Below are 56,860 nucleotides of genomic sequence, written 5' to 3' on the forward strand. Positions count from 1 at the left end.
GCATCGCGCTGCAGGGCGCGCTTGACCGCCCACATCGCCGAGTACAGGTTCTCCGCACGCTGCAGGTCTTCAAGGCGGTGGACGTCCAGGGGCAGACGGATGACCGCCAGCTCGGTGTCCTCGCCACGCTTCCAGCGCTCGCCCTTGTTCTTGCCCCGCAAGCGGCGACCAGGCGCGGCATCGGAGGCGGGCGCGGCATCGAGCAGGCTCGTGCTCATGGACGTTCCCACCTCCTTGTGGACCCGCCGACGTACGGAGACCCGTCCGGGCATGCGCCGCCTCAGCAATCACATCAAAGCTACCTGCCACCACTGACAACGCCCCCTGCAGCCGGTCAGCTTGACTCCGCACGCCCTCGGTTACGGGCCTGCGTCTGACCCACTGCACCGCTGCCGACCTGCGGGCCTGGACCGGACTGACCGGACCCCAGATGCACCGGCTCGTGCAGCAGCTGCGGGAACAGAAACCCGACACCGGTCGGCCCTGGGCGCGTTCACCGACCGCGTGCTACTCCTCGTCCTCGCCTACCGGACCAACCTGACCATGCAGCAACTCGGCACCCCGTTCGCCATCTCCGACTCCGCCGTCCACCCAGTCGTCGACCGTCTCACCGAACCCCTCGCCGAGCTTCTCGGTCCGCCGCCCACCGACCACTGGGAACTGTGGGTCATCGACGGGACTTTGATCCCTGTCCACGACAAGAAGAAGACCGCGAAGTCGAAGAACTACCGGCGCAGCGTCAACGTGCAGGTCGTCTGCCGGGCCGGCGAGCGAAGGGTCGTCGCGGTCGGGGACGCATGGCCGGGAAACCGCAACGACATCGTCGTCTTCCGAGAAACCCTCGGGAAAACCCTGCCCGACCACCCCCGACTCTCCGGCGACGGCGGGTCTCGCGGATCCGACCGCATCCGCACACCCCGACGTGGCCCCGACGGCCGCATCATCAAAGACCGCAACTACCGCCGGTTCCGCTGGCGCCGCGCTGTCGCCGAACACACCATCGCCCGCCTCAAAGACCACCAGATCCTCCGCCAATACAGACGCAAAGGCGACGGCATCAACCATGCCATCGCAGGAGTCGCAGCACTCCACAACCTGAAGCTGGAAAGCCGGTAACCGGGGGGTTACCCCGGCAAGGAGACACGGCCCGCTCCGCATTACGGGATAACTCTTAGGTCCGTCGACAGGTTCCGGCCTTCGGGAAGTTGATGGGCAGGTTCCGGCCTTCGGTAGTCGGCAGAGGCCAGCCCTATCCAGCCCTATGGAGTCGGGCTCTTCGTGGGCAAACCTGGGCGAACCGTGCTTCGGGCAGCCGAAGCCTCCCGCAAGTGGGTCACCTTCCCCCGGCACTTCAGCGCCAGGTGCTGCGGGAAAGTCCGGGCACGGCCCATCAGCTACGCCGACGGGTGTTGAGCCGGGCGGCCTGCCGTGTCAGGTGGTCGCGCTCGGCGAGGTTGGGTGCCTTTTGGGCCGCATCGATGTACAGCCGTGCTGCCGTCTCCAGGTCGCCGTCGCGCTCGTGGAGGTACGCGGCCACCGCGGCGTGGCGAGGCAGCGAGTCGTTCAGCGCCGCGAGCGCCGCCAGCCCGGCGCGCGGTCCGTCGGCCTCGCCGACGGCGACGGCGCGGTTGAGCCGGACGACGGGGCTGTCGGTCAGGCGTGTGAGCTCGTCGTACCACTCGACGATCTGCACCCAGTCGGTCTCCTCGGCGGTGGGCGCGTCGGCGTGGAGTGCAGCGATGGCGGCCTGGGCCTGGAACTCGCCTAGCCGGTCGCGGGCCAGGGCCGTCTGCAGGATCTCGACGCCCTCGGCGATCGACTGGGTGTCCCAGCGGCGGCGGTCCTGCTCGGCGAGCGGTACCAGGCTGCCGTCGGGTGCGGTCCGTGAGGCCCGCCGGGCGTGGTGGAGCAGCATGAGGGCGAGCAGCCCCGCCACCTCGGGGTGGTCGATCGCGGCCGCGAGCTGCCGGGTGAGCCGGATGGCCTCGGCGGCGAGGTCGACGTCACCGGAGTAGCCCTCGTTGAAGACCAAGTAGAGGACGCGCAGCACGGTGGCGACGTCGCCGGGCTGGTCGAACCGCACGCCGGAGACGGTGCGCTTGGCCCGGCTGATGCGCTGCGCCATGGTCGCCTCGGGCACCAGGTAGGCCTGGGCGATCTGGCGGGTGGTCAGGCCGCCGACAGCGCGCAGCGTGAGCGCGACCGCGGACGACGGCGTCAGCGACGGGTGGGCGCACAGGAAGTAGAGCTGGAGCGTGTCGTCCACCGCGGGCGCGGGCCCGGGCGCCGGCTCCTCGTCGAGGAGGTCCTCACGCCGGCGGCGGGCGGCGTCCGCCCGGGTCGCGTCGAGGAACCGGCGCCAGGCCACGGTGACCAGCCAGCCCTTCGGGTCCCGCGGCGGGTCGGCCGGCCACACGCGGAACGCCTCGATCAGCGCGTCCTGCACGGCGTCCTCGGCCGCCGCGAAGTCGGCTCCGCGGCGGACGAGGATTCCGAGCACGCTCGGGGTGAGGCTCCGGAGCAGGGCCTCGTTCATCGGTGAGGTCACTCCGTGATGGTGGGCGGCGCGGCCATGAAGGGGCGTACCTCGAGCCACTCGTGGATCGGCTTCCCGCCTGCCCCGGGGGCGGCCGACAGTTCCCCGGCCAGCTCGACGGCGCGGTCATAGCTGTCGACGTCGATGATCATCCAGCCGGCGATGAGGTCCTTGGTCTCGGCGAACGGGCCGTCGGTGACCGGGGGACGGCCCTCGCCGTCGTACCGGACCCAGGCCCCCTCGGGGGCGAGTCCCTGACCGTCGACGAACTCGCCGGTCTTCTCGAGCCGGGCCGCGAAGTCGTGCATGTACTGCACGTGCGCCGAGATCTCCTCCGGCGTCCACTGGTCCATGCACACGTCGTTCACCGGAGCTGGGGCGCCGCGGTAGTGCTTGAGCAGCAAGTACTTGGCCATGGGGTTTCTCCTCGGTACTGGTGCGACCCATTGTGGTCACGTTCACCGCTGGGACGGAGCCGGTCACGGGTTCTCGACATCGCCGTCAGATTTTTTTGAGTCGACCCAGGCTGATCTACGAAGAGGCGGGAATCAGGACGACCTTTCCGGCGACCGTGCCGGACTCGGCCAGCCGCATGGCCTCGGCGACGTCGGTGAGCGGGAGCTGGGCGGCGATCCGGGCGGTGACCTCACCGCGCTGAAGGGCACTGAACACCGCGGTGAGGTCGTCGCGCAGCCGCGCCCGGAAGCGGTCCTTGCTGAAGGCGCGGCCCGCCCAGACGTTGAAGAAATACGCGTGGCGGCCGTTGGGCAGCGCGTTCCACCACCACACCCGGCCGAGGATCTTCAGTACCGGCCACTGCTTCGACCCCGTGTCGTCCCTGGTCGCGGCGCTGCCGTAGGAGACAAGCGTGCCGCCGGGGGCGAGCAGCCGCCACGAGTCGATCACGCTTCGGCCCCCGACGTGGTCGAAGACCGCGTCCACTCCGCCCGGAGCGAGCGCGCGGACCCGGGCGGGAACGTCCTCGGTGCGGTAGTCGACGGGAATCACTCCCATCTCCCTCAGCGCGTCGTGGTGGCGTGCGGACGCGGTACCGATCACCGTCAGGCCGGCCGCCTGGGCGAGCTGTACGAGGGCGGTGCCGACGCCGCCGTTGGCGCCATGGACCAGGATCGTCCCGCCGGTGCGGACGCGGGCCTTGCGGTGCAGCATCTGCCACGCCGTGATGCCGTTGACCACCAGGGTCTCCGCCTCCGCCGCGCCGACACCGACGGGCACCTCCACCGCGTCGGCCGCGTCCAGGACCACATGGCTGGCCCAGCCCCCGACCTTGACCAGCGCCGCCACCCGCTTCCCGACGAGTCCCGGCGCCACGCCCGTACCGGCCGCGAGCACCGTCCCCACGAGGTCGTACCCGGGCACGAACGGGAAGGGCGGCTGGTCGTAGTACCGGCCGCGGCGCATCTGCTGCTCGGCGAAGGAGACCCCGGCGGCCTCCACCTGGACCACGATCTGGCCGGCACCCGGGTCCGGAACGGCCCGGCGCCGGAACTGAAGCCCCTCGGGCTCGACCGTTCCCGGCAGGACGACCTCGACGAGTTCCTTGCTTCCCATGACGACCTCCGCTTGGTGACTTCGTGTGACTCGGTGGGTGAGCCGGCTTGCCTGCTTATCGGCTCTCGCTTGCGTTAGAAGCTATAACGAAAATGACGCACTATCGCGCCGGTGTCAAGCGCTCGCGCGATGCGCTGTTAGTGGCTCTTACGAAGGTGATACCTTGGAACAACCCGGTCGTAGAGGAGCGTTGAGGTGATGGCGGCAGGCGCGGCAAGTCCCCGTGAGCGGTACCGCAGTCAGGTACGCGAGGAGATCAAGGAGCGGGCGTGGCAGCAGATCGCCACCGCGGGAGCGTCCGGGCTCTCCCTCAATGCGATCGCCAAGGAGATGGGCATGAGCGGCCCGGCGCTCTACCGGTACTTCGCCGGCCGGGACGAGCTGATCACCGAACTGATCCGTGACGCCTACCGCGGTCTGGCCGACACGATCCGCGCCGCCGCCGATTCGGGCTCCGGCTTGACCGGCCTCGCGCACGCGATGCGTGGCTGGGCGCTCGAGGACCCTCAGCGGTACTTCCTGATCTACGGCACGCCCGTCCCCGGTTACCACGCGCCCGACGACATCACCTCGATCGCCCGCGAGATCATGGCGGCCCTGCTCGAGGTGTGCGCGGCGACATGGACCCGGACCTCGGCCGCCGACCCGTTCGATGCCCATCTCGCCGACCACCGGCAGTGGGCCGAGGGCCATCCGGCGCCTCCCGCGGTCCTCCACCGGGCGCTGTCCTTCTGGACCCGTCTGCACGGGGTGCTGTCACTGGAGCTCGCCGGCCACTTCACCGGCATGGGGTTCGATCCCGCCCTGCTGTTCGCCGCCGAGGCCGACGACCTGGCCGCCGAGCACTGAGAACGGCGACGGACGTACTCCCAGGGGAGTACGCGTGATCACCTCGCCGGGCCGACGCCGCTTCCGGCCGGGGACGTCTAGCGTGAACCCCATGGAGGAGCAACGCGCAGACGTCCCGTGGCGGTGGCACGGACCGCCGTGGTGGAGCAATGCGTCCCGCTCCTCTCATCTGCCCTGGCGGTCCACGCTGTTGTTCACCGTCTTCGTGGTCTTCGGCACGCACGTGGCGTCCGTCAACCAGAAGAGCGACCGCGCTCACCTCGACGCCTTCGCCTACATCCTTCTGCTCGTGGCTTCGGGGGCGCTGCTGTGGCGGCAGCGGTATCCGGTGCCGGTGGCGTTCGTGACCGCCGCGGCCGCCACGGTCTACATGGGTGCCGGCTACCCGTACGGTCCGGTCTTCCTGACCGTCGCCGTCGGCTGTTTCAGCGCGCTGGTCGCCGGGCGCCGCAAGGCCGCGTGGGCGGCCGTCGGGATGTTCTGGGCCGGGCATGTCCTGGTGTCGCACTGGTTGTATCGATGGCTGCCACCGGCCGGGGATTCGGCGACTTCCTGGGGAGGGGAGCTGGTCATCGCCGCCTGGGTGGCGGCGATCGTCGCCGTGGCGGAACTGGTGCGGGTGCGGCGCGAACAGTGGGCGCGTGAGCGGGCCGAACGGGCGCAGGCCGCGCGCCGGCGCGCGGACGAGGAGCGGCTGCGGATCGCCCGCGAACTCCATGACGTGCTCGCCCACAGCATCTCCGTGATCAATGTCCAAGCGGGTGTGGGCCTCGCACTCCTCGACTCGGACCCGGAGCAGGCGCGTACGGCGCTCACCACGATCAAGGCCGCCAGTAAGGAGGCGCTCGGAGAGGTACGGCAGGTGCTCGACACCCTGCGCACGCCCGGCGACGCGCCGCGCACCCCGGCGCCCGGGCTCGACCGGCTGCCGGAACTCGTCGAGCAGGCCGCGAGCGCCGGTCTCACGGTCACAGTCGAAGGCGGCGCGCCGAAGCTCGCGCCGGCAACGGACCTCGCCGCCTTCCGCATCGTGCAGGAAGCGCTCACCAACGTCGTACGGCACTCGAGGTCGCGGCAGGCGCGCGTGCGCGTCGACAATGCCGAGGGGGCGCTGCGCCTTCGTATCGACGACGACGGGCCGGCGAGCGGCGCCGACGCGGGCGGCAGCGGCAACGGCCTGGCGGGGATGCGCGAGCGTGCCACCGCCCTCGGCGGCACCATCGAGGCCGGCCCGCGCGCCGACGGTGGCTTCAGTGTGCTCGCGGTCCTGCCGCTGAAGGCGTCGTCCCAAGAGTTCATCGAGCGCAAGGAGGACGTGTGATCCGGGTACTGCTCGCCGACGATCAGTCGCTCGTCCGGGCGGGGTTCAAGGCGCTGCTCGACGCCCAGCCGGACATCGAGGTGGCAGGGGAGGCCGCCGACGGCGAGCAGGCGTTGCGCCTGGTGCGCGAACTGCGGCCCGACGTGGTGCTGATGGACATCCGGATGCCCCTGCTCGACGGGCTGGCCGCGGCCCGCCACATCGGTGAGGACCGGGAACTCGAGGGCGTGAAGGTGGTCATGCTCACCACCTTCGAACTGGACGAATATGTCTTCGAGGCGATCCGCGCGGGTGCTTCCGGCTTTCTCGTCAAGGACACCGAGCCGGAGGAACTCCTGCGCGCGGTACGGGTGGTGGTCCAGGGCGACGCCCTGCTCTCGCCCAGTGTGACCCGGCGGCTCATCTCGGAGTTCGCGGCGCGTTCCAAGGAGCCCTCGGCCCCCGCCTCGCTCGCCGAACTCACCGAGCGGGAACGCGAGGTGATGGCCCTGGTCGGCATCGGCCTGTCCAACGACGAGATCGCCCGCCGCCTGGTGGTGAGCCCGCTTACGGCCAAGACCCACGTCAGTCGCACCATGGTGAAGCTGGGCGCCCGCGACCGGGCCCAACTCGTCGTCCTGGCCTATGAGTCGGGGCTGGTACGGCCGGGCTGGCTGGGCTGAGTCCCGGCACGGCGCCCGAAGCGGAACAGTACGGCGACGACACGTGCGACGAAGAGCAGGGCGGCCACCGCCACCCCGGCGGCGACGAACGCAATCCGCGTGCCCCCCGAGAGGCCGAAGGCGAACGCCGGCCCCGCCACGGCCCCCAACGCCAGCGCCGCCGCGACGGTCGCGCTCAACAAGGCGTATCCGATCTCGACGGTGATCGCGTCGCGTTCGGCCTGACTGCGCCGGGCGCGGGCACGGAGTGAACGTCTCCACGGCTTCGCCATGCGCCGAGTCAAACAGGCGTGCGCCCGGCCGGGCAAGGAAGCCCGCCGGGCGCACGCGTGGAGGCGTCCCCCTCAGTCGCGGACCGCGACCGGCTCCGCGTCCGCCTCCTGAGGAAGGGACCTCGCGACCACGAGGGACCTCTGGACCCGGCGCGTGCGCAGTCCGGTGAGCGTGAGCAGGAGCCCCACCAGCGCGATACCGGTGACCACGACCAGGCCGGGCCGGTAGCTGTCCAGGACCGCCTGCGGTGAGGCCTGCGCGGGCGCGTGTGCGGTCACCACCGCCGTCACCACCGCCAGGAAGATCGCGCCGCCCACCTGGACCGAGGTGTTGAGCAGACCGGAGACCATGCCCTGCTCGTGGTCCTCGACGCCGTTGGTTGCCTGGATGTTGAGCGAGGGGAAGACCAGGGCGCAGGCCGCGCCGATCAGCAGCATGCTCGGCAGAATGGCCGCGGCGTAGGAGGGGTTCAGGCTGACGCGCAGGAACAGCCCGTATCCGACGGCCATCAGCGTGAAGCCCACCGCGATCAGCCGGGCGGTGCCGAAGCGGTCCACGATCGCGCCCACCTTCGTCGAGGACACGGCCACCAGCGCGCCGGCCGGCAGGAAGGCGAGTGCCGTGTGCAGTGCGGACCAGCCGAGCAGCGACTGCATATAGAGCGTGGCCAGGAACTGGAAGCCGACGTAGGAGCCGAAGAACGCCATCGCCCCGAGCTGGGCACGGATCTGGTTGCCGGAGCGGAGCACTCCGAGGCGGATCAGCGGACCGGCCGAGCGCCGCTCGACACGGACGAAGACGGCGAGGAGCACGGCCACGGCGAGGAAGGACAGCAGCGTCCGGGCGGACGCCCAGCCGGCCTGCGGCGCCTGGACGACGGTGAAGACGAGCAGCAGCATCGAAGCCGTGCCGAGGACGGCGCCGGGGATGTCGTAGCCGTTGTGGTCCTTCTCCCGTTCGCTGCGCGGCAGCAGCTTCAGGCCCGCGAGCAGGGCGATGAGGGCGATCGGCGCCGGCAGCAGCATGGTGAGGCGCCAACTGGCCTCGGTCAGCAGACCGGACAGCACCAGGCCCATCGAGAAGCCGGTGGCCGCGCAGGTGGTGTAGATCGACAGGGCGCGGTTGCGCAGCGGGCCCTCGGCGAACGTCGTGGTGATGATGGACAGTCCGGCGGGGGCGGTGAACGCGGCACTCAGACCCTTGATGAACCGGCTGGCGATCAGCAGCGGACCGGAGTCCACGAGTCCGCCGAGCACTGAGGCGAGCGCGAAGATTCCCAGCGCCACCAGGAAGACCTGACGGCGGCCGAGCAGGTCCGCGGTGCGTCCGCCGAGGAGCAGCAGCCCGCCGTATCCCAGGATGTAGCCGCTGACGACCCATTGCAGGGTTGACGTCGTCAGGTGGAGGTCGGAGCCGATGGACGGCAGCGCGACGCCGACCATGGAGACGTCGAGAGCGTCCAGGAACATCGCGGCGCAGAGCACCAGCAAGGTGCCCCACAGCCGAGGAGTCCAGCGTTCGGACAAGGGGGTGGTGAGCGGAGAGGTCATACACCAGAGACTACATGCACCTGCATTCAATGCAAGCGCATTTAATTCGGATGCATCAATCGCGGATCTTTGCTACGGTGCGGCCATGGCGGCTGTTGAAAGGGCCGAGCGGGCGCTCGTGGACCAGTGGCGCGACATCCTGGGGCTGCACGCGCGCATCCAGTGCGAGCTCGACCGCGCCCTGCATCCCCATGGTCTGTGCGCCAGTGACTTCGAGGTGCTCGACCTCCTCTCCGAGGCGGAGGCGCAGGGCTCGTGTTCCTGTCGCGTGCAGGAGATCTCCGAGCGGGTCCATCTGAGTCAGAGCGCGCTGTCGCGGCTCATCGCCCGCCTGGAGAAGGACGGCCTCGTCGACCGGGCGATGTGCGCGGAGGACCGGCGGGGTGTGCGTGTGGCGCTCACGGCGAAGGGACGCACGCTGCACAGCGAGATGTTGCCGGTACAGCGCGCGGTGCTTGGGAGAATGCTGGAGGGCTGACACCTCGGCCGCGACCCGAGTCATGCCGCCGACTACGGCCCAACTCCGAGTGATTTGGCTCGACTTCGGCTGGCCCGTGCCCAATTCAGATGGTCCAGGCCCGACTCGGGGTGGCCGCGGCCCACCTCCGGATGGCCCCGGCCCAACCCCGGATGGCTTCGGCTCAGCTCCAGGTGACGGCGGACTTCTCGCGCCACAGTGCCGCGACCGCGGCGTCACCCGTGACTTCCGGGAACGGCGCCCGGTTCCACAGCGACAGATACAGCCGCGCCGCCGGTCCGCTCACTTCGCAGTCCGCCTTCCCGGCGGCGCCCCGCTCGGTGACGGGCGCCTCGGTGGACAGCCGTACCGTCCATACGGCGTCGTCGGCATCCGTGGCCCGCAGCCGTAGGACGCGCGGCTCCTCGCTGCGCACCCGGCTCCGGTTGCGGGCGTGGAAGCCGCCCAGCAACTCGTCGATGCCGTCGAGGGCGACGTCCTGGTCGATGCCGGTGGGCGTGCCGCCACGCGCTGACTCCGCGTCGATCCGGTGCACGGTCGTCTCGTGCGCCTGCCGGCGGGCCCAGAAGGCGAGCGGCGAGGGCGCGGGCAGGAAGTGCCAGCACCGCACATCGGGCGCTGCCGAGGAAAGGCTGTCGACCAGGTGCTGGTGCCCCTCCCGGAACCACCCCACCAGCTCGGCACCGTCGAGGTCAGGCAGCCCGCCGTCGGGGTGGTACGCGGTGTGCCCGTCGACGACGAAGGCCGCGGCCCAGCGGTGCACCATGCCCGTGTGCCGCAGCAGGTCCCGTACCTGCCAGTCCGGACAGCACGGCACGTCGGCCTCGACGCCCGCCTCCTCGGCCGCGGCGGCCAGCAGTCGGCCCTCTCGGTCCAGGACCTTAACGAACTCGGCAGTCTCCATGAGGCGAGTGTGCCGGATGCGGTGCGGCCTACGGGAGAGCGGGGACCGCATCCGGCGGGAGCCGGGCGATGTTTCGGGTCGACCGCCCTGGCGTCCGGTTCGGAGCCACACCGCAATCCGCGGCAGGTGGAAGACGCAGCGGATGGTCTCTCCCTGTGGTGTCACCGGGGGCCTGAGGGTGCGTGGCGCGCTCCGTAGCCGATGGCCGATGCGACCGCTGCCAGGACCGCCACACTGGTGAGTGCCACGGGCAGCGAGTACCACTCCGCCATGAACCCGATCGCGGGCGGGCCGAGCAGCATGCCGCCGTAGCCGAGCGTCGAGGCGACCGCCACCCCGCTGGGCCCCGCGAGCGCGCCGGCGCGTTCCACCGCGACCGGGAAGAGGTTGGCGAGGCCGAGCCCCGTGATCGCGAAGCCGAGCAGGGCCCCCCACACGGAGGGCGCGAGCGATCCGAGCAGCATCCCGGCCGCGGCCGTGGCGCCGCCCGCCACCACCGTACGGACCCGCCCGAGGCGTTCCAGCAGTCTGGTCCCGCCGGCCCGGGCCACCGTCATGGCGAGCGCGAAGCACGAGTAGCCGGCCGCCGCCACACCCGGGTGGGCGTGGAGATCCTGCGCCAGATGCAGCGCACCCCAGTCGGCCATGGCGCCCTCGCCGTACGCGGTGCAGAGCGCGATCAGGCCGAAGACGGTGACCAGGCCGCGGGTGCGTATGTCGGGGTGGTGCGACGTGCGTTCGGGCCGGGCGCGCTCGGGGGGCACCGGAGGCTCCTCCCGAAGGAGCGTGCGCCCGGCGACCGCGGTCACCAGTAGACCGATCACGGTGAGGCCGAACAGGTGCACGGTGGGGGACAGGGATCCCGCGACGAGGCCGCCGAGCCCGGCGCCCACCATGCCGCCCAGGCTGAACGCCGCGTGGAAGCCCGGCATGATCGGCCGGCGGAGCGCCGCGACCAGATCGACGGCGGCGCTGTTGAAGGCCACATTGATGCCGCCGTATGCCGCTCCGAAGACCAGCAGTACGAGCCCCAGCGTGAGCACCGAGTGCGTCAAAGGGGGCAGGGACACGCTCAGTGACAGCAGGACGGCGCAGACCACGGTCACCGGATGGCTGCCGAAACGCCGGCAGAGCCGTCCGGTGAGCGTCATGGTGATCACCGCGCCGGCGGAGACCCCGAGCAGTGCGAGCCCGAGGGCGCCGGCCGAGGCGCCCGTCTGCTCCTTGACCGCCGGAATGCGAACGACCCAGCCCGCGAAGATGAAGCCGTCCAGGGCGAAGAAGGCGGTGAGGGCGATGCGCAGACGGGTGAGGTCACTGCCCGGCACGGCGCTGTGCGGGGTGAGTTTGTTTAGTAGCGGCACAAAATCAGGTTAGGTGGCCGTCCCGAGTGGTGCAAGGGAGGTGACAGGGCGCAGGTGCGGGCACCCGGAATCCCGGATCCCAGATGACCCGTCCCGCCGGTCATGTGGTCGGCGCATGCCAGTGGTCGCGGCGCATGCCAGGGACGCACGGGTGCCGGACGCGACGCGTTCCCTCAGCCCAGCGCCCGGTCCAGATTGAACGCCGCGCTGATCAGCGACAGATGTGTGAACGCCTGTGGGAAGTTGCCCTGCTGTTCGCCGGACTGGCTGATCTCCTCGGCGTACAGACCCAGATGGTTGGCGTAGGTGAGCATCTTCTCGAAGGCCAGCCGTGCCTCGTCCAGGCGCCCGGCCCGTACCAGCGCCTCGACGTACCAGAACGAGCAGATGGAGAACGTGCCCTCGCCGCCCCGCAGCCCGTCCGGACTCGCCTGCGGGTCGTAGCGGTAGACCAGCGAGTCGGACACCAGGTCCTGGGTGAGGGCGTCGAGCGTGGACAGCCACTTGGGATCGGTGGGCGCGATGAACTTGGCCAGCGGCATCATGAGCAGCGCCGCGTCGAGCACGTCGTCGTCCTCGTGCTGGACGAAGGCCGAGCGTGCCTCGGACCAGCCTCGTTGCATGATCCGCCGGTAGATCGTGTCACGGCACTGCCGCCACCGCGGCAGGTCGGCAGGCAGCCCCCGGTGGGTGGCGATCCGGATGGCGCGCTCGATCGCCACCCAGCACATCAGCCGCGAGTACAGGAACCTCTTGCGGCCGCCGCGGGTCTCCCAGATTCCCTCGTCGGGCTGTTCCCAGTGGGCGCAGACCCAGTCGACCAGCTTGCAGACGTCGTCCCACTGGTCGCTGGAGATGGGTTGCGCCCACTTGTCGTACAGATAGATCGAGTCAATGAGCGCGCCGTAGATGTCCAGCTGGAGCTGGTCGGCGGCGGCGTTGCCGATCCGTACCGGCGCGGATCCCTGGTGACCTTCCAGGTTGTCCAGTTCATGCTCGGGCAGGTCGGTGCGGCCGTCGATGCCGTACATGATCTGCAGCGGGCCCGACGGACCGCCGTCACCCGGAATGATGTGCCGGGTCACGAAATTCATGAAGGCCTCCGCCTCGCCCGGGAAGCCCAGGCGCAGCAGGGCATAGACGCAGAAGGCCGCATCGCGTACCCATACGTACCGATAGTCCCAGTTGCGCTCGCCGCCGAGCGTCTCCGGCAGGCTGGTGGTGGGCGCGGCCACGATCGCGCCGGTCGGGGCGTAGGTGAGGAGCTTCAGCGTGAGAGCGGAGCGGTGCACCATCTCCCGCCACCGGCCGCGGTAGCGGGACGCGGACAACCAGCGCCGCCAGTACTCCACCGTGGTGGCGAACTGCCGCTCCGCCTCGGCCCGCGCACACATGCGCGGTGCCAGATCAGCGGCGACCTGGTCGAGCGCGAACACCGCCGACTCGCCCTCGGACAGCTTGAAGTCCGCCCATACGTCGACGTCGTCGCCCTCGAGGGGGATGGTGGAGGTCAACGCCAGCGACAGATCGGCCGACTCGAAGACGGCCACGTCGCCGAGCAACTGGACGGTGTGCGGCTGCCTGCCGTAGTCGAACCGCGGAGCCACCCGGACCCGGAAGGGCAGGGACCCGCGCACACACAGGACCCGGCGGATCAGCCGGTGCCGCTCGCACTCGACACAGTTCTCGCCGACGGGCATGAAGTCCTGTACCTCGCCGACGCCGTCCTCCGTGAAGAACCGTGTGATCAGGACGTTGGTGTCGGGGAAGTAGAACTGCTTGGTCCGCGCGGGTACGGTCGCGGCCAGCTCGAAGCATCCGCCCCGATCGGCGTCCAGGATCGCCCCGAAGACACTGGGGCGGTCGAAGGCCGGGCAGCAGTACCAGTCGATGGTGCCGTTGGTCCCCACCAGGGCCACCGTGCGCAGATCACCGATCAGCCCGTGGTCCGCGATCGGCAGGTAGCGGGAGCCCCCGGGTACGTACTGTTCGAAAGTCGTCTCGGCCATTTCAGCCTCCTGTGCGCCCGCTCAGCCTCCTGTGAGCGCCCGGCGCGGGCACCGCACGTACAGCTTAGGCGCAGGGGAAGAGGGGGGCACGGGAAGCGAGGCGCGCGTGGGACGGCCTGCCACGGTGCGTACGGTGCGGCCGTCGCCGTGCGTCGTGACGCTGATCCTCTGTCCTGGCCATGGACGCCGGCTCGATCGGTACGGATCGCCGTGGGCCGAGATCGGCGGGCTCCGGGAGGAGATGGTCGCGGCTGGAGCACCGGGGGCGGGCGGATACCGGGGACGGCGCTTACCGGGGACGGCGGACACGTCCGGCCGGAGGCGGGGCGCGTCCAGCGCGCCGCCGCGTGCCGTACGGGCCGGCCCGGTCGCCGGACCGGCTACTTCTTGACGGCCTTCAGGACCACGAACTTCGCGTCGCTCGCGACCAGTTCGCTGTTGCCGAAGAGACGGCGCAGCTTCACGTGGTAGCCCAGATGGCGGTTGCCGATCACCCAGAGCTCGCCGCCCGGGCGCAGGGCGCGCCGCGCTCCGGTGAACATGCGCCAGGCCGTGGCGTCCGTCGTCGCCTGGTGGGAGTGGAACGGCGGGTTGTTCAGGACCAGGTCGACGCTCGCGGCCGGCACTCCGGCCAGGCTGTCGCCGACGCGGAACTCCGCCGGCCCCTCGGTGTTGTCCCGGTATGTCTCCTCCGCCGAGGCCACCGCCTGGTAGGACTCGTCGACGAACACCAGCTCGGCCTCCGGGTTGGCCAGCGCGGCGGCCAGCCCCACGACCCCGTTGCCGCAGCCCAGGTCCACGATCCGCTCGGCGCCCCGGCTGCGCGGCAGATGGCGCAGGAAGAAACGGGTTCCGATGTCGAGGCGGTCGGCGCAGAAGACCCCCGCGTGGTTGGTGACTGTGCGGCCGGACAACAGGCCGATGTCCCCGGGGAGTTCATAGCGGTACGGCCATGGGTCGGCCCCCCGGCCGAGTGCCGGGTCGGGGGTGCAGAAGACGAGCCGGGCCTTCTGCTCGGCGAGGGAAGTGCGCGTGGGGCCGATGATCCGCTCGAACAGCTGCAGCGTCGAGGTGTGAATCTCCTTGACCATCCCGGTGCCGACGACCACGGACTTCTCGTGCAGCGCGGGCGCCAGCCGGTGCAGCTGGTCCTCCAGGAGCGCGAGGCTCTTGGGCACCCGGACGAGGAGCACGTCGATCCGGGCGGGCGGTGTGTCGCGCGTGGTGAGCAACCGTACCGCGTCGGCGTCGACGCCGTTGCGTGACAGATTCTTCCGGGTCGCCTCGTGGGCCAGGAACGAGTCGGTGATCTGTGTCGGGCGATGCGCCGCGAGCGCCGTGGTGAGGGCTCCCCACCGGTCTCCGAGGACCACGACCGTGCCGCCCAGCGGGGTGCCGCTCGCCGCGAGGTGCCGCAGCAGATACGCGTCCGATGCGTCCCAGGCACGCAGCCGGTCGCGGGGATCCTCGGGGAAGCGGGTCAGCGCGTACTCGCCCCAGGGCGTGGTCAAACGGTCGTTCATCGTGCGTCCAGGCTAGCCGAGCAGCTCGTGGCTCCCGGTCGTCGGCCGATGTGCGGGGGTAGCCAGGCTCGCGCTGTGGTCCTGGTCGCCGCCCGCCGGACTCCCCGCACGAGCCGTCGGCTCGCCGCGGCTCGGCCCGTAGGGGACCCTGTCGACCCGGTCTCCGTCCGCGCTTGATGCGTGATGATGGGGCCATGGACGCCGAGCTGTTCCCGCGAAGCCGGAGCGAGGTCGTGCCCGGCGCGGTCCATGTGCCCGACTGGCTGGACGCGGATCGCAGCCTCCGGCTCCTCGCGGCCTGTAGGGAGTGGGCCCGGCCGCCCGCGGGACTGCGGACCGTGCACACCCCCGGCGGCGGCACGATGACCTCGCGCCAGGTCTGCCTCGGCTGGCACTGGTACCCGTACGGCTATGCCCGCACGGCGGTCGACGGCGACGGCGCCCCCGTGAAGCCTCTGCCGGACTGGCTGGCCGACCTCGGCCGTGAGGCGGTGACCGCCGCCCTCGGCCCGCGGGAGGCACCGTCCGAGCCGTACGACATCGCGCTGATCAACTTCTACGGTGCCGGAGCCCGCATGGGCATGCACCGCGACAGCGACGAGAAGTCCGACGCTCCCGTCGTCTCGCTGAGCCTCGGCGACACCTGTGTCTTCCGCTTCGGCAACACCGAGACCCGCACGCGCCCTTACACGGACGTGGAGCTGCGCAGCGGGGACCTGTTCGTCTTCGGCGGCCCGGCACGGCTCGCCTACCACGGGGTGCCGCGGGTGCAGCCGGGGACGGCGCCGCCCTGGCTGGGGTTGACGGGGCGGCTGAACATCACGCTGCGGGTCGGCGGCTGGCGGACCGGCCCCGAGCGGATCATGGGAGACTCCCCTTCATGACTGGCAAGGCGGCCCCCCGGACGTCAGGGGAAGGGAACACACGGACGCGGCTGGACCGGGGGCGCGGGGCGCTCGGCCCCGCGCTGGAGCTGGTGCACACCGGACGTGCGCCGACGCGTGCCGTGCTCACCTCCGAGCTGGGTGTCACCCGGGCGACCGCCGGAGCGGTGGCCGCGGAGCTGGAGGCGCTGGGGCTGATCAGAGTGGACGCGCACCCGGGTGCCGCCGCGGGTGCGCAGGGCCGGCCCTCGCACCGGCTGGAGGTTGCCGAGGACGGCCCTGTCGCGCTCGCCGCCCAGGTGCACGCGGACGGCTTCCGGGCCGCGCTCGTCGGGCTCGGCGGCCGGATCGTCGCCACCGCGCCCGGCTGCGAGACCGTGGACGCCGATCCGGCGAAGGTGCTGCGCTCGGTGGTCGAGGCGGGCGCCGGTCTGCTGCACGAGACGGGACGACGCTGTGTGGGCGCCGGGCTCGCCGTGCCCTCCGCGGTCGCGGAACCCGAGGGTCTCGCGCTCAACCCCCTCCACCTGGCCTGGCCGGTGGGTGCACCGGTGCGGAAGATCTTCGCCGAGTGCGTGCGCGCCGCGGGCATCACCGGATCCGCCTTCGCCGCGAACGACGTCAATCTCGCCGCGCTCGCCGAGCACCGGCACGGCGCGGGCCGCGGCTCCCGGGATCTGCTCTGCGTGGCCACCGGGCACCGAGGCGTCGGCGGTGCGCTGGTGCTCGACGGTCGGCTGCACACCGGCAGTTCGGGGCTCGCGCTCGAGGTGGGGCACCTCACCGTCAACCCCGAGGGACGGCCCTGCCACTGCGGCAGCCGCGGCTGCCTCGACGTGGAAGCGGATCCGCTGGCGTTCCTGCAGGAGACCGGTCGCGACGCCGGCCCGGAGGTCTCGCAGCTCCAGCAGGCCGACGACCTCATCCGCACCGGCTACCCTGCCGACCCGGCCGTGCGTACCGCCGTCGAGGTACTGATCGACCGGCTGGGCCTCGGTCTTGCCGGACTGGTCAACATCCTCAACCCGGACCGCATCATCCTCGGCGGGCTCCACCGCACGCTCGTGGAGGCCGACCCCGAGCGGCTCCGCGCGGTGGTCGCCGACCGCAGTCTGTGGGGCCGCAGCAGCGGCGGAGTCCCCATCCTCCCCTGCACGCTGGACCACAACAGCCTGGTGGGCGCGGCGGAGCTGGCCTGGCAGCCGGTACTGGACGATCCGCTGGCGGCGCTGGCCTGACCGCGGCCGCCGACGTCCGGGGCGAGCATCACCGCGAGTGGCCGTCCGCACAGTCGCCGGTGTGATGATCTCCGCCGTCCCGCGGGCGATCCCGGCGGCCGTGTACTTCCCCGGGAGACAGCGCATGACCCTGCGCCACCGGTCGAGGAAGGACGTCAGGAGGCGGCTCTCGGGCACGGAAACAGAAGGCGGGGCCTGCCGACCTCGTACGGCGGCCGGTGGCTCTGCCCGCCGCTCCCGGCGAAGTGCTCGGTGAGGACGGCCCGTTGCCGTCCACGTCGAGGCCGGGAGGGGGAGCAGGGACCGAGCGCTCGGGTACTCCCCAGGCGGTATGCGCGCTGCCGCCGGCCGTACGACGACCCGGACCCCCTTTCTGCCCGAGTCTCGAGTCATCACCGTAGAACCCACCGAGGAGATGACCCGAGATGCAGACCCTGGCCCACTGGGACGGCGGCCCCGGCCCCGGCCCCTGGATCCTGTTCTTCCCTTTGATCTGGGCGGCCGTCGTGCTCGGCGTCGTGACCGTCCTGCGCCGCACCGTCTGGCACCGCCGCGGCGCACCCTGGCGCGGCCTGGACGGTCGTACGGCGGGCGACTCCCCGATCGCCGTGCTCGGCCGCCGCTTCGCCTCCGGGGAGATCGACGAGGACGAGTACTGGCGCCGGCTCTCCGTCCTGGACGAGCAGTTCGGCCGCACGGGCAAGGGCGGTGCCGTATGACCTCCCGCCCGACGCCCGCCGCCAGTCCGGACGAGGCTTCCCCTGGGCTCCATGTCTCGGGGGACCCCCAGCGCGCCGCCTCCACGACCACGGCCCCTCGTATGGCCGCCCGGGTCGTCGACGCCGTCAAGGTGTACGGCGCCGGCGACACCGCCGTGCGGGCCCTGGACGGGGTCAGCATCGGCTTCCCGGCCGGCCGCTTCACCGCGATCATGGGCCCTTCCGGCTCCGGCAAGTCCACGCTGATGCACTGCGCGGTCGGCCTCGACATGCTCACCTCGGGCTCCGCCTTCATCGGCGACACCGATCTGAGCCGGCTCGACGACCGCCGCCTCACCCTTCTGCGCCGCGACCGCATCGGCTTCGTCTTCCAGGCCTTCAACCTGGTGCCGACACTGACCGTCGCGGAGAACGTCACCCTGCCCGTCGACCTGGCCGGCCGCCGGGGCGACCAGGAGTGGATCGACGCCCTCATCGACGTCGTGGGACTGCGGGACCGGCTGCACCACCGGCCCGCCGAGCTCTCCGGAGGCCAGCAGCAACGCGTCGCCGTGGCCCGGGCGTTCGCCGGCCGGCCCGATGTCGTCTTCGCCGACGAACCCACCGGCAACCTCGACTCCCGTTCCGGCGAGGAGGTGCTGGGCCTGCTCGGCAGGGCGGTGCGCGGGATGGACCGCACCGTGGTCATGGTCACCCACGACCCGGTCGCCGCCTCCCATGCCGACGAGGTCGTCTTCCTCGCCGACGGGCGCCTGGTGGACCGCATGGAGTCACCGACGCCCGAGAAGGTCCTCGACCGTATGAAGGCCTTCGAGGTGAGGTCGTGAACGCGTCCGTGCGCCTCGGCGCCTCCTCGCTGCGCGCCCACAAGAGGCGCTTCGCGGGTACGTTCGCCGCGGTGTTCCTCGGCGTCGCCTTCCTCGCGGGCACGCTGGTGATGGGCGACACGCTGCGCGCGAGCTTCAGCACGATGTTCGGAGACGCCACCGCGGGGACCGACGCCGTCGTGCGCAGCGCCGACACCATCACCACGCCCGGTGAGAGCCAGGGCGTACGACAGCCCGTCGACACCTCGCTGCTCCGCACCGTCGAGAAGGTTCCCGGCGTGGCCGCGGCGGCAGCGGGCATCCAGGGCCGGGGCCAGCTCGTCGGCGCCGACGGCAAGCCCATCGGCGGCCAGGGCCCGCCCACCCTCGCGGGCAACTGGATCACGGACGCGCAGCTCAACCCCTATCGACTCGCCGAGGGCAGGGCCCCGGCGAAGAGCGGCGAAGTCATCGTCAACCGAGGGGCGGCCAAGAAGGGGCACCTGCGGATCGGCGACACCACGACCCTGCGGACGCCCGATCCCGTGCAGGTCAGGATCGTCGGCCTCGCGACCTTCGGCGGCCAGGACGGCATGGCGCAGGTGACCTTCACCGGACTGACCGAGGCAGACGCCGAGAAGTACCTCACCGCGAGGCCCGGTCAGGCCGCGAGCATCCAGGTGCGTGCCCGACCCGGGGTGAGCCAGACGGAGCTCGTGGCCCGACTGACGCGTGCGCTGCCCAAGGGAGTCGAGGCCATCACCGGCCAGGAGTCGGCCCAGGAGAACACGGACATGATCTCCAGTCAGTTCCTGACCCTCTTCACCACCTTCCTCCTGGTGTTCTCCGGTGTCGCACTGCTCGTGGCGACCTTCTCCATCCACAACACGTTCGCGATCGTCGTCGCCCAGCGCACCCGGGAGAACGCCCTCCTGCGGGCCCTCGGCGCGGCTCGCCGCCAGGTCACCGTCGCCACTCTGCTCGAGGCGAGCGCCGTCGCCGTCGTCGCGTCGGCCGCTGGGCTGGCGGGCGGCCTCGGCATCGCGGCGGGGCTCCAGGCCCTCTTCCCGGCCATCGGGTTCCCCTTCCCCGACGGCGATCTGGTGATCAGCGGCCTGTCCCCGGTGCTACCGCTGGTGGTCGGTGCCGTGGTGTGCCTCGGCTCCGCCCTGCTGCCCGCCGTACGGGCCGGGCGCACCGCGCCGCTGGCCGCGCTGCGCGAAAGCGCCGTCGACCGGTCCGGCGCCTCGCGCACCCGTGCGATCGTGGGCGGCGCACTCATGGCGGTGGCCGTCGTGAGCACCCTGACCGCGGTAGTGGTGAAGTCCTCGCTGTGGCTGGCGGGACTGGGCGCCGTGCTCGCCCTGGCCGCCTTCGTGGTCCTCGGACCGGTCGCCTCCCGTGCGGCCGTGCAGATCCTCGGCGCCCCGCTCGACCGGCTGCGTGGCGTCACCGGCGGCTTGGCCCGCCGCAACGCCCTGCGCAGCCCGCGGCGGACCGCGGCCACCGCGAGTGCGCTGATGATCGGCGTCGCCGTCGTCTCCCTGTTCACCGTGTTCGGCGCGTCCCTGAAGGCCACCATGGATCAGACCGTGTCCCGGTCCTTTGCCGGAGATGTCGCTGTCAGCACCCCGTCGTTCGGTGCGGGCGGCAGCGGGCTGAGCCCGGGGCTGGCCTCCGCGATCGCTCGTCAGCCCGGCGTCGAGGACGCCGTGGGCCTCGGCCGCGGAGTGGCGAAGGTGGACGGCAGCGGACGGGCGCTGACCGTCACCGACCCCGTCGCCCTCGGCAGGGTCTTCGATCTCGCACCCGTACACGGCTCTCTCGACCACCTCGGCGGCGACGGCATCGCGATCAGCGAGCAGCAGGCCGACAAGCAGCACCTGGCCCTGGGCACCACGGCGCGGCTCACCTTCACCGACGGCACCACGCGCCCGTTCACGGTCCGCGCGGTCTACGGCCGCTCCGAACTCGCCGGCGACTACGTGATCACCCGCGCCGCTTGGGCTCCGCACCGCACCCAGGACTCCGACACGCTCGTTGCCGTGTCCTTCAAGCCTGGTGTCGCCACGGCCGAGGGGAAGGCCGCGGTGCAGAAGGTCGCCGCCCGGTACGGCAATCCCTCCGTGCAGACCCGGGACGAGTTCGCGCAGTCGTCGGCCGGTGGCATCGACATGATGCTCACCCTGGTCTACGCACTCCTCGCGCTGGCCGTGCTCATCGCCCTGCTGGGCATCGCCAACACCCTGACCCTGGCGGTCCACGAGCGGATCCGTGAGCTCGGCCTCCTCAGAGCGGTCGGCCAGACCCGGTCCCAACTGCGGGCCATGGTCCGCTGGGAGTCGGTCCTCGTGGCCGCCTTCGGCACGGCGGGCGGCCTTGTCCTGGGCGCCTTCCTCGGCTGGGTGCTGGTGAAGTCGTCCGACGGAGCCTCCGCCACCGCGTTCGCCTTCGCTCTGCCGCCCGCACAATTCCTCGTGGTGGCGCTGGTGGGCCTCGCGGCCGGTGCGCTCGCCGGGCTGCGCCCCGCCCGGCGGGCCGCCCGCCTGGACGTCCTGCGCGCCATCGCCACGGAATGATCCGCGCGAGGCCCGCGTCGGAAACGCACCGAAGGAGGGCTCACCGCCCGGTCAGCCTGCAACGGCGGACCGGGCGGGAGTGTGTGGTGTGCCGTGCTCGTCGACCGCGAGCGTGTGGGCCGACGCGTCGAGCGCCTTCTCGTACGGGGCCAGGCCGTGCACCGGCCGGGGCGGTGCCGAGGACGGCGCGGGAAGCGTGAACCACACGACCTTGCCCACGTCGCCGTCCGGGCGCGCTCCCCAGCTGTCGGACACCGCCGCGACCATCGCGAGACCCCGTCCGCTGGTGGCGGAGACACCCGCGTCGCACAGCTCCGGCAGGCGCGGATCGTGGTCGTGCACCGAGACGGTGAGGCGGTCGAGCAGGAGCTCCATCTCCACGGTGCAGGTCTTGTCGGGCTGGGCATGGAGGTGGACGTTGGTCAACAACTCCGTCACACCCAGTGCGGCCCGGTCTATCAAGGGATCCAGATGCCAGTAGCGCAACTGCGCCGATACGATTCTGCGGACCTGACCGATCCGCCACGGCAGGGCTTGGAGCTCCACCGTGCAGTGCCTGCTTGGCTGGCTGATCACGGCTGCGACTCCCCGAATTGAGGTCCGGAAGAAGACGGAGATCGGATCCAGCAGGAGGGCCGGTCGTACCGCCGCCTGCTGTGCGGCTGAGTACTCCGGCCGCCTGGTGCGGTACGGCTTCGTACGGGGGCCGCCCGCGTCGTGACCGGCGGGCTGGTTCTTCAGCGTGATCGCCGGTAAACCCAGAGTGATGTGAGACCAGCGTGACTCAGGGGGTGCCTTCCTGCAACTCGCGCCGCGTTCAGCCGTCGCGACCTGCCGCCCTGCGGACCGCGTCGACGAACCGGCGTGCCGACGGGAGCCCCGGCTGCCCGGGCGCGGGGTCGTGGTCGCCGAGGATCAGTGAATAGCGGGTGCCGTTGACATCGGCCGACGCCCGGTCATGCGGCGCGAACCAGGGCCTGGAGGCCCGTACCGCCTGCACCGGCGCACTGTCGATCTCGCTGCCGTAGCTGGTGAGCAGCCGCAGTCTGCCGTCGCTGATCCGGACCTGCCCGGCCCGGGTGAGTGACCGTAGCCCCTTCCCGATGCGCACGCCCATGGCCGTGAACTCCGGCTCCGCCATGATGTCCCGCCCCTTCGCTGCGTTCGGCTGTGCCCGGTCCGGATCGCCCGTGGTCGCGATCCGGTGTGGCCCTGATCGAGTTCGGTCGTGATCCAGTGGCTGTGTCATCCAGGTTGCCGCGCCTCAGGGGTCGGCGTCCGCGCGGTGCCCGACCGCGGCGATCGGCGTCCCCGCGGTGCAGTCTGCCTGCCCCCGGCGCCTTGCACCAGTGTGCATGGTGGGGTCGCGCAGGGTATCCGGCGCACTCGCGCGGATGCGCCCCCAGCGTTTTGCGTCGTCCTCCCCAGGGAGCCTTTGAGCAGCTCAAAGGGGTGTTTATGCAGGTGAGAAGCGTGCCGAAGATGTCTATCATCGAGGCGTCCGACCGTGTGAACGAGGCGTCGGAGCACCCCGGTAAGGAGCCCCGCGGTGAGCACTCCGCAGATCACCCGCCCCAGCGGGACGTACGACGTCGACCGCACCGATGCCGAGTACCGCGCCTGGCTCAAAGAGGCTGTCCGCAAGGTCCAGGCCGACGCCAACCGCTCGGCGGACACCCACTTGCTGCGCTTCCCGCTGCCCGAGCAGTGGGGCATCGACCTGTATCTGAAGGACGAGTCGACCCACCCCACCGGCAGCCTCAAGCACCGCCTCGCCCGGTCCCTGTTCCTGTACGGCCTGTGCAACGGGTGGATCCGCCCCGGCCGCCCGGTGATCGAGGCGTCCAGCGGTTCGACCGCCGTCTCCGAAGCCTATTTCGCCAAGCTCATCGGTGTGCCCTTCATCGCGGTCATGCCGCGCACGACGAGCGCGGAGAAGTGCCGGCTCATCGAGTTCCACGGCGGGCGCTGCCACTTCGTGGACGACTCGCGCAAGATGTACGAGGCCTCGGCCGCCCTCGCGGCGGAGACCGGCGGCCACTACATGGACCAGTTCACCTACGCGGAACGGGCCACGGACTGGCGCGGCAACAACAACATCGCCGAATCCATCTTCCGCCAGATGGAGTTGGAGCGGTTCCCGGTGCCGACGTGGATCGTCGCCACGGCGGGCACCGGAGGCACCTCGGCGACCATCGCGCGGTATGTGCACTACATGCAGTACGACACCCGGGTCTGCGTGGCCGACCCGGAGAACTCGTGTTTCTTCGAGGGGTGGACGACCGGCGATCCGGACGTCACCTGTGACTGCGGCTCGCGCATAGAGGGCATCGGGCGGCCCCGGATGGAGCCGAGCTTCGTGCCCGGCGTCATCGACCGGATGATGAAGGTCCCGGACGCGGGCGCCGTCGCCGCCGTACGGGCCCTGGAGGGAGCCATCGGCCGCAAGGCGGGCGGCTCGACCGGCACGGGCTTGTGGAGTGCGCTGAAGATCGTCGCCGAGATGGTGGCCGAGGGGCGCACGGGCAGCGTGGTGACCCTGCTGTGCGATCCCGGCGACCGCTATCTGGACAAGTACTACTCGGACGCGTGGCTCGCCGAGGAGGGGCTGGACATCGCTCCGTACACGGCGGTCATCGAGTCACTGCTGGCGACCGGGGTGTGGCCGGGCTGATCCTGGGCCCACCCTCGTCAGCCTCCGGTCCAGTGCCGTGACCGCGCCGCGGAACGCGTGTCCCAGACCCGCGCGGGCGCCCTTCAGCGCGAACCGGAGGACCGCGGGCCCGTCGGCCGCGAAGGTCCACTGAACCCGGGTGCCCGGGCCGGCGGGCGTGAGCCGCCACTCCTCGAGGAGCGCGCGGATCCCGGGTACGCCCGTCTCGTCGACCCGGTACGCGTACAGCTCGTCCGGCTCGGCCGCCACGACCGTCTCCAGGAAGTGGGCGCCGCCCGTCAGACGCACATCACGCCGGGCGCCTTCGTCGAGGGGCCGGGCGAGGGTCACGGCGGAGAACCAGTCGCTCCAGCCCGGGACGTCGTCGGCGAGGGCCCCGAAGACCGCCTTGGGAGGTGCCGTGATCTCCCGCGCGAACACGAGCCGCACGGGAGCGGTCCGCAGGAAGTCGAGCCCCACCGGGCGCAGCTGACGTGCCATGGACGCAACCTCCTCGAGGGAAGCGCAGTTCCCGAAACGGAAGCGGGGGTGCCGGGCCGGCGTCACCATAGCCGGTGAGCCGTCAGATGTCTGTATCCTCTTCGGTTTCCCCGGCCACCACCAGCCGCCTGAGGTGCTCCGCGATCTCCCTGCGCGCCTCGGCGGGCATCCCCCCGTCGGTCACCAGCGTGTCCACCTGCTCCAGCGCGGCGAACGAACTCAGCCCCACCGTCCCCCACTTGGTGTGGTCGGCGACCACCACGACCCGGCGTGCGGACTGCACGAGCCGCCGGTTGGTCTCCGCCTCCGCCAGGTTCGGCGTCGACAGGCCCGCCACCACGGATATGCCGTGGACGCCGAGGAAGAGCAGGTCGAAGTGGAGCGAGGCGATCGCCTGATCGGCCACGGGCCCCACAAGCGAGTCGGAGGGAGTCCGCACACCGCCGGTCAGTACGACGGTGGCGCCGCCCTGCCGCTGGCCGGACGTGCGCTGCGCCGAGTGGAAGACGTCGGCCACGCGCACCGAGTTGGTGACGACGGTCAGATCCGGCACATCGAGGAGATGGTGGGCGAGCGCGTATGTCGTCGTACCGCCGGACAGAGCGATCGCCGAGCCCGGTGCGACCAGCTCGGCCGCGGTCCGTGCGATGTCCTCCTTGGCCGTCAGCTCCAGACCCGACTTGGCCTCGAACCCCGGCTCGTGGGTGCTCGCCTCCACCACCGGCACCGCGCCGCCGTGCACCTTCTCCAGTACGCCCTGGCGGGCGAGCGCGTCGAGGTCGCGCCGGACCGTCATGTCGGAGACGCCGAGCCTGCGGGTCAGCTCGTTCACGCGAACCCCGCCGCGCCGTCGTACCTCGTCCACGATCAGGGCGCGGCGCTGTTCCGCGAGGAGGTTCTGATTCTCACTCACGTCCGCTTCGCTCCCTTTCGCCCGATCTGCTGCGGCTTGGCGTCCACACCGGCTCCGACAAGGCCATTCTCCCGCCATGGGTGCCGGGGACGGCCCCATCCTCGCATGGGTCGCCGCCGGTGGCGCCACCCCCCGTACCGCAGGAATCACCATCCGCTGTCCGCAGGAGTCACCCGTATCGGGGAGATTCCGTGACAACGGGTGTGCGCACCCGTGACAGAGGAGATCATCTGCCTGCACATGACACACGGTAGGCGGCGCGGGGGAAGTGCAGAACAGTGGAGCGTGCACGGGAACACGAGGGGGAGCGCGGCGACACCGGCCGACGGACCGCGCGGCCCGGAATGGCCCTGGAACTCCTGGTTCATGGGGTCGGTGGCACCACGCCCGAGGAGATGCTCGGCGATCCGCGGACGGTCCGGATCACCGGCGACGAGACGGCCGCCGTCTACCGGCGCACCGCCGACGCCGACGCCGAACGCAACCCAGGGGAGCGCGGGGACCGGCCGGTGCCCGAGGCGTATGTGTGGTGCAACCTCACTTCTGGCAACGCCGCCCGTGCCCTGTGGCTGTTGCTGCTGCCCTTCATGGTGGCAAACCTCGCGCACTGGATGCGCCCCACGACGACGGGCCGGCAAAGGACCGTGCGCCTGTACGGCCTGATCGTGCGCCTCATCGGGCTCACCCTGACCGTGCTGCTGGTCGCCGCCGCCTGCGAGGTCGCCCTCGATCTGACTGCCTGGCAGTGCGCGGGCACCCGCGCGTGTGCCGCGCGGCACACGTGGCTCGGCTTCCTCTCGCCCGCCCTGTCCGACCATGGCTGGTGGAGCCAGCCGGGGCGGCGCCTGGTGCTGGCGGCGCTGGTGCCCGCGGCACTGACCGGCCTGCTCTGGTATCTGTCGCGCCGCACCTGGAGCGCCTACGAGTCGCAGCAGCCCATCGCCGACGAGACCGAGCCGGACGGGGAGCAGCACCGCATCGCACTCGGCCGCCCCGGGTTCTGGTACGGACGCCGCCTGGTGGCCCGGCTGCGCGCCGCGCACACCGCCGCGGGCTTCCTGACCGTCGCCGCCGCCCTCGGCACCTGCGCCGTGCGGTACGACCGCCACCACGGTTCCGCCGGACTCGAGGTCGTCGGCTGGCTCCTGGGTGCGGGCCTCCTTGTCGGCACGGTGGTCGTGGCGTGGGTGGTGTGCCGCCGGGGCCGCACCGAGGACCGGCTCGACACGGATCTCGACGGGACAGTGGTGCGGCTGCTGCCGGCCGGCGCGCTCGCTCTGCTCGTGGCGACCGCGGTGTACGCCGGCTGGTCGCGCCCGAACTGGAGGTCGACGGGGCTGCTGCCGGGTGACGCCACCTTCGGCACGCTCGCCCTGATCCAGGGACTGCTCGTCCTGGTGCTCGGCGTGGTGGCCCAAGTCCTCTACCGGGCCCGCCCCGACGCCCGCACCGCCATGCGCGGACTGGCCGGACCCGCCGTCGCGCTGCTGGCCTGTGCGCTCGGCGGGGTGATGTCCGGCGGCGTGGCCCAGCGGGTGGCCGACTGGCTGGACGGCACCGTGCACAGCATCGCGGGCCCGCCCGTACTGCTCACCTGGCAGGCGTCCACGATCCCTCCGCTGCTGCTCGTGCTGCTCGGCGTCGGCGCCTGGCTGGTGCGGCGCACTGCGGTGCTGCGACGTGCCGAGAAGCTCGCGGTCGAACTCGACTACCCGGGCCAGCCCGAGGACGACGCCCGCACCGCGCAGATCGCCGGCACGCGTGCCATGGCCGCGCTCACCGACCGGGCCCCGCTTCTCATCGCCTTCACGTGCGCCGCGACACTCCTCCTCGGCGCCGCCGCCCTCGTGGGGGCCCTGGCCACCCGAGCCACCCCGGACCGGGCGGCAGAGGGCACCTCGCCCTTCGTCAGCGGCGCCGCCGAGACCGCCCAGACGCTCGGCTCCTGGCTGATCGGCGTCGGCTTCCTTCTGTTCGTCACCTGGGGACGCCGGGCGTACAAGGACGCCTCGGCGCGGCGCACCATCGGCATCCTGTGGGACGTGGGCACCTTCTGGCCGCGCGCCGCCCACCCCTTCGCCCCGCCCTGCTACGCCGAGCGCGCGGTGCCCGACCTGACCTGGCGCATGGCCACCTGGACGAGTACCACCGGCGGACGCCTGGTCCTCTGCGGCCACTCGCAGGGCAGCGTGCTGGCGGCGGCCGCCGCCTGGCAGCTCAAGCCCTCCGTACGCAGGCACGTGGCCCTTCTGACGTACGGCTCGCCCCTGGAGCGGCTGTACGGGCGCTGGTTCCCGGCGTATTTCGGCCCGGCAGCGCTGACTTCACTGCACCGCGAGGTCGTCTGCTGGCGCAATCTGTATCGGCTCACCGACCCCATCGGCGGTCCGATCGGGCTGCCCGGCGAGTGCGGCCCGCAGGTGGACCGGGCACCGCTGAAGGACCCGCGCGCCTACGGCCGCACCGAACGCCACCCGCTGCCCGCGCCGATCCTCGGACACGGGGGCTACCCGACGGACCCTGCGTTCGCCGAGGAGCGCGAGCACCTGCTGGAGCGGCTGCGGCCGGGCATCCCGGGACCGAGGCCGGCCCAAACGCCTCCAGGGCCGGGCGCGCAGCCCGGGAGCACGGATGCCGGGAGCCCGGATCAGGGAAGCTCCGGCAGGTCCTCCGGGTAGAGCAGGGTCAGATCGTCGGTGTTCGCCTCCACCAGCTGGGCGACCCGGCCCGCGTGCCGTTCCACCATTGCCTCGAAGGTCTGGCGCGCGGTGCGGCCGTTGCCGAACGCCGGTCCCTTGGGGATCGCCGTGAAGTACTTCAGCAACGCTTCGCCGGTCCCGGGCCCCAGCCGGTACTCGTGCTCCTCGGCCTGCTGCTCCACGATCCGCAGCAGCTCCTCGGGGCCGTAGTCACCGAAGGTGATGGTCCGTGAGAAGCGGGACGCCACACCGGGGTTGACGGACAGGAAGCGCTCCATCTCGGTGGTGTAACCCGCCACGATCACCACGACCGCTTCGCGGTGGTCCTCCATCAGCTTCACGAGTGTGTCGATCGCCTCGCGGCCGAAGTCGCGCCCGGAGTCCTCCGGCGACAGCGCGTACGCCTCGTCGATGAACAGCACCCCGCCGCGGGCCCGGTCGAAGGCCTCCTGGGTGCGGATGGCCGTGGAGCCGATGTGCTCGCCGACCAGGTCGACCCGGGACACCTCCACGAGATGACCCTTCTCCAGGACACCGAGCGAGGCCAGGATCTCCCCGTACAGCCGGGCGACCGTCGTCTTGCCGGTGCCGGGGGAGCCCGTGAACACCAGATGCCGCCGTACGGACGCCGCCTTGAGCCCGGCCTCCTGCCGTCGGCGCCCCACCTCGATCATGTCGATCAGGGCGCGTACCTCGCGCTTGACGCTCTCCAGGCCGACCAGCGCGTCGAGTTCGCCGAGCACGGCCTTCGACGTGCGCGTGGGCTTGTCCGGTTCGGGGAGGGGCACAAGGAGCGGCTCCTGCTCGGTCGTGCGCTGGCCGGGGATGGAGCCCAGCAGACCGGGGGACCGGTCCGCCGTCTGCACGGCGGTCTCCAGTGCGGCGGTCGGACGCACACCGGCGCTCTCGTCGCTGGTGCAGTCCTCGACGATGGCACCGCCGTCGGACGCTCCCGGGGCGCCGTCCGTGAACTCGTAGCCCTTACGTGCGCATCGTTCCGTGCGGCACTTCCTCAGGGTGGCCCGGCAGCCGTCGATCACATGGAAGCCGTAGCCGCCGCTGCCGGTGACCCGGCAGTTCAGGAAGCTGCCCCGGCCGCCCGCCGAGACGTAGAAACCCGCCTCCGCCGGCGAGGTCACCGAGCACCGCTCGATGGTGGGATCGGCGCCCTTGGTGACGATGACACCGGTCTGGGTGCCGTCGACGGTGCAGCCGGACAGCGTTCCGCCACTTCCGTGGTCCCGGAACCAGGCGCCCGTCGCCGCGTCCCGGATCCGGCAGTCGTCCAGCTGAGCGGTGGCGCCGTCGCTCACCGACACCGCCGTGTTGCGCACCTGCGTGAGGTCGCTGTCCACGACGTCCGCGCGCGAGCCCCGGTCGAGGACGAACAAGGCGTCCGGCACGTCGTGCACCCGGCACGACTCCAGGACCGCGGTCGCGCCGTCGCTGATCCACACCGCCGGATAGTCGCCGGTGCTGTCGAAGATCTCGCACTGGTTGGCGTCCACCCGGGTGCCCGGGTCCCACACGGACAGGCCGTTGCGCCCGAACTCGCGTACCGTCGTGCGGGTCAGCGTGAGGACCGAGCGGGACCGAAGGTCGACCGCGTTCTCCGGGATGTCGTGGATGCGGCTGTCGGCGAGCGTCAGTACCGCGTCCGTGTCGAGCGTGACGCCGTCCGCGGTCGTGCGGTGCACATCGCAGTCGGTCAGATGTGCCGTGGCCCGCGTGGTCACCTGCACACCGGAGCCCCGGATCTCGTACACCTCACAACCGACGGCCTCCAGCGAGGAGTTCTCCCCAGTCGCCGAAAGGCCCGCGCCCGAGGTGTGGTGGACCCGGCAGCGCTCCAGCCGCGGGCGTCCGCCGCCGCGGACCGCGACGCCGGACTGCGCGGCCGCCACGACCTCGCACTCCTCGAACACACCGCCACCGCCGTCCACGACGGCGATGCCGATGCCGGCCGGGTTGTCGACCGTGCACCGCCGCACCGTGGGGCGCGCGCCGCCGCGGACCTCGATGCCGGCCGCCGACCGGGTCATGATCCGCAGGTCCGTCAGTTCGGGCGTGCCCTCCTCGACCAGCAGCGCGGGCGCTGCCGCGTCCTGACCCTCGACGTGCAGGTCCTGGATCACGGCGGAGGCGCGCACGGTCAGCGGCACTCCGTCCACCGGAGCGATGCGCACGGAGCCGGGGGAGCCTTCGGGGCCGCGCAGGGTCACCGCCCGCTGGACGACGAGGTTCTCCCGGTAGGTGCCGGGAGCGATGGTGAGCACATCTCCGTCGCCCGCGGCCTCCAGGGCGGCGGCGAGCGATGCGTACTCACCCGTGCGGCGCCGCCACCGCGATGTGCCGGTGTGCGTCACCTGGACCGTGCCCTGTGCCATGGCGATGCTGTGCCCCCCACCTCGTACTTACGCGGGTCTCGCGAAGATGCCGGACAGCGGACCGGTCCGGCCGGTCCACCGTAGCGTGCGCGGACGCGGCCGGTTGACCGGAGGCGGAGCTCAACTGCCCGTTCCGGTGCGGCCCCAGTCCGGGCCCGCCCTGTCCCATGCCCGGTCCCAGCGCGCGTACCGGCGAAGGACCATGCGCCAGACGATCAGCCGGCGGCACCCCTCGATGAGACCCGCGGTCATCGCGGCCGCGCCGATGCCCGCCAGCACGGCGTGCGTCGTCGCGCTGGCCCTGTCCAGCGGACGGCCCGTTATCCGCCCGTGGCCGTCGGTCCAGAGGGGGAAGTGGTCGCCCCGGTGCGGGGACTTGAGGTCGGCGATGACCGCGCCGTGCTGTGCGGTGCCGTCCGGTGCGGTCCAGTCGGCGAGGACGCGGCTGTGTCTGTCCCGCGACGCCGTGGATTCCGGGTCCGCGTCGATGGGGGCAGGCCCGAGCTTCTTGACCACGGTGGCCGCCACCAGGTGTCTGGAGCGCTGCTGCTCGCGGACGGCCCGCTGCAGGGAGCCCTGGGCGACTGATCCGGTCACGGCCCCGACGAGGGGAGCTGTGACGAGTATCAGGAAGAGGACGGTCAACGCCAGCCAGGCCTCGGCCAGATCGGTGCCACGGCGCAGTGGATTGCGCCGCCAGCGCCACAGGCCGCTGATCGCTCGCACAGTGGCCACCCCCTCACGCCTCCGTGATAACTCCCGCAGCCGGCCGTCCGCCTCCGAGACCGGGTAAGAGAGAGCCAAATCACCTCTCCCCTGCCTCACGCGTCTCTCACGGACTTCTCACACCGACTCAACGACCGTGTCAGTCGACTGGGTTCCCGCCCGAGCGGTGAATCGCGGAACTTCGCCGGCCGGCGGTGCGGCCGGCCGGGGGACCACCGATCTCTCGCCTCGCCCTATTCGAGGATCGTGACCGGATCGCCGATGCGGACGCTGCCGGTCGTCTCCGGCACCAGGTTCTGGCCGAAGATCAGCTTGCCGCCGAAGCGGCGATGGCGGCCCAGCGTGCGCAGCGGCTCCTTGCCGCGTTCGGCGGTTTGCTGGTCCGTGGTGGTCACGACGCAGCGTCCGCACATCTTGGCGACCCGGAAGGTCACCTCTCCGACGGCGATCCGCTTCCAGTCGTCCTCGGCCCAGGGTTCCGTTCCGGCGATGACGAGATTTGGCCGGAAGCGGTTCATGGGCAGCGGGCCCTCGCCCGGGTGATCGCCCTGCTCGATCAGGGAGTTCAGGGCGTCCAGGGACGCGGCTGTGGTGAGTAGCAGGGGGTAGCCGTCGGCCAGGCTGACCCGCTCGCCGGGGCGGCCGTACGGCGGGTCGTCGATGGGTCGGCGGACGGCGGGGTCGTCGAGGTGGACCAGGGTCACACCCTCACCGAGGTAGGCGCTGAACCACGCACCTGCCTCGGCGCCCGCGGGCACCGTCTCGATCTTCTCGCCCGACCATCTCGCGATCGTGGTGGCCGCCGGTTCGGGCACGGCCACGGTCAGCGGCTCCAGGCCGGAGGCGGACACACGGACGCCGCCGCCGGGCAGGAGCTCGGCGGCGGCCAGTGCCAGGCGCGGGTGCTCGCGTTGCGTGACCACCTTGCCGGCCTCGTCGATCAGTGCCCAGCGCCGGTCCCCGGCCAGCCCCCATGGCTCCACCACGGCCTCGCGGGGTGCCTGGCCCCGCAGTGCCTTGACCGGGTGGACGTGAATCGAGTGCAGCGCTGGATTCGGCATGAGGCCATCGTGCCATCGCAGATCGAAGGCCTCATGCCGTGGCGCGGATCAGTAGCCGCGGTACTGCTGACCGTTGTTGTACGGGTCCTGGTACGGAGTCGGGACCGGACGCGGCGCCGCGGGGCGCATCGCCTCGTAGCCCGTGCCCGCGGCCATGGGGCGCGGCTGCTGCATCTGCTGCGGGCCCGGGTAACCACGCGGGCCGACGGCCTGCTGCGGAATGTACGCGGTCGGGGCCTGCTGCAGCGGCGCCGGCTGGGGAGCCTGCGGGTAGCCGTAGGACGGGACATGGGGGGAGGGTGCGGCCGGCAGCGCGGGGAGCGCGGACGGCAGTGCCGGCAGGTTGCTGCCCGGCGTCTCGTACGCGGAGGGGACCCGGATCGGAGCGATCTGCGGGGTGCCCCGCTCGGCGACGAGCCTGTCGTAGATCGGAGTGTCCGGGAAGGGCGACGCGGAGTAGTAGCCGCCGCCATAGGTGGAGCGGGGGGAGGTCATGGCACATAAGTTAAGCCCACGATGTGCTGGTTGGGGAGACCGATAAGAGGGTTGTTTTCCGTGTCCGGGGTGACGTGGGAGCCCCAATGCGAGCGAACTTGGCAAAAAAGGGCAGCAAAAGGTGTTTGGATCGTGTAAAGGCCGAGTTCCCAGCGGGTTACCGGCGGTTGACCAAGCGTCTTCGCGGAGGGCTCATGGGAGTTTGCACCCCGGGGGAATAGGTTGGCCGGAACGGTTGCAACCCGCTGCCCGGGCTCGGTGCGGCGACACTCGATGGGGGGCGGACATGTCAATGCCGAAGGGGTCGAACCTTCCGGTTCCCACGAAGGCGCTGCGCGTCGAGCTGGGATGGCGTTCGGGACCGGGCGTGCCCGATGCGGACGCCTCGGCGCTGCTGCTGGTCTCCGGCAAGGTCCGTACCGACGGTGACTTCGTCTTCTACAACCAGCCCAATCACTCCTCAGGAGCGGTGCGTCACGAGGGGAAGCGGGACGTCGGCGGTCACGTGACGGACACGCTGCTCGTGGACCTCGCGCGCGTGGAGCCCGCGATCGAGTCGGTGGTGCTGGCCGCCTCCGCCGACGGGGGGACGTTCGGGCAGGTGAACGGTCTCTACATCCGCGTGCTGGACGCCGAGCAGGGTGCGGAGGTCGCGCGCTTCGACCCCGCCGCCACCGTCGAGACCGCCTTCGTGCTGGGGGAGTTCTACCGCCGTCAGGGCGCCTGGAAGTTCCGCGCCGTCGGTCAGGGCTACAGCAGCGGGCTCGAGGGCCTGGCGACCGACTACGGCATCACGGTGGACGAGCCGCAGCACACGGCGCCGCCCGCCGCCCCCTTCACGCGCGTCGACTGGCCCAACGCCTCGGCTCCCGTGCCCGCTCCCGCAGCGCCACCGGTCGCCCCGCCGGTCACCGCGCCGCCTCCCACCTCCCCGTACGGCGCACCGCCGCCGCCCCCTGCCCCGTATGCGCCGCCGTCCCCGGCCGCCCCGTACGGTGCGCCCGCGCCCTCTGTTCCGCCGCCGCCCCCGGCTCCCGTCCGGCTCACCAAGGTCACACTCACCAAGCAGGCCCCCTCGGTCTCCCTCACCAAACAGGGTGGAACGTCAGGTGTCATGCGGGTGAACCTCAACTGGCAAGTACGCAAACAGTTCTCGGGCTGGGACAGCAAACGCGGCCGCGCGGTGGCGATGCACGCGGACCTCGACCTGGACCTGTGCGCGCTGTACGAACTGTCCGACGGCAGCAAGGGAGTCGTCCAGGCGCTGGGCAACGCCTTCGGGTCCGTGCACCAGCCGCCGTACATCCACCTCGACGGCGACGACCGCACCGGCGCCGTCGAGAGCGGCGAGAACCTCACCGTCAACCTCGACCACAAGCAGCGCTTCCGGCGCATCCTCATCTTCGTGACGATCTATGAAGGCGCCCGCTCCTTCGCCGATCTGCACGCCACGGTCACGCTCCAGCCGCAGCACGGCGCGCCCATCGAGTTCTCCCTCGACGAGTGCACGGTGCCATCGACCGTGTGCGCACTCGCCCTCATCACCAACACCGGCGGCGACCTGGTCGTCCAGCGAGAGGCGCGCTACCTGGTCCCGGAGCGCGGCGTCAGTCCTCAGCGCACCATCGACCACGCCTACGGGTGGGGCATGAACTGGACCCCCGGCAGGAAGTGACCCACTGGGCCGGTCGCCCCGCGACCGGTCGGGTCACTGCTCGTCGAACGCCGCGTCCGGGCGGGCGTAGGTACGGCCCTTCCAGGCCGCGCCGCGCCCCCGGTAGTGCTGCACCGCCGAGTCGACGGTCATGAGCAGGTACAGCGACGCGGTGACCGGCAGCAGCACGGCGAGCCACGTCGGCTGGCGGTAGTAGCGCAGCATGGGCACGTACGTGGCTGTCATCACCAGTTTCGCGAGCCCGCCGATCACCACCGCCGCGACGTTCCCCGTGACGAGACCCGCGACCAGTGCGGCGGACGGCACCACATACACGACAATGAGGCCGAGCACGGTGCCGGCGAGCAGCAGCGGGTTGTGCCGCAGTTGGGCGTAGGCGCTGCGCGAGACCATCCGCCACAGGTCGTGCAACCGTGGATAGGGGCGCACGCTGTCGACGCGGTCCGCGAGCCCCAGCCAGATGTGGCCGCCGCTCTTCTTGACCGCCCGCGCGAGCGCCACATCGTCGATGACGGCCTGACGGATGGCGTCGGGAATGCGCGCCCGTTCGGCGGCCTCGGTGCGCAGCAGCACGCAACCGCCGGCCGCGGCAGCCGTGCGCGATCCCCGCACCGCGATCCAGCGGAAGGGATACAGCTGGGCGAAGAAATACACGAACGCGGGTACGACCAGCCGCTCCCACACGCTCTCCACCCGCAGCCGGGCCATCTGCGAGACGAGGTCGAAGCCTCCGGTGTGCGCCGCCGCGACCAGTTCCCGCAGGCTGTCGGGGGCGTGGGAGATGTCGGCGTCCGTCAGGAGCAGATACTCGGGGGCACGCGGCTGTGCGAGAGAGATCCCGTGACGCACCGCCCACAGCTTGCCGGTCCAGCCCGCGGGGGGCTCACCCGGGCAGGCGACGGTCAGCGGCAGTCCGCCGTGCCGCTCGGCCAGGTCCCGTGCCAGGTCCCCGGTGCCGTCCGAACTGCCGTCATCGATGAGGAAGACCTCGGCGCGACCGGGATAGTCCTGCACGAGCAGCGACGGAAGGCTGTGCGGCAGTACCGCGGACTCGTCCCGTGCCGGCACGACGACGCACACGGACGGCCACTGGCCGGGATCCGTCCGCGGCGGCAGCCTGACGTCCGTGCGCCAGAACAGGCCTTGAGCGAGCAACAGCCACAGCCAGGCGGCGAGCGATACCGCGGCGATCCACACGATGGCGTTCACGCGCGCAGTCTGCCCCACCCGGAGGGCCGATCGTGGCACATCGTCTATCGTGGCCGGGTGAAGATCGCGCTCATGGACTCCGGAATCGGCCTGCTCCCCGCCGCTGCCGCGGTACGGCGTCTGCGGCCCGACGCGGATCTCGTCCTGTCCTGGGACCCGGACGGAATGCCCTGGGGGCCGCGCACGCCGGAGGACATCACGGCGCGCGCCCTGGCCGTCGCCGAGGCCGCCGCGGCACACGACCCCGACGTCCTGATCGTCGCCTGCAACACGGCGTCCGTGCACTCCCTGCCCGCCCTGCGTGCCCGTTTCGAACCGGACCTGCCGATCATCGGCACGGTTCCGGCGATCAAGCCCGCCGCGGCGGGCGGCGGACCCATCGCGATCTGGGCCACGCCCGCCACCACGGGGAGCACCTACCAGCGCAATCTCATCCGGGACTTCGCCGATGGGGTGACTGTCACCGAGGTGCCGTGCCCCGGTCTCGCGGACGCCGTGCATCACGCCGACGACCCGGCGGTGGACGCCGCCATCGCGGCGGCCGCGGTGCTCACCCCCGAAGACGTCACCACCGTCGTTCTGGGCTGCACCAACTACGAACTGGTCGCCGACCGTATCCGCGAGGCCGTGCAGCAACCCGGCCTCGCGCCGCTCATCCTGCACGGAACGGCCGGGGCGGTGGCCGCCCAGGCGCTGCGCCGGATCGGAGCGGACGCGGTGGCGCCGCAGGATGCCGCCGAAGGCGGACTCGTGGTGCTGCTCAGCGGTCGCGAGGGTGTGCTGCCGCCCGAGGCGCTGGCCTACCCCGAGGGCCGGGCCCTCCAGGCGGTCAGCCCCGCACGCTGAGGCGCCGATCCACGCCCCGCGAGGCGGGCCTCAGAGTCGGTGACCCTACGCGACCCCGTGCCCGCGCTCCGGAAGCTGGGTACTCTCGATGCATGAGGGACCACGCCCAGCGCGACCCCGATATCTGGACCGGACGCGCGACCAACCGGGCCCAGTGGCTGCTGGCGCTCGGCGGTGCCGCGTGCATGGCACTCGGTATCGAACTGGCCGTCGACTCCGCGTGGACGTCCGGCGTCGCCCCGCTCGTCATGTCCGTCGTCGGCTGTATCGCGGCCGGACTGCTCGTCCTCTTCGGCACCCTGGCGTTCGTGCACGTCGCGGTGAAGGTCGACGGAGAGTGCCTCGAGGTGCGCTGCGGCCACATTGGCGTACCGCGCCGCCGCATCCCCCTCTCGCTCGTCGCCGGTGCCGAATTCGTCCCACGGGTCACACCACGCCAGTGGGGCGGCTGGGGCTATCGCTGGCGGCCGGAGAAGGGCACCGCGGTGGTCGTCCGGCGCGGTGAGGGCGTCGTGCTGCGCCTCTGGGACGGTCACACCTTCACGATCACCGTGGACAACGCCGAGTCGGCGGTACGGGTCATCCGGGCCCGGCTGCACTCGAGCCTGCCCGGTGCCACGCACTGACCTGCGCCCGCATGTGACGGCGCAGGCGGGGAACGGCTGACGGATCAGACGGCCGACGGATCAGACGGCTGACGCCCGGTCGAGCGGGTGTTTCGCGACTGACAGGCCCTTCCTCGCAACGCTGCCCCCTTTAGTCCGCCTCCTGCTCTGCCCGCTGCCCGTCCGTCAGTGGACGCACCGTCGCGATGCCCGCCAGCAGTCCCGCGCCCGCGGTGACTATGGTGAAGCTCAGCGCGTTGCCGACCGAGGCGATCACTGCCAGTGCCGTCAGAGCGGCGCCGGCCGTGAGTGCGATCGGCGTGGGCCGCTGAGTGCGCCACAGTGCGTACAGAACCCAGCAGAAGGCCGCCGCGAGCAGGGCCACGCCGACCACTCCCTGTTCCGCCGCCTGCTGCAATGCCGCCGAGTGGGGCTTGCCGTCGGGCATGAGGGACTGCGTGGCGGTGGGGCTCAGCTCCCCGAAGCGGCCTGGTCCCGCGCCGAACGCCGGATCCTGGTGGACCAGGGTGAGCGCTTCGCGCCAGAGCATGACCCGGTGCCCGCTGAGCTGTTCCTCCAGGAAGGCGCTCAGGCCGTCCGGCAGTACGTTCTCGGCGACTGCCCAGGTCGTCCCCGCCGCCAGGGCCGCGACGAGCGCGAGGGCGGCCAGCGCCGGGCCGCGGTGGCGCATCCGGCCTGCGGCGAGTGAGCAGAGCAGTACGCCGGCGCAGGCCAGGAGACCCGTCGTCGAGTCGAGCGCCGCCGCGGCCACCGTGATCCCCGCGGCCGCCAGGTGCAGCGCGAGTCGCTGTGCCGGAGTGCGGGCCGCCCAGGCGGCACAGCACGCCGCCCCTGAGGAGAGCGTGAGCAGTGCGGCGACCGCGCCGGTGTGTCCCAGTGGCGTCACGAACTGCGGGTTCGCCCTGACATACGGAGCGGCGACCGCGAGCCCGAGACCGGCCAGGGCGCCCGCGGTCGGCGCCGCGACGGGCAGAAGGGCCCCGACGATGCGCCCGGACGCATAGCCGGCGGCGACCGCGAGCACCGCGAGCAGATCGCCCTCAGGCCGGCCGCCATGCGCGGCGGCCGTGATCAGCGACCATGCCGCACAGGCGCCGAGCACCAGGACACCTGTCACATCCGAAACGTTTCGTCTGTCGTCGTCCGCGTCCGTGACCCCGGTCGCGGACGCCGTCCCCGTGGATCCCACCCCGCCGCCCCCCTGTGCCGGGCCCCGACCGACTCGGCCGGTTCGGGCCGGTCGCCGGAGGCTCGCGCACACGCTAACGGCTGATGCGCCGGTTTGTGGATGAGTTGCGCAGGAACCATGGAGCGGAACGTCCGGTCCAAGGGGCACAGGACCAGGCAGAACGGCCGGAGCGCGGGAGCGGATCGAACTGTCCGCGGTTCGGTCACGCGCCGTAGACTCCCCGGGTGACCGTCACCGCAACTTCCGTGGGCGAGCCGGAACGGCTCGAACCCCAGGCAGCGCCCGCACCCCGAGGTGTCCGCCGGGTTCGGCGCCTCGTCCCGGCCGCCGCCGCGGCCCTCTCCGGAGTGCTGCTCTACGTCAGCTTCCCGCCCCGGACCCTGTGGTGGCTCGCCCTCCCGGCCTTCGCCGTCTTCGGCTGGGCGCTGCGCGGCCGCACCTGGAAGGCCGGCCTCGGTCTCGGTTACCTGTTCGGTCTCGGTTTCCTGCTGCCGTTGCTCGTGTGGACCGGGGTCGAGGTCGGCCCCGGCCCGTGGATCGCCCTCGTCGCGGTGGAGGCGATCTTCATCGCGCTGGTGGGCGCGGGTGTCGCCCTGGTCTCCCGGCTGCCCGGCTGGCCGGTGTGGGCGGCGGCCGTGTGGATCTCCGGGGAGGCGGCACGCGCGCGTGCGCCGTTCGACGGCTTCCCCTGGGGGAAGATCGCCTTCGGCCAGGCCGACGGCGTCTTCCTGCCGCTCGCCGCGGTCGGCGGCACTCCCGTGCTCGGTTTCGCCGTCGTGCTGTGCGGCTTCGGGCTGTACGAGGTCGTGCGCGTCGTCGTGGACGCACGGCGCGCCGGCGGCGTACTGCGCCGCGGTGCGGCCGCTGTCGCGCTGATCGCCGTGGCCCTCCCGGTGGTGGGCGCCGTCGCCGCCCGCTCCCTGGTCAGCGACAAGGCCGAGAACGGCACGGCGACCGTCGCCGTCATCCAGGGCAATGTGCCGCGCTCCGGGCTCGAGTTCAACGCACAGCGGCGTGCCGTGCTCGACTACCACGTGCGGGAGACGGAGCGCCTGGCGGAGAGGGTCAGGGCGGGCAAGGTGCCGCAGCCGGACCTGGTGCTTTGGCCGGAGAACTCCTCCGACGTCGACCCGTTCGCCAACCCTGACGCCGCCGCCGTGATCCACGCCGCCGCGAAGGCCATCGGCGCACCCGTCTCGGTCGGTGGAGTCGTCGAGCGCGACGGCAAGCTCTACAACGAGCAGATCCTGTGGGACCCGGACAAGGGCCCGGTGGACACGTACGACAAGCGGCAGGTACAGCCGTTCGGCGAGTACCTCCCGCTGCGCTCGCTCCTCGGTGCCATCAACCAGAACTGGACGGCGATGGTGCGCCAGGACTTCAGCCGGGGGCACAAGCCGGGCGTGTTCACCATGGCGAACGCCAAGGTCGGGCTCGTCACCTGCTACGAGGCCGCCTTCGACTGGACCGTGCGCAGCACCGTCACGGACGGCGCCCAGCTGATCTCGGTGCCCAGTAACAACGCGACCTTCGACCGCAGCGAGATGACCTATCAGCAGCTGGCCATGTCCCGCGTCCGGGCCGTCGAGCACAGCCGGACCGTCACCGTGCCGGTGACCAGCGGCGTCAGCGCGATCATCATGCCGGACGGGAAGATCACCCAGCGGACCGGGATGTTCGTGGCGGACTCGCTCGTGCAGAAGGTGCCGCTGCGTTCCTCCTCGACACCCGCCACGCGGCTTGGCGCCCTGCCCGAGACACTGCTCGTCCTCGTCGCGGCCGGCGGGCTCGGCTGGGTCGTGGTGTCGGCCGTCCGTGGCCGCCGCGACCGCGACATTCGGGACGTCCGGGCCGACGCGCCGGGAGTAACGGAACCGGCCCGTTAGGGTCTGGCCATGGCTACTCCCGATTTCATCCGGACCATCCGTGCCGACGCCGGTCATCAGCTGCTCTGGCTCCCTGGCGTCACGGCCATCGTCTTCGACGACGACGGCAGGGTGCTGCTGGGGCGTCGCGCCGATACCGGAAGGTGGTCGGTGATCGGCGGCATTCCGGAGCCGGGAGAGCAGCCCGCGGCCTGCGCCGAGCGCGAGGTGTACGAGGAGACGGCGGTGCGCTGCGTCCCCGAACGGGTCGTGCTGGTGCAGGCTCTGGAGCCGGTGACGTACGCGAACGGTGACCGGTGCCAGTACATGGACATCACGTTCCGCTGCCGGGCCGTCGGCGGCGAGGCGCGTGTCAACGACGACGAGTCGCTGGACGTCGGCTGGTTCACAGTGGACGCGCTGCCGGAGCTGAACGAGTTCGGACTGCTTCGGATCAAGCAGGCGCTGTCGGATGCACCCACATGGTTCAGCCCCACCAATTCCTTGTGAAGTATGGGTGGTGACCATATGGGGTGGGGGAGTGGCGGTGTCTAGGGTCGATCCATGACCGCGCCCCACTTCACCACCCTCGACCTCCGCGGACGCACCGCCCTCGTCACCGGTGCCGCCAGCGGCATCGGCCGCGCCTGTGTGCTGCGGCTGGCCGCCGCCGGGGCCAAGGTGAGAGCGGTCGACCGGGACGCCGCCGGACTCGACGACCTCAGCGGCGCCGCCCACGGCCTCCCAGGCGGCGTGGAACCGCAGGTCCTCGACCTGACCGACCTGGACGCGGCCGAAGTCGTCGCGGCCGGCACCGATGTCCTCGTCAACAACGCGGGACTGCAGCTGGTCCGCCCGCTGGAGGAGTTCCCGCCCGACGTCTTCCACACGGTGCTGACGGTCATGCTGGAGGCTCCGTTCCGGCTCATCCGCGGGGCGCTGCCCCATATGTACGGACAGGGCTGGGGCCGCATCGTCAACATCTCGTCGGTCCACGGACTGCGCGCCTCGGCGTTCAAGTCCGCGTACGTCTCCGCCAAACACGGACTCGAAGGGCTCTCGAAGACAGCCGCGCTGGAAGGCGCCCCCCATGGAGTCACCTCGAACTGTGTGAACCCGGCGTACGTGCGCACGCCCCTCGTCGAGAAACAGCTCGCGGACCAGGCCCGGGCGCACGGAATCCCCGAACAGCGCGTGCTGTCCGAGGTGCTGCTCCAGGACAGCGCCCTCAAGCGGCTGATCGAGCCGGAGGAGGTCGCCGAGGCGGTGGCCTATCTGTGCAGCCCACCGGCCTCCTTCGTGACCGGCACGTCCATGGTCCTCGACGGCGGCTGGACGGCGCACTGAGCGGGGGCATGCCAGAAGTTGTCCACAGGGCAGGTCGGGGCGGGCCGACTGTGGTCCATCCTGGGGGCATGTCTCGCGATCACGTACAGTCCCCGGAGCGCCCCGGCACCTGTGCCGAGGCGCCGTTCCTGGAGCTTCTGGCCCGGGGCGCGTCGGCCGACGCGTACGAGCAGCCGTCGCTGCTCGCACGCGCCGAGGGCCTGCCCGCGGAGCGGGTCGAGGCGCTGGAGCAGGCCAAGCGGCTGGCACTGCGCGTCCGCGCGGAGATGGAGGGCAGACGCCGCCGTGAGGCGGAGCTGTCCGCACTCTTCGAGACCGCCCACGACCTGGCGGGGCCGAGGGACGTCGACGGCGTCCTCCAAGCGATCGTGCAGCGCGCCAGGTCCCTGCTGAGCACCGATGTCGCCTATCTGACGCTGCACGACGAGAAGGCGGGCGACACGTATATGAGGGTCACCGAGGGCTCGGTCGCCGCGTGCTTTCAGCAGCTGAGGCTCGGCATGGGGGAGGGGCTCGGCGGGCTGGTCGCCCAGACCGCCCGTCCCTATGTCACGCCGGACTACTTCAACGACGGCCGCTTCCAGCACACGCGGACCATCGACGGCGGCGTGAGCGACGAGGGGCTCGTGGCGATCCTGGGCGTCCCCCTGATGATCGGCCCCCAGGTGATCGGCGTGCTGTTCGCCGCCGACCGGCGTGCCCGGGTCTTCGAGCGCGAGGAGATCGCGCTCCTCGGCTCGTTCGCCGCGCTGGCCGCCGCGGCGATCGACACGGCGAATCTGCTCACCGAGACACGGTCGGCCCTGGACCGGCTCGCCCGTGCCCACGAGATCATCCGCGACCGCAGCGCGGCCATCGAGCGCGCCTCGGACGTCCACGACCGGCTCGCCGAGCTCGTGCTGCGCGGCGGCGGCGTCCACGACGTGGCAGCGGCCGTCTCCCAGGTGCTCGCCGGCACGGTCGAGTTCGGCGAGGCGGGCGCCGCCCCCACCGTCGCTCTCGAGGTCTCCCGCGCCGAGGGCCACGCCGTGCGGCATGGGGACGACTGGATCGCCGCCGTCGCGGCCGGCGGGGAGCTGCTCGGCGCGCTCGTCCTGCGCGGGCATCCGCTGCTCGATCCCGTCGACCAGCGCACCCTGGAGCGTGCCGCGATGGTCACCTCCCTGCTGCTGCTCGCCCGCCGCTCGGCCGCCGAGGCCGAGCAGCGCGTGCGCGGTGAGCTGCTGGACGACCTCCTCGACGCCCGCGACCGCGACCCACGGGTGCTGCGCGAGCGCGCGGCACGGCTGCGCGCCGACCTCGACGCCACCCATGTGGTGCTCGCCGCCCGCCTCGACGGCGCGCCGGCCGACGCCGACCAGGAAGCGGCCGCTCGCCGCCGTCTGTGGTCCGCCGCGTCCCACCTGGCGGCCACCCGGCAGGGACTGGCCGCCGCCCGTGACGGCGGTACGGTCCTGCTGCTGCCGCTGGAGCCGGGCGACACGGCGACGGACGTCGCCCGCCGCACCGCCGGACAACTGGGCACGGCGGTCCACGGGAAGGTCACCGTCGGCGCGTCCGCACCCCTGGAGGGCCTGGCCGGCCGCCCCGAACTGGTGGCTGCGGCCTACGCGGAGGGGCAGCGCTGTCTAGACGCGCTCCGCCTGCTGGGCCGCGCCGGGGACGGGGCCGCCGCCGAGGACTTCGGCTTCCTGGGGCTGCTGCTCGCCGGGGACAGGGACATCGCAAGCTATGTCGAACGCACGATCGGTGCGGTGGTCGCCTACGACGAGCGGCGCGGCACCGACCTCGTGCGCACCCTCGACGCGTACTTCGCGTGCGGGATGAGCCCGGCGCGCACCAAGGACGAACTGCACGTCCATGTGAACACGGTGGCGCAACGTCTGGAGCGGGTGTGCCGGCTCCTGGGCGACGACTGGCAGAGCCCGGCCCGCGCCCTGGAGATACAACTGGCCCTGCGGCTGCACCGGTTGTCACTGTCCCCCGCCGCCCGCTGACCCGAGCGCCCGTCCCCGCCGTTCAGGGCGCGGCCCGTGTGCGGTCCCGGCGCCCAGGGCTGGGGCAGCCGACGCGGAACGGCCCCGCACGCGCAGGCGCACGGGGCCGGCTCACGAGCTGGAGGTCAGGCGGTACGCGCATCCTCCGCAGGTGCCTCCACGGGCTCAGCTCCGGCCGCGGAGTCGACGCGGGCCAGATCGCGGTTCCGCGTCTCCTTCGCGACGCCCACGGCGATCAGGGTGAGCACCGAAGCCGCTATGACGTACAGCGCGATCCAAGTGGAGCTGCCGTAGTCGGACAGCAGCGCGGTCGCGATGAGCGGCGCCGGCGCACCGGCCGCCACCGAGGCGAACTGGGCGCCGATGGACGCGCCCGAGTAGCGCATACGGGTCGCGAACATCTCCGAGAAGAAGGCCGCCTGGGGCGCGTACATCGCTCCGTGCAGCACCAGGCCGACCGTCACCGCGATGACCAGATTCCCGAAGCCACCCGTGTCGATCAGCGAGAAGAAGGGGAACATCCACAGGCCGATCCCGGCCGCGCCCAGCAGATAGACGGGCCGACGGCCGATCCGGTCCGAGAGCGCGCCCCAGGCCGGGATGACGGCGAAGTGCACGGCGGAGGCGATGAGGACGGCGTTGAGCGCCGTCTGCTTGGAGACACCGGCCGACGTGGTGGCGTACACGAGGATGAACGCGGTGATCACGTAGTAGCTGATGTTCTCCGCCATACGTGCGCCCATGGCGATGAGCACGTCCTTCCAGTGATGGCGCAGCACGGCGAGGAGCGGCAGCTTCTCCGTACTTCCCTCGCCGGCCGCCTTACGGGCCTCGGCCTGCGCCAGCGCCTGCTGAAACAGAGGCGATTCATCGACAGACAGGCGAATCCACAAACCGATGATCACCAGCACACCGGAGAGGAGGAACGGAATGCGCCATCCCCAGGAGCCGAACGCGCTGTCGGAGAGCTCGGCGGTCAGCAGCGACAGCACACCTGTGGCGAGAAGCTGCCCGGCCGGGGCGCCGGTCTGCGGCCAGGAGGCCCAGAAACCGCGCCGACGCTTGTCACCGTGCTCCGACACCAGCAGGACGGCGCCGCCCCACTCGCCGCCGAGCGCGAAACCCTGCACCAGGCGCAGTGCCGTGAGCAGAACGGGCGCGGCGCTGCCGACCGTGGCGTGCGTCGGCAGCAGTCCGATGGCGAAGGTCGCCCCGCCCATCAGCAGCAGGCTCAGCACCAGCAGCTTCTTGCGCCCGAGCCGGTCGCCGTAGTGCCCGAAGACCAGGGCGCCGAGCGGACGGGCGGCGAAGCCCACCGCGTACGTCAGGAACGACAGCAGGGTGCCGACCAGCGGGTCGGAGTCGGGGAAGAAGAGCTTGTTGAAGACCAGCGCGGCCGCGGACCCGTAGAGGAAGAAGTCGTACCACTCGATGGTGGTGCCGATGAGGCTGGCGGCGACGATGCGCTTCAGGTTGGCGGTTGTTGGGGGAGCGGATGCTGCGGAGGCCATGTGCGCCACTTCCTCGTGTGCGGTGGGGACGGGTACGTGTCGGCACACCGTAGGAAGTTGCAGGTCAGGCGCACATGTGGCGGGACTACATAGTTCGAGGATGGTCTATCCATGCAGCCCCTATGCCGACCCCCTTACCGGGCCGCTCCGAAGTCCTGGGTCCAGTAGCTGTTGGGCTGCGCCAGACCGACGCCGATCTCCTTGAACGAGCAATTGAGGATGTTGGCCTTGTGACCCGGGCTGGACATCCACCCCGCCATGACCTCCTCGGGCGTGGCGTAGCCGTAGGCGACGTTCTCGCCGTAGGTGCTCCAGTTGTAGCCGGCGCGCGTGATCCGATCGCCCGGGGAAGACCCGTCCGACCCGGTGTGCGACATGTTGCCGTGGGCCGCCATGTCCTCGCTGTGTGCCTGGGCCACCTTGGTCAGGGTCGCGTTCAGGGTCAACGCCGAGCAGCCGACCTTGCTGCGCTCGGCGTTGACGAGTGCCACGATGCGGGCGACGGTCGCGGGCGCCGTGGCGGTCGCTGCCGGGGTGCTCGACGGCGTGGGGGTCGCTGCCGGGGCGGCGGTGGTCTTCGGAGCGGAAGGGGCGGTGGTCCTCGGCGCGGGGGCCACGGTCTTCCTAGGGTGCGTGGGCGCGGTGGCCTTGCGCTGCGGAGCGGTGGTCCTGGGGGCGGGCGCAGTGGCGGTCGGAGTGTTCGACGCCGCCACGGTGGGCTGGCTGTGCCCGTCGGCTGTCCAGTCGTGGTACCAGTCGGAGTCGTTCCACCAGCCCTTGACCTCGGCCCGCTGCTTCGGGGCGCTGGAGACCTGGTGTCCTCCGCCGTTCCCCCAGTCGGCGCAGGCCACCGCGACGGACGGCACCCCCACGGCGGCTATGGCGGCCGCGGCGATGGCTATCCGCCGGAGACGCTTCTCTTTGCGATGCTTGCTCATGCGTGACCTCACTCGGTAGTCGCCGAGCGCCCCTTGTGCGGCTGGCTCTGCGCAGACTCCGCTGACGAACTGCGGAGACGTAGTCCGGGGTCGCCATTCTTAGGACCGGTTCACACCGAGCGCAAAGGGCCTTCCCGCCCCCTTCCACTACCTCGCTTCGTAGGCTCGGGCGGGCCTTGTCGCGCTGCGGGAGCATGCTGGCGGGCTCGTCCGGACGCATCGAAACCCTGTCGGCCCGTCAGAAGTCGTTGGGCGACGACCACGAGGGAGAGTGCCGTCGCGCCGGGACCACCCCGAGCCCGGCGCGACGGGTCGTAACGCCAAGCCGGACAAATCCCATATGTCGTCGGGGGTGCGTCTACTACCCGGCACCCCTAGTTCCCGAAGTGGTGTGGCGGATATCACGGAACGGCACCCTCCGGTTCCTGCCGGGCGCGGGCGGGAGGGGGTCCGGGGGGAGAGCGTCACGTGTGCGTGTTTGAAGGCTCCCCTCCCTAAGGGAGGGGATTGTCCACCCTCCAGGGCTGAGCGGGGATTTACGGCTCAGGCAGCCTCTCGGTCCACCGGACCAGGAGGTCTTACGCCCTCGACACCGTCCGGGTTCCAACCTGCCCGGACCAGCATCACGCGGGCGGAGTTCTTGTCCCTGGGGGACACGGCTGCGCACACGGTGCAGGTATACGTTCTCATCGAGAGAGGGAGTGCGTGCTTGGTTCTCGCTCCGCACGTTGCGCAGTCCATCGTGGTGTGCGCCGGGTGCACGAGACGGACCTCTCGCGCGTGCTTGGCGCCCATCTCGATCAGGGCGCGCTTGGTCGCTGCGATGGCGGCATCGGCCGCCTTGCGGGCCATCGTGGTCTTCGCGAGGAATTTCGGCCGGAAGTCCTCCACCGCAACCCCGTCGTGGCCGCGCATCACGGACTTGGCCCACTTGCGGCCGGTGTCCTCACGCTGCCTCGCGATCTTCTTGTGCAGCTTCGCGGCCTGCGCCTGCGCCTTCCGGTAGCCGGCGGATGCGGGCTGCCCCTTCGGACGGCGCCGCCGGGCCATCATCCGCTGGTACCTCGCGAGCCGCTGCGCGGCCCGCTTGCCGTACTCGCCATGCGGAAGGTCGTAGGCGTCGTCCGTGGTGGTAGCGGTCTCCTTCACACCCCAGTCCACCCCGAGCACGCGCCCCGTGGGGGCGAGCGGTTCGCTGTGCGTGGCGGCGACGAAGGACGCGTACCAATGTCCGAGCGTGTCCCGGTACACGCGCACACTCGACGGGTCCGCGGGCAGCTCCCGCGACCACACCACGCTCACCACGATCCCGCCCGCCAGGTGCAGACGACCGTCCTTGATGCGGAAGCCGCGCCGGGTGTAGTTCAGGCTCGGCCGCGCCTCCCGCTTCTTCTTCCACCTGGGCATCCCCGCCCGGCGATGCATCGGAACCCGGTCCCTGAGGTCCTTCAGGGCCTTGGCGCGGGATGTGGCGAAGTCGCGTATCACCTGCTGCTGAGGCACGCTCGCGCCCTCAGCCAGCCACGGCATCCCCCTGCGGGCCTCGGTCAGCATCTTGTCGAGCTGCGCCGGGCCACACGTCAGCTTCTCGCCTGTTGCCCTGGCCTGCTGATACGCGGCCTTCGACTTGGCCACGCATTCGTTCCAGATCCACCGGCAGCGATCCCACTCGGCTTCGAGCTGACGCCTGGCCGTCGCGGACAGGCGCACACGGAAGGTGTACCGGGCATGCCCGGTGTCCTTCGTGGCCGCTGCTGTCGTCATGCATCCGAACCTATCCGGGAGGACTGACAGTCGAGAGTTCTCGATCATCGTGGGCGACATCACCGCCGTGCGGGGTGGACGCCGGATCGCCCTGGCGGCGATCCGGCTATCCCTGCCCTGCTCCGCAGGAGTCCGATTCCTCCCCGGCCTGAAGGCCGGGGCATCCTCGGAGGAACCCGGTGAAGCCCCGGCGCCCGGGTGATTCGACTTCCCGTCTGACGACCGAGGGCTACGTGCACTCGTTCTTTCATCGTGACGAACGGACCGCCGGGAGCAGTACGTGCTCCTCAGCGGATGCGCGGCACTCTCGACATGCGAGCGGAATCTCAAGGTCGACAAGACCCGGCAGGCGCCCTGACACGCCACTAGACTTGAACCTTTCGTTTGCTTGTGGCTCTCGTGTTTATGGGACTAGGTTGAGCGTCATGACCGCATCCCAGCCCCCGACCACCGCCGAGGAGCTGCGCGGTGCCGGCCTGCGGGTGACAGCGGCCCGTGTCGCGCTGCTCGAGACCGTCCGGGACGGCGACCACCTCGGCGTCGAGGCCATCGCCTCCGGGGTGCGCGATCGTGTGGGCCACATCTCGCTTCAAGCCGTCTATGAGGCCCTCCACGCGCTCACCGCCGCGCGACTCGTCCGCCGGATCGAACCGGCCGGGAGCCCGCCGCGGTTCGAGGGACGCGTCGGAGACAACCACCACCACGTCATGTGCCGGTCGTGCGGTCTCGTCGCCGACGTGGACTGCGCCGTCGGCGAGGCGCCCTGCCTGACCGCGTCCGACGACCACGGCTTCTCGATCGACGAGGCTGAGGTCATCTACTGGGGCCTGTGCCCCGACTGTTCCACCGCCCGCAATTCAGCACCGTGATCCGCCCAGCTCGGAAGGATTTCCATGTCTGAGAACCACGACGCCATCGTCACCGACGCGAAGACGGGGGACGGAGGTGGCTGCCCGGTCGCGCACGGGCGCGCCCTGCACCCGACCCAGGGCGGTGGAAACCGCCAGTGGTGGCCGGAGCGGCTCAACCTGAAGATCCTCGCCAAGAACCCGGCCGTGGCCAACCCCCTCGGGGAGGAGTTCGACTACGCCGAGGCCTTCCAGACCCTGGACCTCCCGGCTGTGAAGCGGGACATCGCGGAGGTGCTGACGACCTCGCAGGACTGGTGGCCCGCCGACTTCGGCAACTACGGCCCGTTCATGATCCGGATGGCCTGGCACAGCGCGGGCACCTACCGCATCAGTGACGGCCGCGGTGGCGCCGGTGCCGGTCAGCAGCGCTTCGCTCCCCTCAACAGCTGGCCGGACAACGGGAACCTGGACAAGGCCCGCCGTCTGCTGTGGCCGGTCAAGAAGAAGTACGGCAAGAGCCTGTCCTGGGCCGATCTCCTGATCCTCACCGGCAACGTCGCGCTGGAGTCGATGGGTTTCGAGACCTTCGGTTTCGCCGGCGGCCGTGCGGACGTCTGGGAGTCGGAGGAGGACGTCTACTGGGGTCCCGAGACCACCTGGCTCGGCGACGAGCGCTACACCGGCGACCGTGAGCTGGAGAACCCCCTCGGCGCCGTCCAGATGGGCCTCATCTACGTCAACCCGGAGGGCCCCAACGGCACCCCGGACCCGATCGCCGCGGCCCGCGACATCCGTGAGACGTTCCGCCGGATGGCGATGAACGACGAGGAGACGGTCGCCCTGATCGCGGGTGGTCACACCTTTGGCAAGACCCACGGCGCGGGCCCGGCGGACAACGTCGGCCCCGACCCGGAGGCCGCCTCCATCGAGGAGCAGGGCCTGGGCTGGCGGAGCACGTACGGCACCGGAAAGGGCGCCGACGCCATCACCTCCGGTCTGGAGGTCACCTGGACCACCACGCCCACCCAGTGGAGCAACGGCTTCTTCGACAACCTCTTCGGCTACGAGTGGGAGCTCACCGAGAGCCCGGCCGGCGCCAAGCAGTGGAAGCCGAAGGACGGCGCGGGCGAGGGCACGGTGCCGCACGCCCACGACGCCGCCAAGAAGATCGCGCCGTCGATGCTCACCACGGACCTGGCGCTGCGCTTCGACCCGATCTACGAGCCGATCTCCCGCCGCTTCCACGAGAACCCTCAGGAGTTCGCGGACGCCTTCGCCCGTGCCTGGTACAAGCTGACCCACCGCGACATGGGCCCGAAGTCGCTGTACCTGGGGCCGGAGGTCCCGGCGGAGACCCTGCTGTGGCAGGACCCGCTGCCGGAGGCCGAGGGTGAGGCCCTGGACGCCGCGGACATCGCGGCCCTCAAGGCCAAGCTCCTCGACTCGGGGCTGACCGTCGCGCAGCTGGTGTCCACCGCCTGGGCGTCGGCCTCCACCTTCCGTGGCAGCGACAAGCGGGGCGGCGCCAACGGTGCGCGCATCCGTCTGGAGCCGCAGCGCGGCTGGGAGGTCAACGACCCCGACGGTCTGGCGCAGGTGCTGCGCACCCTGGAGGGCATCCAGCGGGAGTTCAACTCCGGTGCCAAGAAGGTCTCCCTGGCCGACTTGATCGTCCTCGGCGGTGGCGCGGCGATCGAGAAGGCCGCCAAGGACGCCGGGCACGAGATCGAGGTGCCGTTCGCCCCGGGCCGTGTCGACGCGACCGACGAGCACACCGACGCGGAGTCCTTCGCCGCCCTCGAGCCGACCGTGGACGGGTTCCGCAACTACCTCGGCAAGGGCAACCGGCTTCCGGCCGAGTACCTGCTGCTCGACCGGGCGAACCTGCTGACCCTGAGCGCCCCCGAGATGACCGTCCTCGTCGGCGGCCTGCGTGTCCTGGGCGCGAACCACCAGCAGTCGCAGCACGGCGTCCTCACCGAGACCCCCGGGGCCCTGACGAACGACTTCTTCGTCAACCTGCTCGACCTGGGTACGACCTGGTCGTCGGCGAACGGCGACGGGAACACCTTCGAGGGCCGCGACGCCGCCACCGGCGAGGTCAAGTGGACCGGCACCCGTGCCGACCTCGTCTTCGGCTCGAACTCCGAGCTGCGCGCGCTCGCGGAGGTCTACGCGAGCGACGACGCGAAGGAGAAGTTCGTGGCCGACTTCGTCGCCGCGTGGGTCAAGGTCATGAACCTCGACCGGTTCGACCTCGTCTGACCGTACCGGCCATGACGTCCGGGCCGGCCGGCCCGGACGTGCCCGGTCCTGACGAAGGCCCCACCCGCTTGGGTGGGGCCTTCGTCCTTGTCAGACCGCCGGCGCCGGGTACGTCGGGTACTCCACCCCGGAGACGTGCTGGACGACGCGGATGACCTGGCAGGAGTAGCCGAACTCGTTGTCGTACCAGAGGTAGAGGATCGCGTTGTCGCCCTCCACCTTGAGAGCGCCCGCGTCCACGATCGAGGCGTGGCGGGAGCCGATGAAGTCGCTGGAGACCGCGTCGGGAGCGCTGATGAAGTCGATCTGGCGGCGCAGCGGCGAGGTCAGCGAGACCTCACGGAGGTGGTCGAGGACCTCCTGGCGGGTCGTCTCGCGCGCAAGCTGCAGGTTGAGGATGGCGATCGAGACGTCCGGCACGGGGACGCGGATGGAGCTGCCGGTGATCTTCGCTTTGAGGTCGGGCAGCGCCTTGGCGACGGCGGAGGCGGCGCCTGTCTCGGTGATGACCATGTTGAGCGGCGCGGAGCGGCCGCGGCGTTCCGACTTGTGGTAGTTGTCCAGCAGGTTCTGGTCGTTGGTGAACGAGTGGACGGTCTCCACGTGCCCGCGCAGCACGCCGTACTCGTCGTCCATCGCCTTCAGCGGCGGGACGATCGCGTTGGTGGTGCAGGACGCGCAGGACAGGATCCGCTCGTCCGGCTTGACCATGTCGTGGTTGACGCCGTGCACGATGTTGGGCACGTCGCCCTTGCCGGGCGCGGTCAGCACGACCTTGTCGATACCGGGACGCAGATGCTGCGACAGGCCCTCGCGGTCGCGCCACTTACCGGTGTTGTCGATGAGGATGGCGTCCTTGATGCCGTACGCCGTGTAGTCGACCTCGGCCGGGTCGGCGGCGTGGATCACCCTGATCGCGTTGCCGTTGGCGATGATCGTGCTGTTTGCCTCGTCCACGGTGATCGTGCCCTGGAACTGGCCGTGGATCGAGTCGCGGCGCAGCAGCGAGGCCCGCTTGACGAGGTCCTCGCCGGCCCGGTCGCCGCCGCCGCGCACGACGATGGCACGCAGCCGCAGACCGTTGCCGGAACCGGCCTTCTCGATCAGCAGACGCGCGACGAGGCGGCCGATGCGGCCGAAGCCGTACAGGACGACGTCGCGTCCCTCGCCGCGCTCGAGCTTGTTGGCACCGCTGGCGCCCGCGACGGCCTTGGCGGTGAACTCCGCGACGGACAGACCGCGGTCGTCGGCCTTGTAGGTGGCGGCGAGCATGCCGATGTCGATCTGGGAAGGGCCGAGGTCGAGCGTGCTCAGAGCCTGCAGGAACGGCAGCGTCTCGGTGACCGAGAGCTCCTCACCGGCGATCTGCCGGGCGAATCGGTGGGTCTTGAGGATGCTGACCACCGACTTGTTCACCAAGGAGCGGCTGTGCAGCAGGACGGTGACGTCCCGCTCGCGGTGCAGCTTCCCGATGATCGGGATCATCGACTCCGCGATCTCCTCGCGGATCTTCCAGTTGGTGAACGAGTCGTCATTGACAGTCACAGGTTTATCTTTCGAGCTAGGCGGTGCTCATATGGTAGCCGCCCCGCTTTTTCGATCTTCAGATGGTGTCCCCAGTTGATCAGTGGCCAGGTGCCCGCGCGCTTCCGGGGGCGTTCGTCGATGTCCAGGGAACCGGTCTCGGCGAGCAACAGGCCTCGCGGCGCAAGGTGCTGGGCGCGCCGCCCTCCGCACCATCCCCCTGAGGCTGCCGCGTCGAGGTGACCCTGCCCGCGGCCGAGGGACGACGCGTTCCGCCCGCCACCGGTCCGGGGTGCCTACCCGCGAAGTCCCGCCCGCGCGAACTCGCGCATGCCCTCCTCGAATCCGACCGACGGCTTCCAGCCCAGCTCGGCGCGCAGGCGCGAGGAGTCCGCGGTGATGTGGCGTACGTCGCCCAGCCGGTATTCGCCGGTGACCACCGGCTCCGGACCTCCGTGGGCGGCGGACAGGGTCCGCGCCATCTCCCCGACGGTGTGCGGCTTGCCGCTGCCGGTGTTGTACGCCGTGAGCACACCCCCGGGCGCGTCCGCCTCCAGCGCCGCCACGTTGGCCGCCGCCACGTCCCGTACATGCACGAAGTCGCGCCGCTGGCGGCCGTCCTCGAAGACGCGCGGCGCCTCGCCGCGGGCCAGCGCGGAGCGGAAGAAGGAGGCGACGCCCGCGTAGGGGGTGTCGCGGGGCATCCGGGGGCCGTACACGTTGTGGTAGCGCAGCGACACCGCGGAGCCGCCTGTGGACCGGGCCCAGGCGGCCGCCAGATGCTCCTGGGCGAGCTTGGTGGTCGCGTACACGTTCCGTGGGTCGGCCGGGGCATCCTCCGTGACCAGCCCGGGGGACAACTCCTGTCCGCACGCCGGGCACAGGGGCTCGAAGCGCCCGGCCGCGAGGTCGGCGACGGCCCGCGGGCCCGGCCGCACCGCCCCGTGCCGCGGACACTCGTAGCGCCCCTCGCCGTAGACGACCATCGACCCGGCCAGCACGAGACGCCGTACGCCCGCGTCCGCCATCGCCGTCAGCAGCACCGCCGTGCCCAGGTCGTTGCTGGAGACGTAATCGGCCGCGTCGGCGATTCCGTTGCCGATGCCGACCAGGGCCGCCTGATGGCAGACGGCGTCGACGCCGGGCAGGGCACGGGCGACGGCGTCCGCGTTCCGCACGTCGGCGCCCGTGCCCTCCCGCACGTCGAAGACCACCGGCTCGTGGCCGCCCGCCCGGAGCGCCTCGACGACATGGGACCCGATGAAACCGGCACCGCCGGTGACCAGTACACGCATACGCCCACGCTAGGTCGGTCGCGGTGCCGGAACCCCCGTGCCGCCCACCACGTCACCGCTCCGTAAGACCGAGCGGTGCGGACGCGGTCGCCGTTCGGATGCGGCCGGCGCGCCTCTTGGTTTGGTGAGGTGAACAGCCGGCCCGTGGCTGGCCGGGATCTTGGGCCGCGCGGCCGTCCTGCCAGCAGACTTTCTGCCGGCCCCCGGCAGCGGGAACGACTCGGCCAGGAGGGCTCACTCCGTCGGCTCGGCACTCCGAGCCCACCGGGAGGCTGCGATGTCCGATGCGCACGACGTCGGGGCGAAGGCGCGCATCGCCGAGCGCCGGGCCCGGACGGACTACACCGGCGGTGTCTACGGATCCCTGCTCGCCGCCTCCGTGGTGGTGGGTGTCGGCGCGGCCGGCTCGTTTCCCCGCGTCGAAGTGGTGGTGCTGCTGCTGAGCACCGGCGTGGTGTTCTGGATCGCCCATGTGCACGCCCAGTTGTTCGGTGCCCGTCTGGCGCAGCGGGCCCTGAACCGCCGCGTGGTACTGCACGTCTGCCGTGACGAGTGGCCGATCGTCAAGGCCGCCGTCCCGCCGGCCGTCGCCGTGGCCGTCGGCCCGCTGCTGGGTATGGACGCACAGGGCGGATTCTGGCTCGCACTCGCCGTCGCCGTGGCCGGACAGGTGGGGTGGTCGGCGGCCGCGGCACGCCGTGCGGGCGCCTCGTGGCCCCTCGTGGTCGTCAGCGCCGCGGTCAATCTCGTGCTCGGTCCGCTGATCATCGTGTTCAAGTTGGTCCTCAAGGAGTGAGGGGCCGGGACCGGACCAGCGGCGGCCCACGACCTCACCCGTCAGGGGTGATCTGACCCTCGACTCCGAGCGGGACTCTGATCTGTACGGGTCCCGGCCGCCGTCCTGTCGGCGCTTCTCCGGTGACCTGCACCGATCGCGCGAGGAGCAGCCATGACCGTATCGCGGGGTCCAGCGGCGCGAAGCGCGCACGAGCACCTTTCCGGCGACTCCGTCACGGGGGACGACTCCGCGGGACTGTCGGCCAGGCTGGCCTCCTCGTGGACGCTGATCCTCGGCTCGGCGCTCGCGACCCTGATACCGGGCATCCTGGTGCTGGTCTGGCCGCACGAGACCCTGCACGTCCTGGCGGTCCTCATCGGGCTGTACCTTCTGGTCACCGGGGCGTTCCGGTTCGTCGGGGCCTTCTCACGGGCGGAGCACGACGAGCGGCTGCCGCGCCTGCTCGTGGCGTTGCTGCTCGTCCTGGCCGGGGTGCTGTGCCTGAGGCACCCGTTGCAGACCATCGCCGCGCTCTCGCTCGTCGTCGAGGCCGTGTGGCTCGTATCGGGCATGCTCACCGCCTACACGGCCTTCGCCGACCGCGACCTGCCGCACCGGGCCTTCGTCCTCGGTGCGGGCGCCCTCGGCATGGTCGCCGGGCTCGTGGTGCTGGCCCTGCCGGCCCCGTCGGCGGTCGTCCTGACCCGGCTGCTGGGCCTGTGGCTGGTGCTGCTCGGACTGGCGGAGCTGATCGTCGCTCTTGCCTGGCGGGACGCACTCCGCAAGGCGGGCGTCACCGGCCGATCCCGTTGAGTGCCGCCTGCGATGTGCTGAGCCGTGGCCCGGGAATCCAAGGCCGGCTGCGTTCCTGGTGGCCGTCGCGGGTCTGGCCCTCGGCGAAGCCGTCGCGTCCTCGTCCTGGTACCGGCAGAAAGCCGGTCCGCCCAGTGGCCCGACGCGCGAACGGTGAACGCCCGCCTCGCGGGCCGCCCGAAGGGCCGGCCAGGAACACCAGGCTCACCCCCGCCGGGTGAGGCCGCAGCCGCGCGCCGCGCGCAGCGTGGAGTCGGCAGCCGTCGGGCGGAAGCCCGGAACGGAGGAGCGAAATGGGCGAGCAGACCTACCTTGCCTACGACTACCCACTGCTGAGCGCCTTCTGGACGATGCTGTGGTTCTTCCTGCTGGTCATGTGGTTCGTGCTGCTCTTCCGGGTGGTCGTCGACATCTTCCGCGACGACTCCTTGGGCGGCTGGGCCAAGACCGGCTGGCTGGCCTTCGTGATCGTGCTGCCGTTCCTCGGCGTCTTCGTCTACGTCGCCGCCCGCGGCAAGGACATGGGCCGCCGCGAACTGGCACAGAGGCGTGCCCAGCAGGAGGCCCTGAACTCCTACATCCGTGAGACGGCGACCGGGCGGGGCAGCCCGAGCAGTACGGAGGAACTGGTCAAGCTCTCGGAGATGCGGGGCCGCGGCGACATCACGGACGAGGAGTTCCGCAGGGCGAAGGAACTGGTCCTGTCGGGCCACGGGCCGTCGGGTTCGCTGACCGTGTCGCCTCAGGTCCCGGGATCGGCCAGGCCGTGACCGCACAGGCCGGCTCCTGCCTGGGGGACGCGTCGCACGGCGCGGCACTACGGGGCGCCGGCCGTGCTTGACACGCGGCGGGGACCGGCGAGCAGATCGGCCCGGTGACCCACGAGACCGGTCGCGCGACGGACGGGAACCTCTGGTTCCCGCCCGAGCCGGCAGGCGGACGACCTTGGCCGGGCCCGGTCAGGCGCTGCGCGGCCGGCGGGCGGTCTTCTTCGTCGTGGTCTTCTTCGCCGTCTCCTTCGCCGTCTCCTTCGCGGTCTTCCGGCCGGCGGTCTTCTCGGCGGGCGCCTTCTTCGCCGCGACCCTGGCGGCGGCCTTCTTCTTCGGGAGTTCGTGCACCTCGGCCCGCGTGTCCTCGCCGCGGGACGCCCTGGCCTGCGCCACTGACGCCTGGAGCGCGGACATCAGGTCCAGCACCTTGCCGGGCTCGGCCTCCGGCTCTGGTGCCTCGGGCGGTGCCTGGCCCTCCCGCTTCGCTTCGATCACCTGCTCGAGCGCCTCGGTGTAGCGATCGGCGAAGTCGGGACCTTCGAGGTCGTCGCGGGTCATGCGCTCGATCAGGTACTCGGCCTCGGTGATCTCGTCCTCGGACAGCCGCACCTCCGGCGGCACCAGCTCAGAGGGGTCGCGGACCTCGTCCGGCCAGCGCATCGCGTGCAGTACGAGCGCCTCGTCCCGCACCCGCAGCAGACCGAGCCGCTCCCTGCCGTGCCAGGCGAACTTGGCCACCGCGACCTTCGACGTCCTCGCAAGCGCCTTGCGCAGCAGGGCGTACGGCTTCTCGGCGACCGTGCCGGAGGCCTGGAGGTAGTAGCCCTCGCCGATGCGGAGCGGATCGATCGACTCGGCCGGCACGAACCCCTCGATCTCGATGGCCCTCGCGGTC

50 protein-coding genes (1 of these 50 cut by a window edge) are annotated in these 56,860 nt (G+C 71.3%); 24 read left to right on the plus strand and 26 right to left on the minus strand.

The genetic code is table 11. From position 1 onward, the window contains the following. Positions 1-218, minus strand: a 218-nt coding sequence (locus ACWDA7_RS16140; protein ID WP_450604825.1) for a hypothetical protein, incomplete at its 3' end; no start/stop codon positions are given. 286 nt (positions 219-504) lie between these two features. Between ACWDA7_RS16140 and ACWDA7_RS16145 the strand changes: the two genes are divergently transcribed. Next, on the plus strand, positions 505-1,116 hold the full coding sequence (locus ACWDA7_RS16145) for a transposase (RefSeq protein WP_450604826.1): 612 nt from the start codon (positions 505-507) through the stop codon (positions 1,114-1,116). A 274-nt stretch (positions 1,117-1,390) separates the two neighbouring features. Here the strand turns inward: ACWDA7_RS16145 and ACWDA7_RS16150 are convergent, their stop codons facing one another. The 3 genes from ACWDA7_RS16150 to ACWDA7_RS16160 form a co-directional block, all read right to left on the minus strand. After that, a complete protein-coding gene (locus ACWDA7_RS16150; protein ID WP_450604914.1) occupies positions 1,391-2,536 on the minus strand; it encodes an RNA polymerase sigma factor in 1,146 nt (381 codons plus the stop codon). Between the two features lie 8 nt (positions 2,537-2,544). After that, positions 2,545-2,952, minus strand: a complete 408-nt coding sequence (locus ACWDA7_RS16155) for a YciI family protein (RefSeq protein ID WP_450604827.1) — start codon at positions 2,950-2,952, stop codon at positions 2,545-2,547. Positions 2,953-3,067: 115 nt separating this feature from the next. Beyond that, complete coding sequence (locus ACWDA7_RS16160; protein ID WP_450604829.1) at positions 3,068-4,108, minus strand: medium chain dehydrogenase/reductase family protein; 1,041 nt, start codon at positions 4,106-4,108, stop codon at positions 3,068-3,070. A gap of 198 nt (positions 4,109-4,306) precedes the next feature. Here ACWDA7_RS16160 and ACWDA7_RS16165 point away from each other — a divergent pair, with 198 nt between their 5' ends. From ACWDA7_RS16165 to ACWDA7_RS16175, 3 genes are all read left to right on the plus strand, one after another. Continuing rightward, positions 4,307-4,957 (plus strand): TetR/AcrR family transcriptional regulator, encoded by a 651-nt coding sequence (locus ACWDA7_RS16165; RefSeq protein WP_450604830.1) that lies wholly within the window; start codon positions 4,307-4,309, stop codon positions 4,955-4,957. A 91-nt stretch (positions 4,958-5,048) separates the two neighbouring features. Beyond that, positions 5,049-6,278, plus strand: coding sequence for a sensor histidine kinase (locus tag ACWDA7_RS16170; protein ID WP_450604832.1), 1,230 nt, complete (start codon positions 5,049-5,051; stop codon positions 6,276-6,278). Then, positions 6,275-6,940: a response regulator gene (locus ACWDA7_RS16175; RefSeq protein ID WP_450604834.1), complete on the plus strand. Its 666-nt coding sequence runs from the start codon at positions 6,275-6,277 to the stop codon at positions 6,938-6,940. Before ACWDA7_RS16170 ends, ACWDA7_RS16175 begins: the two co-directional genes overlap by 4 nt. On the opposite strand, the gene ACWDA7_RS16180 is transcribed toward ACWDA7_RS16175, so the two are convergent. Then, a complete protein-coding gene (locus ACWDA7_RS16180; protein ID WP_432935505.1) occupies positions 6,901-7,212 on the minus strand; it encodes a DUF6332 family protein in 312 nt (103 codons plus the stop codon). The genes ACWDA7_RS16175 and ACWDA7_RS16180 overlap by 40 nt on opposite strands. 72 nt (positions 7,213-7,284) lie before the next feature. Then, entirely contained in the window at positions 7,285-8,763 is a 1,479-nt protein-coding gene (locus ACWDA7_RS16185) for an MFS transporter (protein WP_450604835.1), read from the minus strand. Between the two features lie 85 nt (positions 8,764-8,848). On the opposite strand from ACWDA7_RS16185, the gene ACWDA7_RS16190 reads away from it, so the two are divergent. Next, positions 8,849-9,241: a MarR family winged helix-turn-helix transcriptional regulator gene (locus ACWDA7_RS16190; RefSeq protein WP_450604837.1), complete on the plus strand. Its 393-nt coding sequence runs from the start codon at positions 8,849-8,851 to the stop codon at positions 9,239-9,241. 163 nt (positions 9,242-9,404) lie between these two features. On the opposite strand, the gene ACWDA7_RS16195 is transcribed toward ACWDA7_RS16190, so the two are convergent. The 4 genes from ACWDA7_RS16195 to ACWDA7_RS16210 form a co-directional block, all read right to left on the minus strand. Continuing rightward, positions 9,405-10,145 (minus strand): maleylpyruvate isomerase family mycothiol-dependent enzyme, encoded by a 741-nt coding sequence (locus ACWDA7_RS16195; protein WP_450604839.1) that lies wholly within the window; start codon positions 10,143-10,145, stop codon positions 9,405-9,407. A gap of 161 nt (positions 10,146-10,306) precedes the next feature. After that, a complete protein-coding gene (locus ACWDA7_RS16200) occupies positions 10,307-11,473 on the minus strand; it encodes an MFS transporter (protein WP_450604915.1) in 1,167 nt (388 codons plus the stop codon). 209 nt (positions 11,474-11,682) lie between these two features. Next, positions 11,683-13,518 (minus strand): glycoside hydrolase family 15 protein, encoded by a 1,836-nt coding sequence (locus ACWDA7_RS16205; RefSeq protein WP_450604840.1) that lies wholly within the window; start codon positions 13,516-13,518, stop codon positions 11,683-11,685. 380 nt (positions 13,519-13,898) lie between these two features. Beyond that, on the minus strand, positions 13,899-15,041 hold the full coding sequence (locus ACWDA7_RS16210) for a methyltransferase (RefSeq protein WP_450604841.1): 1,143 nt from the start codon (positions 15,039-15,041) through the stop codon (positions 13,899-13,901). Between the two features lie 194 nt (positions 15,042-15,235). Between ACWDA7_RS16210 and ACWDA7_RS16215 the strand changes: the two genes are divergently transcribed. The 5 genes from ACWDA7_RS16215 to ACWDA7_RS16235 all read left to right on the plus strand — a co-directional run bounded on the left by ACWDA7_RS16215 (position 15,236) and on the right by ACWDA7_RS16235 (position 21,267). Beyond that, positions 15,236-15,925 carry an alpha-ketoglutarate-dependent dioxygenase AlkB family protein gene (locus ACWDA7_RS16215; RefSeq protein ID WP_450604843.1) on the plus strand — a complete coding sequence of 230 codons (690 nt, stop codon included), beginning with the start codon at positions 15,236-15,238 and terminating at the stop codon, positions 15,923-15,925. Continuing rightward, positions 15,922-17,163, plus strand: coding sequence for an ROK family protein (locus ACWDA7_RS16220; protein ID WP_450604844.1), 1,242 nt, complete (start codon positions 15,922-15,924; stop codon positions 17,161-17,163). The genes ACWDA7_RS16215 and ACWDA7_RS16220 overlap by 4 nt, the downstream gene beginning before the upstream one ends. A 425-nt stretch (positions 17,164-17,588) precedes the next feature. Continuing rightward, a complete protein-coding gene (locus ACWDA7_RS16225) occupies positions 17,589-17,882 on the plus strand; it encodes an SHOCT domain-containing protein (protein ID WP_450604845.1) in 294 nt (97 codons plus the stop codon). Positions 17,883-17,983: 101 nt separating this feature from the next. Next, a complete protein-coding gene (locus ACWDA7_RS16230) occupies positions 17,984-18,709 on the plus strand; it encodes an ABC transporter ATP-binding protein (RefSeq protein ID WP_450604916.1) in 726 nt (241 codons plus the stop codon). After that, positions 18,706-21,267, plus strand: a complete 2,562-nt coding sequence (locus ACWDA7_RS16235; protein WP_450604846.1) for an ABC transporter permease — start codon at positions 18,706-18,708, stop codon at positions 21,265-21,267. Before ACWDA7_RS16230 ends, ACWDA7_RS16235 begins: the two co-directional genes overlap by 4 nt. Before the next feature lie 51 nt (positions 21,268-21,318). Here ACWDA7_RS16235 and ACWDA7_RS16240 read toward each other — a convergent pair whose 3' ends face one another. Then, positions 21,319-21,843 (minus strand): ATP-binding protein, encoded by a 525-nt coding sequence (locus tag ACWDA7_RS16240; protein WP_359396510.1) that lies wholly within the window; start codon positions 21,841-21,843, stop codon positions 21,319-21,321. A 241-nt stretch (positions 21,844-22,084) separates the two neighbouring features. Further along, complete coding sequence (locus tag ACWDA7_RS16245; protein ID WP_450604848.1) at positions 22,085-22,408, minus strand: hypothetical protein; 324 nt, start codon at positions 22,406-22,408, stop codon at positions 22,085-22,087. A 408-nt stretch (positions 22,409-22,816) separates the two neighbouring features. Here ACWDA7_RS16245 and ACWDA7_RS16250 point away from each other — a divergent pair, with 408 nt between their 5' ends. Then, positions 22,817-23,941, plus strand: a complete 1,125-nt coding sequence (locus ACWDA7_RS16250; RefSeq protein ID WP_450604850.1) for a PLP-dependent cysteine synthase family protein — start codon at positions 22,817-22,819, stop codon at positions 23,939-23,941. Here ACWDA7_RS16250 and ACWDA7_RS16255 read toward each other — a convergent pair. Then, on the minus strand, positions 23,909-24,421 hold the full coding sequence (locus ACWDA7_RS16255) for an SRPBCC family protein (protein ID WP_450604852.1): 513 nt from the start codon (positions 24,419-24,421) through the stop codon (positions 23,909-23,911). The genes ACWDA7_RS16250 and ACWDA7_RS16255 overlap by 33 nt on opposite strands. An 82-nt stretch (positions 24,422-24,503) precedes the next feature. After that, entirely contained in the window at positions 24,504-25,334 is an 831-nt protein-coding gene (locus ACWDA7_RS16260; protein ID WP_450604853.1) for a DeoR/GlpR family DNA-binding transcription regulator, read from the minus strand. A gap of 278 nt (positions 25,335-25,612) precedes the next feature. Between ACWDA7_RS16260 and ACWDA7_RS16265 the strand changes: the two genes are divergently transcribed. Next, positions 25,613-28,012, plus strand: a complete 2,400-nt coding sequence (locus tag ACWDA7_RS16265; RefSeq protein ID WP_450604855.1) for a hypothetical protein — start codon at positions 25,613-25,615, stop codon at positions 28,010-28,012. Here the strand turns inward: ACWDA7_RS16265 and ACWDA7_RS16270 are convergent. From ACWDA7_RS16270 to ACWDA7_RS16285, 4 genes are all read right to left on the minus strand, one after another. Next, positions 27,982-30,420 carry a right-handed parallel beta-helix repeat-containing protein gene (locus tag ACWDA7_RS16270; protein ID WP_450604857.1) on the minus strand — a complete coding sequence of 813 codons (2,439 nt, stop codon included), beginning with the start codon at positions 30,418-30,420 and terminating at the stop codon, positions 27,982-27,984. The genes ACWDA7_RS16265 and ACWDA7_RS16270 overlap by 31 nt on opposite strands. 120 nt (positions 30,421-30,540) lie before the next feature. After that, entirely contained in the window at positions 30,541-31,146 is a 606-nt protein-coding gene (locus tag ACWDA7_RS16275) for an Rv1733c family protein (protein ID WP_450604917.1), read from the minus strand. A 233-nt stretch (positions 31,147-31,379) separates the two neighbouring features. Next, positions 31,380-32,207 (minus strand): MOSC domain-containing protein, encoded by an 828-nt coding sequence (locus ACWDA7_RS16280; RefSeq protein WP_450604858.1) that lies wholly within the window; start codon positions 32,205-32,207, stop codon positions 31,380-31,382. 48 nt (positions 32,208-32,255) lie between these two features. Beyond that, positions 32,256-32,702, minus strand: a complete 447-nt coding sequence (locus ACWDA7_RS16285; RefSeq protein ID WP_359396494.1) for a DUF6643 family protein — start codon at positions 32,700-32,702, stop codon at positions 32,256-32,258. 286 nt (positions 32,703-32,988) lie between these two features. Here ACWDA7_RS16285 and ACWDA7_RS16290 point away from each other — a divergent pair, with 286 nt between their 5' ends. Next, positions 32,989-34,377 (plus strand): TerD family protein, encoded by a 1,389-nt coding sequence (locus ACWDA7_RS16290; RefSeq protein ID WP_450604859.1) that lies wholly within the window; start codon positions 32,989-32,991, stop codon positions 34,375-34,377. Between the two features lie 33 nt (positions 34,378-34,410). Here the strand turns inward: ACWDA7_RS16290 and ACWDA7_RS16295 are convergent, their stop codons facing one another. After that, complete coding sequence (locus tag ACWDA7_RS16295; RefSeq protein WP_450604861.1) at positions 34,411-35,586, minus strand: glycosyltransferase; 1,176 nt, start codon at positions 35,584-35,586, stop codon at positions 34,411-34,413. 57 nt (positions 35,587-35,643) lie between these two features. On the opposite strand from ACWDA7_RS16295, the gene ACWDA7_RS16300 reads away from it, so the two are divergent. Beyond that, entirely contained in the window at positions 35,644-36,432 is a 789-nt protein-coding gene (locus tag ACWDA7_RS16300) for a glutamate racemase (protein WP_450604862.1), read from the plus strand. 92 nt (positions 36,433-36,524) lie between these two features. Next, positions 36,525-37,058 (plus strand): hypothetical protein, encoded by a 534-nt coding sequence (locus ACWDA7_RS16305; RefSeq protein WP_359396486.1) that lies wholly within the window; start codon positions 36,525-36,527, stop codon positions 37,056-37,058. A gap of 130 nt (positions 37,059-37,188) precedes the next feature. Here ACWDA7_RS16305 and ACWDA7_RS16310 read toward each other — a convergent pair whose 3' ends face one another. Continuing rightward, complete coding sequence (locus ACWDA7_RS16310; protein WP_450604865.1) at positions 37,189-38,175, minus strand: O-antigen ligase family protein; 987 nt, start codon at positions 38,173-38,175, stop codon at positions 37,189-37,191. Between the two features lie 296 nt (positions 38,176-38,471). Between ACWDA7_RS16310 and lnt the strand changes: the two genes are divergently transcribed. The 4 genes from lnt (at position 38,472) to ACWDA7_RS16330 (ending at position 43,456) form a co-directional block, all read left to right on the plus strand. Beyond that, positions 38,472-40,133, plus strand: coding sequence for an apolipoprotein N-acyltransferase (lnt, locus tag ACWDA7_RS16315; protein WP_450604867.1), 1,662 nt, complete (start codon positions 38,472-38,474; stop codon positions 40,131-40,133). A 9-nt stretch (positions 40,134-40,142) separates the two neighbouring features. After that, on the plus strand, positions 40,143-40,622 hold the full coding sequence (locus ACWDA7_RS16320; protein ID WP_450604869.1) for an NUDIX hydrolase: 480 nt from the start codon (positions 40,143-40,145) through the stop codon (positions 40,620-40,622). A gap of 54 nt (positions 40,623-40,676) precedes the next feature. Beyond that, entirely contained in the window at positions 40,677-41,459 is a 783-nt protein-coding gene (locus ACWDA7_RS16325) for a 3-hydroxybutyrate dehydrogenase (RefSeq protein WP_450604871.1), read from the plus strand. Between the two features lie 68 nt (positions 41,460-41,527). Then, positions 41,528-43,456, plus strand: a complete 1,929-nt coding sequence (locus tag ACWDA7_RS16330) for a helix-turn-helix domain-containing protein (RefSeq protein WP_450604873.1) — start codon at positions 41,528-41,530, stop codon at positions 43,454-43,456. 125 nt (positions 43,457-43,581) lie between these two features. Here the strand turns inward: ACWDA7_RS16330 and ACWDA7_RS16335 are convergent, their stop codons facing one another. From ACWDA7_RS16335 to ACWDA7_RS16345, 3 genes are all read right to left on the minus strand, one after another. Next, positions 43,582-44,967, minus strand: a complete 1,386-nt coding sequence (locus ACWDA7_RS16335; RefSeq protein ID WP_450604875.1) for an MFS transporter — start codon at positions 44,965-44,967, stop codon at positions 43,582-43,584. A gap of 134 nt (positions 44,968-45,101) precedes the next feature. After that, on the minus strand, positions 45,102-45,905 hold the full coding sequence (locus tag ACWDA7_RS16340; protein ID WP_450604876.1) for a CAP domain-containing protein: 804 nt from the start codon (positions 45,903-45,905) through the stop codon (positions 45,102-45,104). A 543-nt stretch (positions 45,906-46,448) separates the two neighbouring features. Beyond that, a complete protein-coding gene (locus ACWDA7_RS16345; protein WP_450604877.1) occupies positions 46,449-47,669 on the minus strand; it encodes an RNA-guided endonuclease InsQ/TnpB family protein in 1,221 nt (406 codons plus the stop codon). Between the two features lie 425 nt (positions 47,670-48,094). Between ACWDA7_RS16345 and ACWDA7_RS16350 the strand changes: the two genes are divergently transcribed. Together ACWDA7_RS16350 and katG are read left to right on the plus strand one after the other, a co-directional pair. Then, positions 48,095-48,538, plus strand: a complete 444-nt coding sequence (locus ACWDA7_RS16350) for a Fur family transcriptional regulator (RefSeq protein ID WP_359396469.1) — start codon at positions 48,095-48,097, stop codon at positions 48,536-48,538. 24 nt (positions 48,539-48,562) lie between these two features. Then, positions 48,563-50,785 carry a catalase/peroxidase HPI gene (katG, locus tag ACWDA7_RS16355; protein ID WP_450604879.1) on the plus strand — a complete coding sequence of 741 codons (2,223 nt, stop codon included), beginning with the start codon at positions 48,563-48,565 and terminating at the stop codon, positions 50,783-50,785. Positions 50,786-50,875: 90 nt separating this feature from the next. Here the strand turns inward: katG and ACWDA7_RS16360 are convergent, their stop codons facing one another. Beyond that, a complete protein-coding gene (locus ACWDA7_RS16360) occupies positions 50,876-52,330 on the minus strand; it encodes a glyceraldehyde-3-phosphate dehydrogenase (RefSeq protein WP_450604881.1) in 1,455 nt (484 codons plus the stop codon). Positions 52,331-52,605: 275 nt separating this feature from the next. Further along, positions 52,606-53,604, minus strand: a complete 999-nt coding sequence (locus tag ACWDA7_RS16365) for an NAD-dependent epimerase/dehydratase family protein (protein WP_450604882.1) — start codon at positions 53,602-53,604, stop codon at positions 52,606-52,608. Between the two features lie 277 nt (positions 53,605-53,881). Between ACWDA7_RS16365 and ACWDA7_RS16370 the strand changes: the two genes are divergently transcribed. The 3 genes from ACWDA7_RS16370 to ACWDA7_RS16380 all read left to right on the plus strand — a co-directional run bounded on the left by ACWDA7_RS16370 (position 53,882) and on the right by ACWDA7_RS16380 (position 55,965). Next, complete coding sequence (locus ACWDA7_RS16370; RefSeq protein ID WP_450604883.1) at positions 53,882-54,400, plus strand: hypothetical protein; 519 nt, start codon at positions 53,882-53,884, stop codon at positions 54,398-54,400. Positions 54,401-54,553: 153 nt separating this feature from the next. Then, positions 54,554-55,195, plus strand: coding sequence for an HdeD family acid-resistance protein (locus ACWDA7_RS16375; RefSeq protein ID WP_450604884.1), 642 nt, complete (start codon positions 54,554-54,556; stop codon positions 55,193-55,195). Between the two features lie 293 nt (positions 55,196-55,488). Next, the gene (locus ACWDA7_RS16380) at positions 55,489-55,965 is read left to right on the plus strand and encodes an SHOCT domain-containing protein (protein WP_450604885.1); all 477 of its coding nucleotides are present in this window, start codon (positions 55,489-55,491) and stop codon (positions 55,963-55,965) included. A gap of 189 nt (positions 55,966-56,154) precedes the next feature. On the opposite strand, the gene ku is transcribed toward ACWDA7_RS16380, so the two are convergent. Continuing rightward, positions 56,155-56,860, minus strand: the 3' portion of a protein-coding gene (gene ku / locus ACWDA7_RS16385) for a non-homologous end joining protein Ku (protein WP_450604886.1). 257 nt of this gene lie beyond the right edge of the window; the window shows 706 of its 963 coding nt (coding positions 258-963); its start codon lies off the right edge, out of view; the stop codon is at positions 56,155-56,157.

Source organism: Streptomyces sp. NPDC001156, from assembly GCF_053598275.1.

Coding starts and splice junctions, on each gene's coding strand:
- ACWDA7_RS16150 (WP_450604914.1), bottom strand. CDS start 2,536: ATGAACGAGGCCCTGCTCCGGAGCCTCACCCCGAGCGTGCTCGGAATC.
- ACWDA7_RS16155 (WP_450604827.1), bottom strand. CDS start 2,952: ATGGCCAAGTACTTGCTGCTCAAGCACTACCGCGGCGCCCCAGCTCCG.
- ACWDA7_RS16160 (WP_450604829.1), bottom strand. CDS start 4,108: ATGGGAAGCAAGGAACTCGTCGAGGTCGTCCTGCCGGGAACGGTCGAG.
- ACWDA7_RS16165 (WP_450604830.1), top strand. CDS start 4,307: ATGGCGGCAGGCGCGGCAAGTCCCCGTGAGCGGTACCGCAGTCAGGTA.
- ACWDA7_RS16170 (WP_450604832.1), top strand. CDS start 5,049: ATGGAGGAGCAACGCGCAGACGTCCCGTGGCGGTGGCACGGACCGCCG.
- ACWDA7_RS16180 (WP_432935505.1), bottom strand. CDS start 7,212: ATGGCGAAGCCGTGGAGACGTTCACTCCGTGCCCGCGCCCGGCGCAGT.
- ACWDA7_RS16185 (WP_450604835.1), bottom strand. CDS start 8,763: ATGACCTCTCCGCTCACCACCCCCTTGTCCGAACGCTGGACTCCTCGG.
- ACWDA7_RS16190 (WP_450604837.1), top strand. CDS start 8,849: ATGGCGGCTGTTGAAAGGGCCGAGCGGGCGCTCGTGGACCAGTGGCGC.
- ACWDA7_RS16195 (WP_450604839.1), bottom strand. CDS start 10,145: ATGGAGACTGCCGAGTTCGTTAAGGTCCTGGACCGAGAGGGCCGACTG.
- ACWDA7_RS16205 (WP_450604840.1), bottom strand. CDS start 13,518: ATGGCCGAGACGACTTTCGAACAGTACGTACCCGGGGGCTCCCGCTAC.
- ACWDA7_RS16210 (WP_450604841.1), bottom strand. CDS start 15,041: ATGAACGACCGTTTGACCACGCCCTGGGGCGAGTACGCGCTGACCCGC.
- ACWDA7_RS16215 (WP_450604843.1), top strand. CDS start 15,236: ATGGACGCCGAGCTGTTCCCGCGAAGCCGGAGCGAGGTCGTGCCCGGC.
- ACWDA7_RS16220 (WP_450604844.1), top strand. CDS start 15,922: ATGACTGGCAAGGCGGCCCCCCGGACGTCAGGGGAAGGGAACACACGG.
- ACWDA7_RS16225 (WP_450604845.1), top strand. CDS start 17,589: ATGCAGACCCTGGCCCACTGGGACGGCGGCCCCGGCCCCGGCCCCTGG.
- ACWDA7_RS16230 (WP_450604916.1), top strand. CDS start 17,984: ATGGCCGCCCGGGTCGTCGACGCCGTCAAGGTGTACGGCGCCGGCGAC.
- ACWDA7_RS16245 (WP_450604848.1), bottom strand. CDS start 22,408: ATGGCGGAGCCGGAGTTCACGGCCATGGGCGTGCGCATCGGGAAGGGG.
- ACWDA7_RS16255 (WP_450604852.1), bottom strand. CDS start 24,421: ATGGCACGTCAGCTGCGCCCGGTGGGGCTCGACTTCCTGCGGACCGCT.
- ACWDA7_RS16270 (WP_450604857.1), bottom strand. CDS start 30,420: ATGGCACAGGGCACGGTCCAGGTGACGCACACCGGCACATCGCGGTGG.
- ACWDA7_RS16280 (WP_450604858.1), bottom strand. CDS start 32,207: ATGCCGAATCCAGCGCTGCACTCGATTCACGTCCACCCGGTCAAGGCA.
- ACWDA7_RS16285 (WP_359396494.1), bottom strand. CDS start 32,702: ATGACCTCCCCCCGCTCCACCTATGGCGGCGGCTACTACTCCGCGTCG.
- ACWDA7_RS16290 (WP_450604859.1), top strand. CDS start 32,989: ATGTCAATGCCGAAGGGGTCGAACCTTCCGGTTCCCACGAAGGCGCTG.
- ACWDA7_RS16305 (WP_359396486.1), top strand. CDS start 36,525: ATGAGGGACCACGCCCAGCGCGACCCCGATATCTGGACCGGACGCGCG.
- ACWDA7_RS16320 (WP_450604869.1), top strand. CDS start 40,143: ATGGCTACTCCCGATTTCATCCGGACCATCCGTGCCGACGCCGGTCAT.
- ACWDA7_RS16325 (WP_450604871.1), top strand. CDS start 40,677: ATGACCGCGCCCCACTTCACCACCCTCGACCTCCGCGGACGCACCGCC.
- ACWDA7_RS16330 (WP_450604873.1), top strand. CDS start 41,528: ATGTCTCGCGATCACGTACAGTCCCCGGAGCGCCCCGGCACCTGTGCC.
- ACWDA7_RS16335 (WP_450604875.1), bottom strand. CDS start 44,967: ATGGCCTCCGCAGCATCCGCTCCCCCAACAACCGCCAACCTGAAGCGC.
- ACWDA7_RS16340 (WP_450604876.1), bottom strand. CDS start 45,905: ATGAGCAAGCATCGCAAAGAGAAGCGTCTCCGGCGGATAGCCATCGCC.
- ACWDA7_RS16345 (WP_450604877.1), bottom strand. CDS start 47,669: ATGACGACAGCAGCGGCCACGAAGGACACCGGGCATGCCCGGTACACC.
- ACWDA7_RS16350 (WP_359396469.1), top strand. CDS start 48,095: ATGACCGCATCCCAGCCCCCGACCACCGCCGAGGAGCTGCGCGGTGCC.
- katG (WP_450604879.1), top strand. CDS start 48,563: ATGTCTGAGAACCACGACGCCATCGTCACCGACGCGAAGACGGGGGAC.
- ACWDA7_RS16365 (WP_450604882.1), bottom strand. CDS start 53,604: ATGCGTGTACTGGTCACCGGCGGTGCCGGTTTCATCGGGTCCCATGTC.
- ACWDA7_RS16370 (WP_450604883.1), top strand. CDS start 53,882: ATGTCCGATGCGCACGACGTCGGGGCGAAGGCGCGCATCGCCGAGCGC.
- ACWDA7_RS16375 (WP_450604884.1), top strand. CDS start 54,554: ATGACCGTATCGCGGGGTCCAGCGGCGCGAAGCGCGCACGAGCACCTT.
- ACWDA7_RS16380 (WP_450604885.1), top strand. CDS start 55,489: ATGGGCGAGCAGACCTACCTTGCCTACGACTACCCACTGCTGAGCGCC.